This is a genomic window from Sphingomonas lycopersici (assembly GCF_026130605.1).
Lineage (GTDB): Bacteria > Pseudomonadota > Alphaproteobacteria > Sphingomonadales > Sphingomonadaceae > Sphingomonas > Sphingomonas lycopersici.
The window spans coordinates 1-53436 of sequence record NZ_JANFAU010000019.1 but is presented as its reverse complement, the minus strand read 5'-3'; the positions used below and the strand labels follow the sequence as shown (position 1 = coordinate 53436).

Genomic DNA, 53436 nt, shown 5'->3' with positions numbered 1-53436 from the left:
TGCGCGTGATCGCCGAGATCGAGGATGTCGAGGGGCTGTTCCGCGAAACCGTCGCCGGGCCGAGCGGCTTGCTGCGGATCGACGTCCCGGGGCGGATCGGCCGCCTGATCGTCGCGCCGGCGCTGCCCGCCTTCCTGCAGCGCTATCCGCATATCGAGATCAGCCTGGGGGTGACCGATCGCGCGGTGAACCTCGTCCAGGAGAATATCGACTGCGTGGTGCGGGTGGGGCCGCTGGCGGATTCCGGCCTGATCGGGCGGTCGATCGGGAACCTGCCGCTGATCAATGTCGCCAGCCCGGCCTATCTCGCCGAATTCGGCACCCCGCTCCACCCGGACGAGCTCGGCGGCCACCGCGCGGTTCGCTATGCGTCTCCATCGACCGGGCGCATTGAGGATTGGGAATGGTGCGACGACGGCAGTGTCCATACGCGCGCGCTGGCCGGCAATGTCATCGTCAACAGCGCCGAGGCCTATATCGCCTGCTGCCTCGCGGGGCTCGGGCTGATCCAGATCCCGGCCTATGACGTGAAGGATCATCTGGCCGCCGGGGATCTCGTCGAGGTCATGCCGGCGCACCGCGCCGAGCCGATGACGATCACCCTGCTCTATCCCCATCGTCACAATGTGACGCGGCGCCTGGAAGTCTTCATCGACTGGCTGGAGCCGCTGCTGAAACGCGAGCTTCTTCCTTCCTGATATCGCGGCCCAGCGGCCGCATCTCGCGGATGAGATCGACCAGCAGACGCAGCGCGGTCGGCACCTGCCGGCGCCCCGGATAATAAACATGGAAACCGCCGCCGATCGGCGCCCAGTCGCCGAGCACGATCCGCAGGGCGCCGCTGTCGAGATAACGCGCGAGAACCGGTTCCGCGCCATAGATGATGCCGATCCCGCTGACGCCGAAACCGATCGCAGCGGGGCTTTCGTCGACGGTCAGCGGGCCGGGTGCCGCGATCGTGACGGCCTCCTCGCCGCGCTCGAATTCCCAATGATAGAGCTGGTCGTTGCCGAGCCGGATGCCGATGCAGCGGTGCGCGTGCAGGTCCTGCGGCGTCGCCGGCGTGCCGAAGCGCGCGAGATAATCGGGCGACGCCGCCGCGACCCAGCGGATGTTGGGCGAAAGCCGCTGCGCGATCATGTCCTCGGGCACGGTGCCACCGTACCGGATACCGGCGTCGAAGCCGCCGGCGATGACGTCGATCAGCCGGTTGCTGACGCTGATGTCCACCTCCACCTCGGGATAGCGCGCGACGAACACCGGCATCACCGGATCGAGCAGCAGCGGCACCGCATCGCCGAGGACATTGATCCGTACGCGCCCCGCGGGCGTATCGCGGAACCGGTTGAGGTTCTCCGCCGCCTCCCCCACCGCCTCCAGCGGCCGCTCGATCGAGGCGCGCAGTTCCTCGCCCGCCGCGGTCAGCGTCACGCTCCTCGTGGTCCTGTTCAACAATCGCACGCCGCGCCGCGCTTCGAGCGCGGTCATCGCATGGCTCAGCGCCGAGGTCGTGACGCCCATCTCCAGCGCGGCACGCCGGAAGCTGCGATGCCGGGCGATCGCGAGGAAATAGAGGAAATCCGCGAGATCGGTTCGGTTGAGCTGCATGGCGCTTGTTACCACTTTGTTGAGGCAAGCTCATCAGTTCATTGCGCGCGAGGGCGCTAATCCGCGCGCCCTCGACGGCTTAAATTCGTTCGGTCGCTGCCCCGATGCAGAAAGGAACGATCGCGATGGACATCACCCGGAAAGCAGAGCTCAAGACCGTCGACGGGCCCTCGGACTATTTCACCGGCAAGGTCACGATCACCGGCCAATTCCAGCGCCCCGCACCGTCGCGCGTCGGCGGCGCGATCGTTCACTTCGAGCCCGGCGCGCGTACCGCGTGGCATTCGCACCCCGCGGGGCAGACGCTGATCGTCACCGAAGGCGTCGGCTGGACGCAGATCGAGGGCGGCCCGAAGCTCGAATTTCGCGCCGGCGACGTGCTGTGGTGCCCGGCCGAGCACAAGCATTGGCACGGCGCGACCCCGCATGAGGGCATGACCCACATCGCCATCCAGGAATCGGTCGACGGCTCGCCGGTGACCTGGATGGAGAAGGTGACCGACGCGGAATATCTCGCGCCGCTGGCGCAGGGCTGAGCAGTGAACCCGATCCACGATCTCGAGGAGAAGGGTATCGCGCGTTAGGTTGCTTCCCCTTCCCCCCGGCGCTGGCCGGGTGGTCGTCTCCCCTCCTTGGGTCCTCGCCTTCGCGGGAGCACAAGAGATTTACGGGCCCCCTCCCCCGCGGCTGGACGCACTCGCCGGCGCGGTGATCGAACGCCTTGAGTCCCGCCGCCTTTTGCTTCATCGGCACGCGCATGGCGGCACGGTTCCGCACGGCACGCGCATCAACGCGGATCGGGATGCTGGCGATCATCGCCTGCGCCCTGTTGGCGCGCGTGCTGATCCCGCAAGGCTGGATGCCGGTCGAAACCGACCGCGGGTGGCAGATGTCGATCTGCAGCGGGACCGGCCCGGTCGAGATGGCGGCGTCGCCGGTGCTCGCCGCCGCGCTCAAGGCGATGCATCCCGGGTCGGACAAGCCGGATAAAAGCGCCAACGACCACCCCTGCACCTTCTCCGGGCTGACCGTCGCGCTGGACGGACCGTCGGCGCCGATCCTCGATCTCTCCGCGCCGGCAACAGCGACCTCGCTACCTCGCGCGATCCTGGCGGTTGCGATCGGCCGCGGCCTTGCCGCGCCGCCGCCGCCCTCCACCGGACCACCCTCGATCCGCTGAGCAAATACCGTTCCGGGCCTCGGCTTCGGACGGTTTTTCTTTGCGCGAAATCAGAGGGTTATCATGTCTCGTTTTACTTGCGCGCTCGCCTGCGCGCCGCTCGTGCCGTGGGTGTTCGTCGCCCCCGCGCATGCCCAGACCGCCGATGCCGCCCCGGCCAACGATATCCTTGTCGTCGGCCAGACGCAGAAACCGATCTCGATCGAGCCGCGCGGCCTGTCGGTCAGCCTCGGCGACGAGCAATTCGCCGGGGTCAACGCCGCCAATGTCGAGGATCTGATGAAATATGCGCCCGATTTCTTCGTGCGCACGCGGTTCATCGGCGACAATAATGCCGTGCCGGGCTTCCGCGGCACCCACAGCACGCAATCGGCGCGGACGCTGGCGATGGTCGACGGGTTCGTGATCTCGAACTTCCTCGGCAATTCGTTCAATTTCCCGCCCGCCTGGGGCGTCGTCAGCCCCAATGAGGTGCAGCAGTTCGATATCGTCTACGGGCCTTATTCCGCCCGTTACGGCGGCAATTCGATGGGCGGGATCGTCAACATCACGACGCGCCCGCCCGACAAGACCGAGCTGTTCGTCAACCTCCAGAATTTCTTCCAGCCCTATGATCAGTTCAAGACGCGCGAGGATCTGTGGGGCTGGTCGGCCGAGGGCGGCTTCGCGTGGAAGCCCAAGGACAGCGCCTGGGGCGTGCGCGTCTCCGCGCGGCGGCTGATCAACCAGGGCCAGCCGATGCAATTCTACCAGCTCGGCTATTCGGCATCGGCCTATAACGACCCGTCGGCCGGCACGCCGATCGGCGGCGCGGTCGTGGACCCCAAGCTGATGCCGGTGACGGGCACCAAGGTGGTGACCCCGGTGGTCGGCGATTATTCGCTGACGCACAGCCGGCAGGATCAGGCGCGCGCCGAGCTGCGTTACGACGCCGGCGCGGTCCACGGCGAATTGCTGTTCGCTTATTGGTGGAACGAGGAAAAGACGCTCAACCCGAGAAGCTATATCACCGATGCGGCGGGCCGGCCGTTCTACGGCGACGCCACCGGGCTCGTCAGCTTCGGCGGGCACGGCTACACGCTCAATGCCGCGAGCAGCTTCCGCCAGGGGCTGGCCTACAAGAACGAATATCTGCTCGGCGGGAAGATTGCGGCGCCGGTCGCCGGGTTCGACGTACGGCTCAACATCTCGACGCTGCGTTTCGCGCGGCAGGACACTTACCAGTCCAACGGCTATGCCGCCGGGCTGACGGACGGCGCGGGCCAGTGGACGCATCAGGGGCCGACCGGCTGGTACACCGGCGATCTCATCGCCACGCGCACGATCGGGCGGCACGCGATCGCCTTCGGCGTCGACGGCAATCGCTACGAGACCGACCAGAGCGTGTTCGCGACGACCAACTGGCGCACCGGCACCGCCCCAAGGCTCAGCACCCGCACCTTCGGGCGCAGCAACATGATCGGCGGCTTCGCCGAAGATGCGATCGCGCTCGACGATGCGACCCGGCTGACATTGGGCGTCCGCTACGACCGGTGGCGCGCCTATGACGGCGGCATCACGGCGATCGCCAAGGCCGGGCCGCTCACCGGACTGCCGGTGACGCAGCTTTACGCCAGCCGCAGCGACGATGCGTGGAGCCCGAAGATCGCTTTGCGGCATGTCTTCGCGGGCGAGTGGATCGCCGAGCTCAGCCTCGCGATGGCGACGCGCTTCCCGACGGTCGGCGAGCTGTTCCAAGGCTCGCTCAACGGCGACGGCAGCTTCAATCCCAACAGCTTCGATCCGAACCTCAAGCCGGAACGGAGCAAGGACGCCAATCTGCTGCTGCGCCATCGCTTCGGCCCGGTGACCTTGACCGGCAGCGCTTTCTATCAGCGCGTCCGCAACACGATCTTCCAGTTCGTCGGCTTCAACCAGAACGGGGTGTCGACCTCCAGCTACAAGAATATCGATCTGACGCGTCAATATGGCCTCGAGCTGATCGCCGAGACGCGCGACTGGCCAGTCCGCGGGATGGATATCGACGGCAATGGCGCGTGGATCGATGCGATCACGGTCAGCAACCCGTCCGACCGCGCATCCGAAGGTGTGCAATTTCCGCGCATCCCGCGGTGGCGGCTCAACGGCAATTTGCGCTATCGCATGACTCCCGCGCTTCAGGCGGTGGTCGGGGTGCGCTACGCCAGCCGTCCCAACACCGATCTCGACGGCCTCTATCGCGGTGACGATTACGGCTACACCTCCGAACTCTTCGCCCTGGACCTAAAGGCCAATGTCGACATCAACGACCATTTCCGGCTCTCGGCCGGGGTCAACAATCTCACCAACGATCGTGCCTGGGTCTATCACCCCTATCCGCAGCGCACCTTCATGATCGAAGCGGGGGTGAAGCTATGAGCGTCCACGCCCCCGGGACCCGCTGGTACAATGCGGTATGGCGCTGGCATTTCTATGCCGGGCTGTTCTGCATCCCGTTCGTCATCTGGCTCGCGCTCACCGGCTCGATCTATCTGTGGCGCCCGCAGATCGAGGCGTGGCTCGACCGACCCTATGACCATCTCGCGACCGACGGCCCGGTGGCGTCACCCGACGCGCAGGTCGCCGCCGCGCGCCGCGCGGTGCCGGGGTCGACGCTGCGCAAATATGTGCTGCCGGAGCGCGACGATCAGGCCGTCCGCATCCTCGTCGCCGATCATGGCGCCGACAAACGGGTCTACGTCGATCCGCATAGCCTCGCCGTGCTCAAGGTCGCGACCGAGGAGACGCGCCCGATGCGGGTGATCTTTCACCTCCACGGCGAATTGCTCGCCGGGGCGGTCGGCAGCTATCTGGTCGAGATCGCCGCCTGCTGGGCGATCGTGATGATCCTTACCGGCGTTTATCTCTGGTGGCCGCGCGGGCGCAAAGGGCTGGCTGGATTGCTCTATCCGCGACTCAGCGGCGGGCAGCGGGTCTTCTGGCGCGACATCCACGCCACCGCCGGCATCTGGGTATCGGTCTTCGCGCTCTTCCTGATCCTCACCGGGCTGCCCTGGGCCAAGGGCTGGGGAAGCTATCTCGGCGAGGTCCGCACGCTGACCGGCACGGCCAGCGGCCCGGTCGACTGGACGATCGGCGGCAAGGCGCCCGCGGCCGATGCCATGTCGGGCCACGCCGACCATCGCGGGATGACGATGCCCGCGCCGCCGCCCCGTCCGGGCGAACTGGCACGGGTGATCGCCACGGTCCGGCCGCTCGGGGTGGCGCCGCCGGTGCTGGTCTCGCCGCCGAAGCGTGCGGGCGCGCCGTGGAAGATATCGTCCGACGCCGCCGATCGTCCGCTGCGCAGCGATCTCAAGATCGACGGGGCGACCGGCCGCCTCGTCAACCGCGTCGATTTCGCGCAACGCCATTGGATCGACCGCACGATCGGCTATGGCGTCGCGGCGCACGAGGGCGCGCTGTTCGGGATCGCCAACCAGATCCTCGGCACATTGACCGCCTTGCTCCTGATCGCCCTCGCGGCGAGCGGCGCGGTGATGTGGTGGCGCCGGCGACCGATCGGGCTGCTGGGGGCGCCGATCCCGCTGTCGCGCCCACGATTCGGCGTCGCGCTGGTTGCGGCGATCGGTGCGCTCGGGCTTTACCTGCCGCTGTTCGGCGCGACGCTGATCGCCATGCTCGCGCTCGAATGGATCGTGCTGCGCCGGTGGCGCGTCACGCGGCAATGGCTGGGGCTCAGCCGCGCGCCCGGCTGAAGCCCCCGCGCTTGTCGGCCGAGCGGCCGCTGCCCGGCTATCCGTCGGCGACATCGGCACGGCGCTCATGCTCGATCGCCATCTTGAGATGCAGCCTGCGTATCGTGAGAGAGGTCGCGCGATAGGCCATCCCATAGGCCTGGCGCGCCCGCCGCTCGTGGAATTCCCGGTCGCCGCCGCGTCGTGTCGCTTCGCCGTCCATCGCCTTCTCCCGGATTCGAGTCGCCTCCATCCGTGTCCCAGATTAGCACGGACGGCCGCGGCACCGCGATCGATTCGAATTAACCTGTGTTGGCAGGTCGTGCCGCCCTCAGGCGTGGATCAGGCGGTCGATCACCTCCGTCACCCGCTTGACGGTGATCGGCTTCTCGCACCGAACGATATCGGCGAAGCGCGGCGGGAAGATCGAGCCGTCATAGCCGGTGGTGAACAGGAAGGGCACGCCGCGCGTCAGCAGCATATCCGCCGCGGTGAACCGCGTCTCGCCCCCGAGATTGACGTCGAGGATCGCCCCGTCGATCGCCGGCTCGGCATCGATGATCGCCACCGCATCCTCGATCGTGCCCGCGGGGCCGAGCACGATCGCCCCAGCCTCCACGAGATGAAATTCGAGCTCGATCGCGAGCAGATATTCGTCCTCCACGACGAGCACGCGGCAGCCGCGCAGCGAGCTGTCAGACATCGGCTTCCTCCTGCGACGCGGTGGCCGAAACCGGGATGGTGATCGTGCAATGAACCCCGTCCGCGCCCAAGCGATAGTCGGTCCGGGCGCCAAGCTGATAGGGCAAGGCCCGCTCGATCAGCTCACGCCCCTGTCCCCCGCCATTCGGGCGGGCGCCGGGAGGCGGCATGCTGACCCCGCTCTCGATCCAGTCGATCCGCAGCCACGGCCGCCCGCCTTCGCCCGGCGGTTCGATCGACCAGGTCACCGTCAGCTTTCCCTGCGGCTGCCCGAGCGCGCCATATTTCACCGCATTGGTCGCCAGCTCGTGGAAGGCCATCGCCAAGGTCTGCACCGTCGAGGAGCGCAGCCGAATCCCGCGCGGCCCTGCAAGGCTGACTCCCTCGGCAACGCCGTTCATCGCCGCCAGCTCGGATTCGATCAACTCGTCGAAGGTGACGCGATCATGCTCGGTCAGCCGCGACAACAGCCCCTGCACCCGCGACAGCGCCTCTAGCCGGTCGCCGAACCGCTCGCGGAATTCGGGCAGATCGCCGCTGGCGCGCGCGGTCTTCTCCGATAGCGACCGGATGACACCGATCAGGTTGCGGGTGCGATGCTGGAGCTCGCGGACCAGCACCAATTGCCGATCCTGAAGATCGCGGATGTCGTGAACGTCGGTCGAGGTCCCGAGCCATTCGTTGATCGTGCCGGCCTCGTTGCGCACCGACACCGCCCGCGTCTTGAACCAGCGATATTCGCGTGTCGCGGCGTGGTTGATGCGCGCCTCCAGCGCTAGTTCCCCGGTCCGCGGCGCATCGCGCCACGCCAGCCGCGCAGCGCCGCGATCATCGGGGTGGAAGGCGTTCAGCCAGCCGAGCCCTGCGCTCTCCGCCTGGCTGAGACCGGTATAATCGCTCCATTGCGGGCTCGACCAGGTCCAGTCCCCGGCATCGTCCGCGCGCCAGACGAGCTGGGGAATGCCCTCCATCAGGACCTGTAGCCGGTTCTGCGTCTCGCGCAGCTCGGTAAGATCGTGCCCCACGCCGCCGATCAGCGTCACACGCCCCGCGGCGTCGATGATCGGAAAATCAGTGTTGCGCAGCCAGCGGATCGCGCCGTCGGCCGGGCGCCGGATGCGATAATCGAACGTCACGCGCTCGCCCTTGCGGACGCGCCCGATCGCTTCCACGGCGCGCTCGCGGTCTTCGGGGATGATCAGATCGAGCCAGTTTCTGAAATTGTTGCCGCCGAGCGCCTCCTCGCGGCTAAGGCCGTAGATCGCCTCGAACGCCGGGGTCAGATATTGCCATTGCAATTTCTCGGCATCGCGGATCCACAACACGTCGAGCGACGCCTCGCCGAACTGGCGCAGCCGCTCCTCGCTGGCGCGCAGCGCCTCGGCGGCGCGTTTCGCGGCGTTGATATCGGAGATTGCGGTGACGGCACCGGTCACCCGCCCCTGCTCGTCGCGCGTCGGGACGGTGGCGACGGTGGCCCAGATCGCCGCGCCCTCCGAATTGGTGAACAGCATCTCCTTGCCCGGAACGATCGTTTCGCCACGCAGCGCCCGCGCGGTCGGAAAGTCCTTGGGCTTCAGCATCTCCCCATCGGCGTCCCATGCGCGCCACCGTGCGCCCTGCAGATCGCGCGACGGGACAATCCCGCTCGGCATGAAGCGCCGATATTCGGTGTTCGAGATCACCGCATTGCCCGACATGTCGATCACCCCGACCCCGACCGGCACGGTCTCGAACGCCGCCGCCAGCCGCGCTTCGCTCTCGCGGATCCGCGCGTTGGCCTGGTGGCGCTCGATCAGATCCGCCGACAGACGCGCCAGCACGTCGAAATAGCGATAGCCATCCGGCGCGAGCTCCCGCCGGTCATACCAATGGGTCGACATCATCCCCACGACCTGGCCGTTGAACGCACGCAGCGGGGTGGATTGAACCGACAGGATGCGCGAGCGCCGATACGCCTCGACATCCTCGAAATGCCCGTCGAACCGGTCCATATCGGGGACGACGATACGCTCGCCGACCTCCAGCGCGCGACCGCAGGAACTGCCGGTATCGGCCTTCACCCACTCCCAGAATTTCGCGGATTCGGGGTGGAAGCCGCGCCACGCGAGCAGCTTGAGCCGCCCGCTCGGCGGATCGAGCATCTGGATGCTGGCCGCATCCGACCCAGTGAGCACCGCCGCGGCATCGACGATCTTCTGATACAGGACCTGCGGCTCATGCTCCCCGACCAATTCGGCGCTCACGCGCTGCAACACCTCCATCGCAGCGAATTCGGTGGCGCGCTGCGCCTCCACCGCGCGTCGCTCGGCTGCCAGCTGAAGCCGGTCGATCACCGGCCCGAGGATCGCCGCATAGGTCCGCAGGAACTGGATATCGTCGTCGTCGAACTGGCGCGGTACAGTGCTGTCGACCTGGAGGATGCCATAGGCGCGCGGGCCGGGCACGAAGATCGGCACGTTCACGAATGCGACGATGCCCGCTTCCTTCAGGAACTGCGGCACATCGAACCGCGTCTCGTGCGCGATATCCTGGGTGATGACCGGATGCCCGGCATCGATCGAATAGGTCTCCGACGAATGTTCGCTCATCGGCAGCCGCAACCGGCCGACGACGTCACTTCGCCAGCCGACCCCCGCGCGCACGAACAATTCGCTCCCACCCCCGATGATCTCGAGCACCTTGGCGCGATCGGTGCCGAGCGCCCGGCCGACGAGGCGACAGGCCTCGGTGAGGATCTCGGTGAGATCCTCGGAACGGATTGCGAGGTTGCCGAAGTCGGCCAGGATCTGCTGGCGCTTCAACATCGTCTCGGGGTCCGGCATTCTCGCCTCCGCCTGTCGCTCGCAAACGCCGATCGATCACGATGCAACGGTCAGATGAGAGCCTGTCGTGGGCAACGCTTACACGACCAGACCGATCCACGCGACGGTGCGGGGGTAAGATTGGGACCGCCACCGCGGCGAAGGCCGGGTCCCCAGCATCGCGCCGGCGCTAACCGGCCCCCTTTTCGTGCACGACGATCTAGGCGAAAGCAAAAACGCTATCGCTCCCCCTCACTCCCACTCGATCGTCCCGGGCGGCTTCGACGTATAATCATAGGTGACGCGGTTGACGCCCTTCACCTCGTTGATGACCCGCGTCGCGACGCGCGGGAGGAAGCCCCCGGGGAATTCGAACGCCTGTGCGGTCATCCCGTCGGTCGAGGTCACCGCGCGCAGCGCCAGCACGCTGTCATAGGTCCGCCCGTCGCCCATCACGCCGACCGACCGCACCGGCAGCAGCACCGCGAACGCCTGCCAGATCGCATCGTACAGCCCGGCGTTGCGGATCTCCTCGAGATAGATCGCATCGGCCTTGCGCAGGATGTCGCAGCGCTCCTTGGTCACCTCGCCCGGGATACGGATCGCGAGGCCCGGGCCGGGGAACGGATGCCGGCCGACGAAGATATCGGGCAGCCCCAGTTCGCGGCCAAGATCGCGCACCTCGTCCTTGAACAATTCGCGCAGCGGCTCGACCAGCTTCATGTTCATCCGCTCGGGCAGGCCGCCGACATTGTGGTGGCTCTTGATCGTCACCGAAGGCCCGCCGGTGAAGCTGACGCTCTCGATCACGTCCGGGTAGAGCGTGCCCTGCGCGAGGAACTCGGCGCCGCCGATCTTCTTCGCCTCGCTCTCGAACACCTCGATGAAGGTCTTGCCGATGAACTTGCGCTTCGCCTCCGGGTCGGTGACCCCGGCGAGCCCGGAAAGGAACAAGGTCTCGGCGTTCACGTGGACGAGCGGGATATTGTAATGCCCGCGGAACAGGCTGACGACCTGATCCGCCTCGCCCGCGCGCATCAAGCCGTGGTCGACGAACACGCAGGTCAGCTGATCGCCGATCGCCTCGTGGATCAGCACCGCGGCGACCGCCGAATCGACCCCGCCGGAAAGCCCGCAGATCACCCGGCCCGTGCCGACCTGCTCGCGGATCTCGGCGATCTTGGTCTGGCGGAACTCGGCCATCGTCCAGTCGCCCGACAGGCCGCAGACATGCCGCACGAAATTGGCGAGCAGCTTGCCGCCGTCGGGAGTGTGGACCACCTCGGGATGGAATTGCATCGCATAGATGCGCCGCGCGTCGTCGGCGATCACCGCGAACGGCGCGCCCGCGCTCGATGCGACCGGGCGGAAGCCGGGGGCGAGCGCGGTGACCTTGTCGCCGTGGCTCATCCACACCTGATGCCGCTCGCCCTCGCGCCACACCGCGTCGAACAAGGAGCAGCGATCGGCGATGTCGATGAACGCCTCGCCGAATTCGCCCGAATTGCCGCGTTCCACCGTGCCGCCGAGCTGCTCCATCAGCGCCTGCTGGCCGTAGCAGATGCCGAACAGCGGCAGCCCCGATTCGAGGATCTCCTGCGGGATGCGCGGGCTGCCCTCGTCGAGCACCGAGGCCGGCCCGCCCGAGAGAATCACCCCTGCGGGCTTCATCCGCTCGAACGCGGCGGCAGCGGATTGGAACGGGGCGATCTCGCTATAGACCCCCGCTTCGCGCACGCGACGCGCGATCAGCTGGGTCACCTGGCTGCCGAAATCGACGATGAGGATGCTGTGCGGATGTTCCATCGGCAGCGCATGGCAGATGATCGCCACAAACGAAAGGGGCCGCTTCCCGGTGTGGGAAGCGGCCCCTTCTGTTCGGGTCGCCGAGGAGGCTTATGCCGCCACGTCGAAATCCTCGTCGGTCATCACCGGGCCCGAATCCTGGCCCTTGGCCGAAACGTCGCGGTCGACGAATTCGATCACCGCCATCGGCGATGCGTCCGACGCGCGGATGCCGGCCTTGATGATGCGGGTGTAGCCACCGTTGCGGCCGGCGTAGCGCGGCGCGAGCACGTCGAACAGCTTCACCAGCTGCGCATCGTCGAGCAGGCGGGCGTGCGCCAGACGACGGTTCGACAGGCCACCCTTCTTGCCCAGCGTCACCAGCTTCTCGACATAGGGGCGAAGCTCCTTCGCCTTGGCGAGCGTGGTGGTGATCTGCTCGTGCTTGATCAGCGCGGCCGACATGTTGCGGAACAGCGCGGCGCGATGGGCCGAAGTACGCTGCAGCTTACGGCCGCCAACCTTATGACGCATTTTAAGTCCTTTCAGTTCGTTAGGGGGCCGTTTCAGGTACCCCATACCGGGTGGCGACGCGGACCACCCCCTTCAACGTCACCCCGGCGAAGGCCGGGGTCCAGTTTCCCTCGCGAGACCCGGCGCGGCAGAGCCGCGCCGTCGGACGGGTTCGGCTGTGCCGACCCGCCGGCCGGGCTGGCGCCGTCTCCGGGTTAGCCAGGCTAACCCGGTGCGGCTTAGCCCATAATCTCCTGCTCGAGCTTCTTGGCCATCTCCTCGATGTTCTCGGGCGGCCAGCCGGGGATTTCCATGCCCAGCCGCAGCCCCATCGACGACAGCACTTCCTTGATTTCGTTCAAAGACTTGCGGCCGAAGTTCGGGGTGCGGAGCATTTCCGCCTCGGTCTTGCCGACGAGATCGCCGATATAGATGATATTGTCGTTCTTCAGGCAGTTCGCCGAACGGACCGACAATTCCAGCTCGTCGACCTTCTTGAGCAGGTAACGGTTGATCTGCTGCGTGTCGCCCTGCGCTTCCGCGCCGGCGGCCGGCGCAGCGACGCCGATCGGCGCCGAGCGGGCGATCGCCGAATCGTCGAAGTGGACGAACAGCGCGAGCTGGTCCTGCAGGATGCGCGCGGCATAGGCCAGCGCATCTTCCGGGGTCACCGTGCCGTCGGTCTCGAGCGACAGCGTGAGCTTGTCGTAATCGAGATCCTGCCCGACGCGGGTCGGATCGACCTTGTAGCTCACCTGGCGCACCGGCGAATACAGAGCGTCGACCGGGATCAGCCCGATCGGCGCGTCGGCCGGACGGTTGGCGACGGCGGGGACATAGCCCTTACCGACGTCCGCCGTCAGCTCCATGTTGAGCGTCGCGCCCTCGTCGAGGTGGCAGATCACCAGCTCGGGGTTCATCACCTCGATATCGCCGCTGACCGCGATGTCGCCGGCCTTCACCTCGGCCGGACCAGTGGCGGAAAGCTGGAGCCGCTTCGGCCCCTCGCCCTGCATCTTGAGCGCGATCTGCTTGACGTTCAGCACGATGTCGGTGACGTCTTCACGAACGCCCGCGAGCGAGCTGAACTCGTGCAGCACGTTCTCGATCTTGATCGAGGTGACGGCGGCGCCCTGCAGCGAGGAGAGCAAAACGCGGCGCAGCGCGTTGCCGAGCGTCAGGCCGAACCCGCGCTCCAGCGGCTCGGCAACGAACGTCGCCTTGCGCTTCCCGTCGCCACCCTTCTTCTCGAGGGCGTTGGGCTTCTTCAGTTCCTGCCAGTTCTTTGCGTTAACGGACAAGGCTCTCGTCCCCTGGGGTTGGGCCGGAACGGGGGAGCGTGCCGGCCTTGGTGCAACTGGACCCCCGACTCGTCAGCCGGGGATCGGAAAATCAGACGCGGCGCCGCTTCGACGGGCGCACGCCATTGTGCGGGATCGAGGTCACGTCGCGGATCGACGTGATCTGGAAACCGACCGCCTGCAACGCGCGCAGCGCGGATTCGCGGCCCGAGCCCGGACCCTTCACTTCGACTTCCAGCGTGCGGACGCCGTGCTCGGCGGCCTTCTTGCCGGCGTCCTCGGCCGCGACCTGCGCGGCATAAGGGGTCGACTTACGCGAGCCCTTGAACCCCATCATCCCGGCCGAGGACCAGCTGATCGCATTGCCCTGCGCATCGGTGATGGTGATCATGGTGTTGTTGAAGCTGGCGTTGACGTGTGCCACGCCCGCCGTGATGTTCTTGCGTTCGCGCCGACGAAGGCGCTGCGGTGCCTGTGCCATGTGGTATTCCTGACCTGATCTTTCAACTCGGCGACCGGGAGGCTGTCGGCCTCAACCCTGTCTCCGACGGAGTAAGCCGGAAAACCGTCCCCCGGACGGTTTTCTAATTCGGCTTACTTCTTCTTGCCCGCGATCGGCTTCGCCTTGCCCTTACGGGTGCGCGCATTGGTGTGCGTGCGCTGGCCGCGGACCGGCAGGCCCTTGCGGTGGCGCAGGCCGCGATAGCAGGCGAGATCCATCAGGCGCTTGATGTTCATCGCGGTCTCGCGACGAAGATCGCCTTCCACGGTGTGATCGGCGTCGATCGTCTCGCGGATCTGCAGCACTTCCTGATCGGACAGGTCCTGCACGCGACGCTCGGGGGCGATCGCCAGCTTCTCGGTGATCTGCTTGGCTTTGGCCGGGCCAATGCCGTGGATATAGGTGAGCGCGATCACCACGCGCTTGTTGGTCGGGATATTGACACCCGCGATACGTGCCATGAAACTTGTTCTCCTGTGCTCCACAAGGGCCGGCATGGCTGCCACGGCCCCTATCTCGTCGCATTGCCTTCCAAGACGCAGGAAAGCGGCGTACGCAATAGCTGCGCCGCCGGCAACCGGAGTGTTGGAAGCGCTCGCCCCTAAGCGCGCTTTCGGGGCGAGTCAAGGGGAAGGCGCGCGGCGACCTGCGCTGCGCCGGACATGGAAAGCCGACGGGAAGCGAGCTTCCCGCCGGCCTCGGTACCCCCGGGAGTTTCGGGTACCGATCTCGAATCTCTCGTGTCGCGGCGTCGGGGATCGAACGTCCCCGGCCATTGCCCGCCGTCTAGCCCTGGGCGCGCATCGGGCGGGTGGCCCGGACATGACAAATTGTTCATTTCGGGGGTGGCGCGATTCGGGCGCCGGATTTGCGCGGCGAGAAGCGAATCGATCGCCGATCAGGCGGAGCCGTCGCCTAGGCCGCGCCCACCATTTGTGTCCCCGCGAAGGCGGGGACACAATCTGGGCTCCCGCCTTCGCGGGAGCATATGAGAAAGCCGGGAGGACCGTGGGAGTGGCCCCCGCGTCGCAACGCCGGGGAGCCAATCATCTCACTTGCCGTCGAGGATCGCCTCGATCGCGCTGGTCACCTCGCCGATATCGGCCATGCCGTCGACGCGGCGTACCAGCCCGCGCGCTTCGTAGATCGGGATAATCGGCGCGGTCTTGGCACGATATTCGGCCATCCGCGTGCGCACCGTTTCCTCATTGTCGTCGGCGCGGCGCTTGAATTCGTGGTGGCCGCACACGTCGCAGGTTCCCGCCACCTTGGGCAGCTTGAACTTGTCGTGATAGCCCGCGCCGCAATTGGCGCAGGTGAAGCGCCCGACGATGCGCTCGACCAGAGCATCCTCGTCCACCGCCAGCTCGATCACATAATCGAGCGTGCGATCGCGCCCGGCGAGAATGCCGTCGAGCGATTCGGCCTGCGCGGCGGTGCGCGGATAGCCGTCGAAGATCGCGCCCTGCGCTTCGCTCATCGAGGCGAGCTTGTCGTCGATCAGCGCCGAGACGATCTCGTCCGAGACGAGCGCGCCCGAATCCATGATCGCCGCGACTTCCCGACCCAGCGGCGAATCGACCTTGCGCTTGTCGCGCAGCATGTCGCCGGTGGACAGCTGGACCATGCCGCGATCGGCCACCAGCCGCTCCGCCTGAGTCCCCTTGCCCGCACCCGGCGGCCCCAACAGGATGATGTTCACGCGAACCCTCTCCCCCACACAAACGCGCGCCTTTTAGCGCAGGCGGCCGCCCTTCAGCTTTGCCTTCTTGATGAGATCGCCATATTGATGCGCCAGCAGGTGCGACTGGATCTGCGTCACCGTGTCCATCGTCACGTTGACGACGATCAGCAGGCTGGTGCCCCCGAGATAGAAGGGGATCGACAGCGCCGTGACGAGATATTCCGGCAGCAGACAGATCAGCGTCAGATAGGCGGCGCCGATCACCGTGATGCGCGTCAGCACATAGTCGAAATATTGCTCGGTGTTCTTGCCCGGGCGGATGCCCGGGATGAACCCGCCGTGGCGCTTCAGATTCTCCGCCGTCTCCTCCGGGTTGAACTGCACCGCGGTGTAGAAGAACGAGAAGAAGATGATGCCGGCGCCGTAGAGCAGCATGTAGATCGGCGAGCCGTGCTGCAGATATTGGTTGAGGCTGATGATCACATCGCCCCACCAGCTGTCGCCCTTCACGCGGTTGCCCGCGAACTGGGTGATCGTCAGCGGCATCAGCAGCAGCGACGAGGCGAAGATCGGCGGGATCACGCCGGCGGTGTTGAGCTTGAGCGGCAGGTGGCTGCGCTCGGCCTGCATCCCGCGCTGCGTCTGGCGCTTGGGATATTGGATCAGGATCCGGCGCTGCGCCAATTCCATGAAGCAGATGAGCAGCACGAGCAGCGCGACCGCCAGGATGATGCCGATCAGCTTGACCGGATCGAGGCTGCCCGAGCGCCCGCCTTCGAGCAGGTTGACCAGCGTGGTCGGCAGATGGGCAACGATCCCGGCCATGATGATCAACGACACACCGTTGCCGATCCCGCGGCTGGTGATTTGCTCGCCCAGCCACATCAGGAACATCGTGCCGCCGATCAGCGAGATGACCGCCGCGATGCGGAACATCATCCCCGGCTGGATCACCGCCTGGACGCCGCTGTTGGCGCCCAGCGCCTCAAGCCCGACCGCGATGAAATAGCCCTGCAGCGCGGTCAGCGCGACGGTGCCGTAGCGGGTATATTGGTTGAGCTTCTTGCGCCCGCTTTCGCCTTCTTTCTTGATCGCGGCGAGCTGCGGCGACAGCGAGGTCGCGAGCTGCACGACGATCGAGGCGGTGATGTACGGCATCACCCCCAGCGCGATCAGCGACATGCGGGTCAGCGCGCCGCCCGAGAAGGTGTTGAAGAAATCGAGCACGCCGCCCTTGGTCTGCTGGCTCAGCAGCCCCAAGGCGGTCGGATCGATGCCGGGAAGCGGCACGTAGCTCAGCATGCGGAACACGATCAGCGCGCCGATCGTGAACCACAGACGCTTCTTGAGGTCGGTCGCCTGCGAGAATTTCGCGAGGCTGATGCTTTGCGCCATCTGATCGGCTGCGGATGCCATATTGCGTGCGATGCCTTCGGAAACGAAAACGGCGGGTGCAGGTGATGAACACCCCGCCCCGCCGCTCATATAGTCGCGCTCGAAGGCTTGTCTAACCCGCCCGAGCGTTTTTCCGTCCCGCTGCGATAAAAGCGACGGGACAGGAAAGACTTACTTCGCGGCCTTGGCGGCCTTGGCGGTGCCCTTCTTGGCCTTGGCCTTTTCGGCCGCCGGCACGATCTCGGGGACCGTCACCGAGCCGCCGGCCTTCTCGATCGCCTCGCGCGCCGCGGCGGAAACGCCGGCGACGGTGAAGTTCAGCTTGGCCTTGAGCTCGCCCTTGGCCAGCACGCGCACGCCGTTCTTGCCGCCGCGCGCCAGGCCGGCCGCCTTGAGCGCCGCATGATCGACATCGCTGCCGGTCAGCTTGCCCGCATCGACCGCCTTCTGGATCGCGCCCAGGTTCACCTCGGCATAATCCTTGGCGAAGATGTTGTTGAAGCCGCGCTTCGGCAGACGCATGTGGAGCGGCATCTGGCCACCCTCGAAGCCGGCGATCGAGACGCCTTCGCGGCTCTTCTGACCCTTCTGGCCGCGGCCAGCGGTCTTGCCCTTGCCCGAGCCAATGCCGCGGCCGACGCGGATGCGGCGGTGACGGGCGCCTTCGTTATCGCGGAGATCGTTCAGTTTCATAAGTGCACTCGCTTTCGCTTGTTACGCGCAGATTTTTGGGAAGCCGGCCCGATAGAGGGCGCGACCGCGATTGTCACGACAAAAGTGCGACCGGCGTCAAAGCGCCCCGACCTGTGGCCGGGACGCCACCCGCTTGCGAGCGAATTGCCGCAGCCAATCGCGCATCGGCCGCTCATAAGCGACGTAGCTGATGCGCGCGACCGCGATCGTTCCCCCGAGAAAGAGCAGCAGGAACCACAGGCTGTCCGCGAGATGCGGAATCATCGCGGCGGGCAGCAGCACGAACAGCATGAGTTGCAGCGGCACGTGCCAGAGATACATGCCATAGGTCGTGTCGCCGACCGCGCCGAGCAGGCCGCGCGCGCGCGGCGCGACATATCGTTCCGCCGCGCAGAGAATGAGCAGCAGCGAGCCGAACACCCCCGGCAGCCCCACCACCATCAGGCCGCGATAAAGCGCGAACACCCCGATCGGAAAGGCGATCGCGACGATCAGCGCCAGCAGCCGCTCCTCGCGCCACAAAGCGGTGTGCACGATGTATAGCGCGACGCCGACGAAGAAATATTGCCCGCACGCGAGCAAGGGCGTCGCGGGAATCATCAGGCTGAGCAGAAAGAACAGCGCCGCAAGCACCACGGGCAGCACGAGCCCGAATCTGCCCACCCAGCGGTGAACAACCCAGAAGAAGACGTAGATCAGCACCTCGACCGATACCGACCAGACCGGTCCGTTGAAGGATGCCCCGCGCTCCAGCCCCCAGGATCCGGCGAAGAACAATTGGAGCAGGAAATGATACGCGTCGTTATACGGATAGACCCAATGGGTGCCGTATTTGGCGAGGATCGCGATTTGCAGCAGCGCCACCAGCACCAGCGTGAGCAGATGGAGCGGGTAAAGCCGCGCGAAGCGGTTCACCGCGAATGCCCGGGTCGAGTGGCGCGCCGACAGATAGACCGCCGCGAAGACGAACCCCGATATCATCCAGAAGATCGGGACCGCGAAATGGCCGTGGTCATACCACAACCCGAACAGCCCGTGGAGCGGCTCACGCAGGCTATATCCCTTGGCCGGCACATTGGTGCCGAGCGGCATGTAGAAATGCTGGTAATGCCAGAAAAGGACGGCGAAGGCCGCCAGCGCACGCGACGCGTCGAGCAGGTAGAAACGCTGCGGACGATCGGCCAATTGTGCCGCGGCGGTAGCCGGCGACACCAGGTCACGCGCGATTGAAAACAGTCGTCGGACCAAAACCGCCCCCACGCGTTAACCTTTGGTTAGCGATACGAAGGGGCGGTCACTAGGGTCAAGGGCGCCGGCCGCACGGGCCGACCACCCCAAAGCATTTAATGCGGGATTTTAGCCCTGCACTTCGACCATATGCTGCACCTTGCGGATCATGCCGCGAACCTCGGGGGTATCCTCGAGCTCCGACACGCGGTGCATCTTGTTGAGGCCGAGGCCGATCAGCGTCGCGCGCTGGTCCTTGGTGCGACGGATCGGCGACCCGGTCTGCTTCACCTTGATCTTCGCCATGCGCCTTACTCCGTGACGGCCGCGGCTTCGGCAGCGGCGGTCTGCGCGTCAGCGCCGTGGCCGCGACCGAGCAGGTCGGCGATCTTCTTGCCACGACGCTGCGCAACCGCCTTCGGCGAAGTCTGGCTGCCCAGCGCCTCGAACGTGGCGCGGATCATGTTGTAGGGGTTCGAAGTGCCGATCGACTTGGTCACCACGTCGTGGACGCCCAGGCTCTCGAACACGGCGCGCATCGGGCCGCCCGCGATGATCCCGGTGCCCTGCGGCGCCGAGCGAACAGTAACGCGACCGGCGCCGAAATGACCGTCGCCGTCATGGTGCAGCGTACGGCCTTCCTTGAGCGGGACGCGGACCATATGCTTCTTGGCCGCGGCGGTCGCCTTGGAGATCGCCTCCGGCACTTCGCGCGCCTTGCCGTGGCCGAAACCGACCCGGCCCTTGCCGTCGCCCACGACGACCAGCGCCGCGAAGCCGAAGCGCTTGCCGCCCTTCACCGTCTTGGACACGCGGTTGATGTGGACGAGCTTTTCAATCAGCTCCTCGCCGCCATCCTCGTTGTTGTTGCGACGGTCGTCACGACGGCCACGGCCGCCATCACGGCCGCCACGGCCGCGATCGCCGCCGCCGCGCCCGCCGCGGGCACCGCGACCGCGCGGTGCCTCGCCCGCGCCACCCTCGGGGGCAGCGACGGCCTGGACCTCGGTGTTGTTCTCGTCAGCCATGTCTTAGAACTCCAGTCCGGCTTCGCGCGCGGCTTCCGCCAGCGCCTTCACCCGGCCGTGAAACAGGAACCCGCCACGGTCGAACACGACCTGCGTGACGCCGGCGGCCTTGGCCGCTTCCGCGACGCGCTTGCCGACCTCGGTCGCAGCCGCGACGGTCGCGGTCTTGCCCTCGTGGTTGGCGAGGGTCGACGCCGAAGCCAGCGTGCGGCCCGCCTCGTCGTCGATCACCTGGGCATAGATATGCTTGCCCGAGCGATGCACCGACAGGCGCGGACGCGTGCCAGCGCGCGCACGAAGCGCCGTGCGATTGCGGCGACGCCGCTTCTCGAAAAGCGAAAGGCCCTTGGTCACTTCTTCTTCCCTTCCTTACGGAAGATATATTCGCCGTCGTACTTGATGCCCTTGCCCTTGTACGGCTCGGGCTTACGCCAGCGGCGGATCTCGGCGGCGAGCTGGCCGACCTTCTGCTTGTCGGCGCCCGAAATCTCGACCGTCGTGTTGTCCGGGGTCTTGACCTCAAGACCTTCCGGCACGTCGATGTCGACGTCGTGGCTGTAGCCGAGCTGCAGCTTCAGCTTGCGCCCCTGCGCGTTGGCACGATAGCCGACGCCGGTGATCAGCAGCTTCTTGGTGAAGCCCTCGGTCACGCCGGTGACGAGGTTCTGCACCAGGGTACGCTGCATGCCCCAGAAGGAGCGGGCGCGCTTGGTCGCGTTCGCCGGCTGCACCGAAATGCCGTCCGCCTGGACGTCATAGGTGATCTCGTCGGCGAGCTTGAGCGACAGGGTGCCCTTGGGCCCCTTCACGCTCAGCATGCCTTCGTTGATGCTCGCGGTCACGCCCGAGGGGATCGCGACCGGACGTTTGCCGATGCGGCTCATCAGAACACCTCCGCCAGCACTTCGCCACCGACATTCTGCTCGCGCGCTTCCGCGTCCGAGAGAACGCCGCGCGGCGTCGAGACGATCGTGATGCCCAGGCCGTTCATCACGCGCGGCAGGTCCTGCGACCCGCTGTAGATGCGGCGGCCGGGCTTCGAGACGCGCGCGACATGCTTGATCGCCGGCTGGCCCTCGAAATACTTGAGCTCGATACGGACGCCCTTCACGGGGCCCATGTCTTCCTCGCTATAGCCACGGATGTAGCCTTCGCGCTGAAGCACGTCGAGCACGCGGGTCCGCAGCTTCGACGCCGGCGACACGACGCTGTCCTTGCGCGCGCGCTGGCCGTTGCGGATGCGGGTGAGCAGGTCACCCAGGGGATCGGTCACTGCCATTGTTCGTGATCCTTACCAGCTCGACTTCGTGACGCCCGGAATCAGGCCCTTGTTGGCCAGTTCGCGGAGCTGCACGCGGCAGAGACGGAACTTGCGATAATAAGCGCGCGGACGACCGGTCACTTCGCAGCGGTTGCGCACCCGGGTCGGGTTCGCGTTGCGCGGAAGCTCGGCCATCTTCAGCCGCGCGATGAGACGCTCGGTCTCGTCGAGCGACTTGTCGTTCGCCTTCGCCTTGAGCGCTGCATATTTGCCGGCATATTGCTTCACCAGCTTCTTGCGGCGCTCGTTCTTGTTAACGGAACTCAGTTTCGCCATGGACTTAAGCTCTCTCGTTCAAATGCTTGATCAAGGCGCTCACGCAGCCTGCTTCACTTCGACCTGGACGTCCTGCGGGAACGGGAAGCCGAACAGACGAAGCAGCTCACGCGCTTCCTCGTCGGTCTTGGCCGTCGTCGCCACGATGATGTCCATGCCGCGCACCTTGTCGATGCGGTCGTAGTTGATCTCCGGGAACACGATCTGCTCCTTCAGACCGCAGGCGTAATTGCCACGGCCGTCGAAGCTCTTCGGGTTCAGCCCGCGGAAGTCGCGGACGCGCGGGAGCGCGATGGTGATGAAGCGGTCGAGGAATTCGTACATCCGCTCGCGACGCAGCGTCACCTTCACGCCGATCGGCATGCCTTCACGCAGCTTGAACTGCGCGATCGACTTCTTCGCCTTGGTGATCACCGGCTTCTGGCCCGCGATCAGTTCCATCTCCGAAGCGGCCTGCTCGACGCGCTTCTTGTCCTGGGTCGCCTCGCCGACGCCCATGTTGATGACGATCTTGTCGATGCGGGGAATCTCGAGATTGTTCTTATAGCCGAACTTCTCGGTCATCGCCTTGGCGATCGTATCGTCATACAGCTTCTTGAGACGCGGGGTGTAAGCGTCAGCCATCGATCTTCTCCCCGGACTTGACGGCCACGCGGACCTTCTTGCCGTCCTTCACCTCGAAACGGACGCGCGTCGGCTTGCCGTCGGCGGTGACGTGCGCCACCTTCGAGATGTGCAGCGGCGCTTCCGTGCGTTCCAGGCCACCCTGCGGGTTGGCCTGGCTCGGCTTGCGGTGACGGGTGGCGATGTTGACGCCCTCCACGACGACCTTGCCGTCCTTCGGCATGGCCAGCGTGACGGTGCCGGTCTTGCCCTTGTCCTTGCCGGACAGGACGATCACGCGGTCACCCTTCTTGATCTTCGCGGCGGCCATTACAACACCTCCGGCGCAAGGCTGATGATCTTCATGTGCTTCTTGGCGCGCAGCTCGCGAACCACCGGGCCGAAGATACGGGTGCCGATCGGCTCCTCGTTCTTGTTGACCAGCACCGCAGCGTTGGAGTCGAAGCGGATCACCGACCCGTCGGCGCGGCGAATGTCCTTCGCCGTGCGCACGATGACGGCGCGATGCACGTCGCCCTTCTTCACGCGGCCACGCGGCTGCGCTTCCTTGATCGACACCACGATGATGTCGCCAACGCTGGCCGTGCGGCGCTTCGAGCCACCCAGCACCTTGATGCACTGCACCCGCTTCGCGCCGCTGTTGTCAGCGACGTCGAGATTGGACTGCATCTGGATCATTGATCCGATTCCTTCCGTTCATGGCGCCGGATACCGACCCGGCGCCGCCTTCAAAATTTCCGCCCGCTCACGCGGGCGAACGATCACGCGGTCTCGTCGATCACGACCTCGGCCGGGGTCGCGCGGGCGTTCACCCGATCGATCACCTTCCAGGTCTTGAGCTTGGAGATCGGCTTGGTCTCTTCGATCCGCACCGTCTCGCCGGCCTTGTACTCGTTCGCCTCGTCATGGGCGTGATACTTCTTCGAGCGGCGAATGATCTTGCCGTAGAGCGGGTGCTTGACCTTGCGCTCCACGTTGACGACCACCGTCTTCTCGCCCTTGTCCGAGACGATCACCCCGGTCAGCACGCGCTTCGGCATGTCTTCTCGTCCTCTTACTTAGCCGCTGCGGCGCGCTGCGCCTGCAGGGTCTTGATGCGGGCGATGTCCTTGCGGACCTCGCGAACGCGGCTCGGCTTCTCGAGCTGGTTGGTCGCCGCCTGGAAGCGCAGGTTGAACTGCTCGCGCTTCAGCTGGCCCAGCGCTTCGCCGAGCTGGTCGTCGGTCTGCCCGATGAAATCAGTCTTCTTAGCCATCTCACTCGCCTCCGAGGTGCGACGTGTCGCCGAGACGCGCCACGACCTTGGTCTTGATCGGGAGCTTCATCGCCGCGCGTTCGAACGCTTCGGCGGCAAGCGGACCCGGAACACCGTCCAGCTCGAACAGGATACGGCCCGGCTTGACCCGCGCCGCCCAGAATTCGGGCGAACCCTTGCCCGAGCCCATGCGGACTTCGGCAGGCTTCGACGAAACCGGCACGTCCGGGAACACGCGGATCCACAAACGCCCCTGGCGCTTGATGTGACGCGTGATCGCGCGGCGGGCCGCCTCGATCTGACGCGCGGTGATCCGCTCCGGCTCGAGCGCCTTGAGGCCATAGGCCCCGAAGTTGAGCGCGGTGCCGCCCTTGGCGTCGCCGTGGATACGGCCCTTGAACGCCTTGCGGAATTTGGTGCGCTTCGGTTGCAGCACGTCTCTTACTCCTTAGCGGCGATCTTCGCGCGCGGGGCGCACGCCGGAGGTCTGAGCCTCCATCATCAGCCGATCAGTGGCCATCGGATCGTGGCCGAGGATCTCACCCTTGAAGATCCAGACCTTGACGCCGCACACGCCATAAGCGGTGTGGGCCTCGGCCTCGGCATAATCCATGTTCGCGCGGAGCGTGTGCAGCGGCACGCGACCCTCGCGATAGCTCTCGGTGCGCGCGATCTCGGCGCCGCCGAGGCGGCCGCCGCACTGCACGCGGATGCCGTCGGCACCCAGCCGCATCGCCGACTGCACCGCGCGCTTCATTGCGCGACGGAAGGCGATACGACGCTCGAGCTGGTCAGCGATGCCCTGCGCAACGAGCTTGGCATCGACTTCCGGCTTGCGGATCTCGACGATGTTCAGCGACACGTCCGAGCTGGTCATCGCGCCGAGCGTCTTGCGCAGCTTCTCGATGTCCGAGCCCTTCTTGCCGATGATCACGCCGGGGCGCGCGGCATAGATGGAAACGCGGCACAGCTTGGCCGGGCGCTCGATCACCACCTTCGAGATCGCGGCCTGCGGCAGCGTCTTGAGGATGTACTTACGGATCTTCAGATCCTCCAGGAGGAGGCGTCCGTAATCGTCGCCCTCGGCATACCAGCGGCTGTCCCAGGTGCGGTTGATCTGCAGGCGCAGACCGATCGGGTTGCTCTTGTGACCCATTAGGCTTCTTCCTGCTCGCGCACGACGATCCGCAGCCGCGAGAACGGCTTCAGGATGCGGGTGGACTTGCCGCGGCCGCGCGTCGCGAACCGCTTCATGGTGATCGACTTGCCGACCGACGCCTCGGCGACGACGAGCGCGTCGACGTCGAGGTTGTGGTTGTTCTCGGCATTGGCGATCGCGGAGGCGAGCACCTTGCGCGCGTCGACCGCCATCGCCTTCTTCGAGAAGGCGAGGATGTTCATCGCGTCGCCGACCTTGCGGCCGCGGATCAGGCCCGCAACCAGGTTCAGCTTCTGCGCCGAGCCACGGATCTGCGTGCCGACCGAGAGCGCTTCCTTCTCGCCGACCTTACGGGGGGACTGAGGCTTGCTCATCAGCGCTTGCCCTTCTTGTCAGCCGCGTGGCCCGGGAAATACCGGGTCGGCGCGAACTCGCCGAGCTTCATGCCGACCATGTCCTCGTTGACCGAGACGGGCACGAACTTGCGGCCATTGTAAACGTTGAACGTCAGCCCAACGAACGTCGGCAGGATCGTCGAACGACGCGACCAGGTCTTGATCGGGCCGGAACGCGGGCCGGCGTCCTGCGCGGCCTCTGCCTTCTTGAGCAGGTGCAGGTCCACGAACGGACCCTTCCAGACGGAACGCGCCATTACTTCTTCCTCGCGTGACGGCTGCGGATAATCATCTTATCGGTCGCCTTGTTGTGGCGCGTGCGGGCGCCCTTCGTCGGCTTGCCCCACGGGGTGACCGGGTGACGGCCGCCCGAGGTACGGCCTTCGCCGCCGCCGTGCGGGTGGTCGACCGGGTTCTTCGCGACACCACGGGTCAGCGGGCGCTTGCCCATCCAGCGGGTACGGCCGGCCTTGGCGAAATTCTGGTTCGCGTTGTCGGGGTTCGACACCGCGCCCACCGTCGCCATGCAGTCCGAGCGGATATAGCGCTGCTCGCCCGAGTTGAGGCGAACGATCACCATGCCCTTGTCGCGGCCGACGACCTGCACATAGGTGCCGGCCGAACGCGCGATCTGACCGCCCTTGCCCGGCTTCATCTCCACATTGTGGACGATCGTGCCGACCGGCATCTGGCCGAGTTCCATCGCATTGCCCGGCTTCACGTCGGTCTTGCGACCCGCGACGACCTTGTCGCCGACGCCGAGACGCTGCGGCGCGATGATGTACGCCTGCTCGCCGTCCGCATAGGTCACCAGCGCGATGAACGCGGTGCGGTTGGGATCATATTCCAGCCGCTCGACGGTGCCGTCGACGTCCCACTTGCGGCGCTTGAAATCGATGAAACGATAGCGCTGCTTGTGGCCGCCGGCGATGCCGCGCGACGTGACATGGCCCTTGTTGTTGCGGCCGCCCGTCTTGGTCTTGCCCTCGGTGAGCGCCTTGACCGGACGCCCCTTGTAGAGCGCCGAACGGTCGACCAGGATCAGGCCACGACGGGCCGGGCTGGTCGGGTTGTAATGCTTGAGTGCCATTACGCCTTGGCCCCCTCGGTCACGTCGATCGACTGCCCGTCCTTGAGCGTGACGATCGCCTTCTTCATGTCGGACCGCTGGTAGGGAGCACCCTTCCAGCGCTTGGTCTTGCCCTTCTGGACGATCGTGTTCACGTTCACGACGCTGACGTCGAAGATCGCTTCCACGGCCGCCTTGATCTCCGGCTTGGAGGCGTCGCGCGCCACCTTGAACACAACCGCGTTCTGCTCGGAGAGAAGGGTAGCCTTCTCGGTGATGTGCGGCGCGACGATCACGTCATAGTGACGATTGTCGATCGCCTTGGTCGGCTTCTTAGCCATTGAAGCGCGCCTCCAGCTTCTCGACCGCAGCGCGGGTAAGCACCAGCGTGTCGGCCTTGATGATGTCATAGACGTTGGCACCGACGGCCGGCAGCAGGTCGACACCCGGGAGGTTGCGCGCGGAGCGGAAGCCCACGCCAGCCTCACCATCGATCACCAGCGTGCGCTTGCCAACGCCCAGCGTCTCGAAATGGCCCTTCAGCTCCTTGGTCTTGTCGACCTGGAAACCGTCGAGGACGATCAGCGAACCCGCCTTGGCGTGGCTCGACAGCGCCATCTTGAGGCCCAGCGCGCGGATCTTCTTGTTCAGCGACGGATTGAAGTCGCGAACACGAGCGCCGTGCGCCTTGCCGCCGCCGATGAACACCGGCGCCCGGCGATCGCCGTGACGGGCGACGCCGCCGCCCTTCTGGCGACCGAGCTTCTTGCCCGAGCGGGCGACATCGGCGCGCTCACGCGTGCCGCGCGCGGTGGCGCGGCGCTTTTCGAGCTGCCAGGTGACGACGCGGTGCAGGATGTCGGCACGCGGATCGAGGCCGAACACCTCATCCGAAAGCTCGACTTCCGCGGCCTTCGCCTTGGCGTCGAAGGAGGAAACCTTGACCTTCACTTATCAGCCCTCCTGGCCTTCGGTCGCCTCGGGCGCGATCGGCGCTTCGGCCGGCGTGTCCGCTGCGGTGTTGCTGTTGGCGGCCTTCAGACCGGCGGGCAGCGGCGCGTCGGCATGACGCGCGACCTTCACCGAGTCCTTGACGAACAGCCAGCCGCCCTTCGATCCGGGCACCGAGCCCTTGACGAAGATCAGGCCGCGCTCGACGTCGGTACCGACGACTTCCAGATTCTGCTGGGTGCGGTTCTTGTCGCCCATGTGCCCGGCCATCTTCTTGTTCTTGAAGACGCGACCCGGATCCTGGCGGTTACCGGTCGAACCGTGCGAACGGTGCGACACCGACACGCCGTGGGTGGCGCGCAGACCGCCGAAGCCCCAGCGCTTCATCGCGCCGGCAAAGCCCTTGCCCTGCGTGCGGCCCTGGATGTCGACATATTGGCCGGCGACGAAGTGATCGGCCGACAGCTCCGCGCCGACGTCGAGGAGATTGTCCTCGGTCACGCGGAATTCGTGCACGATCGCCTTCGGCTCCACCTCGGCCTTGCCGAAGTGGCCGCGCTGCGGCTTGGCGACATTCTTGGCCTTGGCGCTTCCGGCGCCAAGCTGGACGGCGGTGTAGCCGTCACGATCTTTCTCGCGGCGGGCGACGACCTGCAAGCCTTCGATCTGCAGGACGGTGACCGGCACGTGGCGGCCGTCGTCCTGGAAAAGGCGGGTCATGCCCATTTTCTTCGCGATCACGCCGGTACGCATGATCCACTCGCTCCTTGACAGAGGCACCCCCAGGCCCATCCCACGGGTGCTTGTGACCGCCCCTTGAAGGAGCGACCAGTTCGGCCCGGAAATGCGAAGCGTGCCCCCGTCCCGGGCCGGCGCTTCCGCGAGGGAAGCATGACGGGAGACGCTGTCCCGGACGAGCACGAAGCCCGCCGGCGGTATCTCTAGTCTGTCAGTCGCCCCGCGTGGCGGGGTTCCTAAACGTCACACCCGATTTTTTGCGGGAATGACAAACCCGCGGGACTCATCTCGAGTCGACCGCGGGGATGCGGGCCATTACGCCAGCTTGATCTCTACGTCAACGCCCGCGGCGAGATCGAGCTTCATCAGCGCGTCGACCGTCTGCGGCGTGGGCTGCACGATGTCGAGCATACGCTTGTAGGTGCGCACCTCGAACTGCTCGCGGCTCTTCTTGTCGATGTGAGGGCCACGGTTGACCGTGAACTTCTCGATTCGCGTCGGAAGCGGAATAGGACCGCGGATAAGCGCGCCGGTACGTCGGGCGGTGTCGGCGATATCGCCGGTCGCCTGATCGAGCACACGATGATCGAACGCCTTCAGGCGAATACGGATGTTGCTGTCCATTTTTCCTACCGATGCGAAAGAGCGGGGCAACTCAACCGCGCCTCCATCCACTGCGGATGGCGAATCGGCGGCCGCCTCTTGCTGTTTTCAAACACGAACCGAAGGCGCGGCGCATAGCCATGCCTTCACTAAAAGGCAACCGCCCGACACACCTTTCGGTGGGCCGGGCGGCTGTTTTCAAGCGAAACGCTTACTTGGAGATCGCGCTGACGACGCCTGCACCGACGGTGCGGCCGCCTTCGCGGATCGTGAAGCGCTGCCCCACGTCCATCGCGATCGGCGCGATCAGCTTCACGCCCAGCGCGACGTTGTCGCCCGGCATGACCATCTCGGTGCCCTCGGGCAGCTCGACGGTGCCGGTCACGTCCGTGGTACGGAAGTAGAACTGCGGACGATAGTTGGCGAAGAACGGCGTGTGACGGCCACCTTCGTCCTTCGACAGGACGTACACTTCCGACTTGAACTCGGTGTGCGGGGTGATCGAGCCCGGCTTCGCGAGCACCTGGCCACGCTCCACCTCGTCACGGCCGACGCCGCGCAGCAGCGCGCCGATGTTGTCGCCGGCTTCACCCGAATCGAGCAGCTTGCGGAACATTTCCACGCCGGTGACGGTGGTCTTGCGGGTGTCGGTGATGCCGACGATCTCGACTTCCTCGCCAACCTTGACGATGCCGGTCTCGACGCGGCCGGTCACCACGGTGCCGCGGCCCGAGATCGAGAACACGTCTTCGATCGGCATCATGAACGGCTTGTCGAGCGGACGCTCCGGCTGCGGGATATACTCGTCAACCGCCGCCATCAGCTCGAGAACGGCCTTCTTGCCGATCTCGTCGTTCGAGCCATCGAGCGCCTTGACCGCCGAGCCCTTGATGATCGGAATATCGTCGCCCGGGAATTCGTACGACGACAGCAGCTCGCGAACTTCGAGCTCGACGAGCTCGAGGATCTCGGCGTCGTCGACCAGGTCGACCTTGTTCATGAACACGACCATCGCCGGCACGCCGACCTGGCGCGCGAGCAGGATGTGCTCGCGGGTCTGCGGCATCGGGCCGTCGGTCGCCGAAACGACGAGGATCGCGCCGTCCATCTGCGCCGCGCCGGTGATCATGTTCTTCACATAGTCGGCGTGGCCCGGGCAGTCGACGTGCGCATAGTGGCGCTTGTCGGTCTCATACTCGACGTGCGCGGTCGAGATGGTGATGCCGCGCTCGCGCTCTTCCGGCGCCTTGTCGATGTTCGCATAGTCGACGAACGTCGCGCCGCCGGTCTCGGCGAGCACCTTGGTGATCGCCGCGGTCAGCGAGGTCTTGCCATGGTCGACGTGACCGATGGTGCCGATGTTCAGGTGCGGCTTGTTCCGCTCAAACTTAGCCTTAGCCATTGATTCCCTACCTTCTGGATATCCACTTGAGCCGCACGAGGACTCGCCGTGAAGGCGGCCCCATAGCGACTGTTTTCACCCATTGCCAGCCCCTCCCCACCGGCCGTCGCGGGCGACGGCCGAAAGATGGGGATGCGCCGGGCGTTACGCCAGCTTCGCCTTCACTTCGTCGGCGACGTTCTGCGGCACCTCGTCATAATGCGAGAACTGCATCGAATAGCTGGCGCGGCCCTGCGTGAAGGAGCGCAGCTGATTCACGTAACCGAACATGTTCGCCAGCGGCACCATCGCGGTCACCGCCTGCGCGTTGCCGCGCGTATCGGTGCCCTGGATCTGGCCGCGCCGCGAATTCATGTCGCCGATGACGTCGCCCAGATAATCTTCCGGCGTCACCACCTCGACCTTCATGATCGGCTCGAGCAGCTTGATGCCCGACTTCTGCGCCGCTTCGCGCATCGCGCCGCGGGCGCAGATTTCGAACGCCAGCGCCGACGAGTCGACGTCGTGGTACGCACCGTCGGTCAGGTGCACCTCGAAGTCGATGATCGGGAAGCCGATCAGCGAGCCGGTCTCGGCGGTCTCGCGGAAGCCCTTTTCCACCGACGGGATATATTCGCGCGGGATGTTGCCGCCCTTGATCTCGTCGAAGAACTGGAAGCCCGACCCACGCTCACCGGGGATGACGGTGACCTTGACGCGGCCGAACTGGCCCGAGCCGCCCGACTGCTTCTTGTGGGTATAGTCGATGTCGACCTTCTTCGCGAGATATTCGCGATACGCCACCTGCGGCGCGCCGACATTCGCCTCGACCTTGAACTCGCGCTTCATGCGATCGACGAGGATCTCGAGGTGGAGTTCGCCCATCCCCTTGATGATCGTCTGGCCCGATTCGTGATCGGTCGACACGCGGAACGAGGGATCCTCCGCCGCGAGACGATTGAGCGCGATGCCCATCTTCTCCTGGTCGGCCTTGGTCTTCGGCTCCACCGACAGCTCGATCACCGGCTCGGGGAATTCCATCCGCTCGAGGATGATCGGGGTCGCCGCGTCGCACAGCGTGTCGCCGGTCGTGGTCTCCTTGAGGCCCGCGATCGCGACGATGTCGCCGGCGAACGCTTCCTCGATGTCCTCACGCGTATTCGCGTGCATCAGGAGCATACGGCCGATCTTTTCCTTCTTGTCCTTCACGCTGTTCAGGACCTGGCCCTTGGCCAGCTTGCCCGAATAGATGCGCGCGAAGGTCAGCGAGCCGACGAACGGGTCGTTCATGATCTTGAACGCCAGCGCCGAGAAAGGCGCATTGTCGTCGGCCGGACGGGTGTCCTTAGTCTCGCCGTCGAGCTTGACGCCTTCGACGTCAGGAATGTCGAGCGGGCTCGGCAGATAATCGACCACCGCGTCGAGCAGCGGCTGGACGCCCTTGTTCTTGAACGCCGAGCCGCACAGCACCGGCACGAACGAGAAGTTCAGCGTGCCCTTGCGGATCAGGCGCTTGATGGTGTCCGCGTCGGGCTCCTCGCCCTCGAAGAACTTCTCCATCACCGCATCGTCCTGCTCGACGACGGTCTCGATCAGCTCGGCGCGCGCCGCAGCGGCGGCATCCGCCAGCTCGGCCGGGATGTCCTGATATTCGAACTTCGCGCCCAGCGACTCGTCGAGCCAGATGATCGCGCGGTTGTTGACCAGATCGACGAGGCCCTTGAAGCCGCTCTCGATCCCGATCGGGAGATAGAGGACGAGCGGACGCGCCCCGAGACGATCCTTGATCATCTCGACGCAACGCTCGAAATTCGCACCGGTGCGGTCGAGCTTGTTGACGAAGCACATGCGCGGCACGCGATACTTTTCAGCCTGGCGCCACACCGTTTCCGACTGCGGCTCAACGCCTGCCACGCCGTCGAAGCACGCGACCGCGCCGTCGAGCACGCGGAGCGAACGCTCCACCTCGATCGTGAAGTCGACGTGCCCGGGGGTGTCGATGATGTTGATGCGGTGATCGTTCCAGAAGCAGGTCGTCGCGGCGGACGTGATCGTGATCCCGCGCTCTTGCTCCTGCTCCATCCAGTCCATCGTCGCGGTGCCTTCGTGCACTTCGCCGATCTTGTAGGACTTGCCGGTGTAATAGAGGATGCGCTCCGTCGTCGTCGTCTTACCGGCGTCGATGTGCGCCATGATGCCGATATTGCGATAACGGTCGAGCGGATGGCTGCGGGCCATGATCGTAGGTTCCTTGAGCGAATGTGGGGAGCCGGACGGTCCAGCTCCCCCCAATATAGGTGCCGGTGCTTACCAGCGGTAGTGGCTGAAGGCGCGGTTCGCCTCGGCCATACGGTGCGTGTCTTCGCGCTTCTTCACCGCGTTGCCGCGATTGTTCGAGGCGTCGAGCAGCTCGCCCGAAAGGCGCGCCGCCATCGTGTTCTCGCTGCGGCCGCGCGCGGCGGAGATCAGCCAGCGGATCGCCAGCGCCTGTGCACGCTCCGGACGGACCTCGACCGGCACCTGATAGGTCGCACCGCCGACGCGGCGGCTGCGGACCTCGATGCCCGGTTTCACGTTGTTGAGCGCATCGTGGAACACGCCCAGCGGGTCCTTCTTCGCGCGGGTCTCGACGGTGTCGAGCGCGCCATAGACGATGCCTTCGGCGACGGACTTCTTGCCGTCCAGCATCACCGAATTCATGAACTTCGACAGCACCACATCCCCGAACTTGGGGTCGGGCAGGATTTCCCGCTTCTCGGGACGACGACGACGCGCCATTTGGAATTCCTTCTCAGATCAACCGCGGCCCACGATCGCGTGGGAGCCTGCGGAGTCAAAACCGTTCATGCTGGGGCCTGATGGCTCCCGGACAAGCTCGCCTCGGGCGATCTTTCCGGGATGATCATGCCCCCGGCATGATCACTTCGGCCGCTTCGCGCCGTACTTCGACCGCGACTGCTTGCGGTCCTTGACGCCCTGCGTGTCGAGCACGCCGCGCAGCACGTGGTAGCGCACGCCCGGAAGGTCGCGCACACGGCCGCCGCGAATCAGCACCACCGAGTGCTCCTGCAGGTTGTGGCCTTCGCCCGGGATGTAGCTGATCACTTCGCGGCTGTTGGTCAGGCGGACCTTGGCCACCTTGCGCAGCGCCGAGTTCGGCTTCTTCGGGGTCGTGGTATAAACGCGGGTGCAAACGCCGCGCTTCTGCGGGTTCTGCTCCATCGCAGGGACCTTGCTCTTGGCCTTCTGCGGGTCGCGGCCCTTGCGGACCAGCTGGTTGATCGTCGGCATTGAAGCCTTCACCTTGTCCTAGAGGTTACTTTGCTGGAGCCTTCACAAGCTTACGGAATACGAAAAGGACCGTTGGGCGATCGTATGACGACCATCCCGGCCCTTGATGCATCCAGCAATGTTCAAGCTTGCCCGCGAGGCTTTCGACCCCACGAACGGGCGCGCCTATACGCGCAGGCGCCTTTCGGGTCAATGGCGCGGGGACGAGGGCGAGTTTACCGTCACCGGTGCATGTATCGCTGTATCCACATTTGTGCTAATGTGGATTTGTGCCGTTTTACGGAAACCGACGTATGAGCCGCCTGACCATCGACATAACCGACCAGCAGCACCAAAGCCTGAAGGCGCTGGCGGCGCTGCAGGGCAAGACGATCAAGCAATATGCGCTTGAACGCTTGTTCCCCGGCGATTCGGACGCCGACCGGGCATGGCAGGAATTGCAGGGCCTGCTGCAAACCCGGATCAACAGCGGGCTTGCGGGGATGGTCTCCTCCAAGAGCGTCGCAGACATTCTCGATGAGGAACTGGCCGAGCGCCGCGCTTGACGGCCTATATCCTCACGGCGGAGGCAGAGGCCGATCTGCGCGGCCTTATCCGCTACACGCGCAGTCAATGGGGCGACGCGCAGCTACGCCGCTATATCGGCAAGCTGGAACAGGGCATTGCCAGCCTCGCGGCCGGACACGGCGCATTCAGGGACGTGAGCGCGCTCTTTCCCAAATTGCCGGATGGCGCGTTGCGAACATCATTACGTCTTTTGCCTGCCGCGCGAAGGTGCGCCCGCGTTGATCGTGGCAATTCTTCACGAGCGCATGGACCTCATCACACGACTGGGCAACCGCCTCGCCGAATAGCGGCTGCCCCTTTCGCCGCCCCCCGTCCATCACTGCATCGCCACCGGCACGCCGCCCTTGAGCACCGCGACCGGATGCTCCAGCGTCTTAACATCGGCGAGCGGGTCGCCCTTCACCGCGACGATATCGCCATAATGCCCCACCGTCAGCGATCCGACATCCTCGCTCCGCCCCAGCGCCTCGGCGGCGCTGGTGGTGGCGGCACGGATCGCCTGGATCGGGGTCATCCCCCATTCGACCATCTTGGCGAATTGCTTGCCGTTGTCGCCGTGCGGATAGACCCCGGCGTCGGTGCCGAACAGCATCTTCACCCCGGCGCGGACCGCGCGCTGGAAGGTCTGGCGCTGCTTGAGCCCGATCATGCGCTCCTTGTCGAGGCTCTCCTGCTCGGTGCCGTTCTTGGTCCCGGTCGCGAGGATATAATCGTCGTTGTAGATATCCATGTCGAACCAGGTCTTGTGCTGGATCGCGAGCTTGATCGCCTCGTCCGAGGCGAGGCTGCAATGTTCGATCGTGTCGATCCCCGCGAGGATCGCGGTTTTGATCCCCTCGTCGCCGTGCGCGTGGCTGGCGACTCGCATGTGGAGCATATGCGCCTCGTCGGCGATCGCCTTCATCTCTTCGAACGAGAGCTGCTGCCCGCCGACCGAATCGCCCAGCGAGAACACCCCGCCGGTGGCGCAGATCTTGATCACCTCGGCGCCATATTTGTGCAGCCAGCGCACCTTGGCGCGCGCCTCCTCGGGCGAATTGACCACCGACGGCTCCTTGCGGTCATAGCCCGGCGGCAGCGCGTTGTTGTCGCAATGCCCGCCGGTCGCGCCGATCGCATAGCCTGCCCCGGTGATGCGCGGCCCCGGCACCCAACCGCCGTCGATCGCTTCCTTGAGCCCGATATCCTGGAACCCGTCCGCGCCGACATTGCGCACCGAGGTGAAGCCCGCGCGCAATGTCTTGAGCGCATTGGCGACCCCCACCGCGCTCCAGAAACTGTCGGTATATTTGAGCGTCTGATAGCCGCCGACCTCGGCCAGCCCGGTGAGATGGACGTGCATGTCGATCAGGCCGGGGAGCAAGGTCACGTCGCCGAGATCGACCTGCTTCGCCCCGGCCGGTGCTTCGGGCTTCGACCCGCGCGTGCCGATCGCGGTGATGCGCCCGTCGGTGACGACGATTACCGGCTGGTCGACCAAGGCGCCTTTTTCGACATCGAGCATCCGCGCGGCGGTGACCACCGTGGTTTCGGCCATTGCCTGCCCCGCCGCCGCCAGCCCGACGATCGCCAGCGCCGATGCCGCCGACGCGCGCGCCGCAGCCACCCATTTCCTCATTGCCCGATGCTCCCCCGATAATATGGTTGCAGCCATCATGGCGCGGCAATTCCGCGGAGGAAAGAGATCATGATGCCTGATTTGCCGATCGAGGGGGGCTGCCGCTGCGGCAAACTGCGTTTCCGCATCTCGGCGCGCCCGTTGCTGGCGATGGCCTGCCATTGCACGGGCTGCCAGAAGATGACGGCCAGTGCCTTTTCCACCTCGCTCGCGGTGCCGGAGGCGGGGTTCGCCGTGATCGCCGGGGAGCCGGTGATCGGGGGGATGCACGGCTATCCACACCATCATCATTGCGACTGGTGCAAGGGGTGGGTGTTTACCCGGCTCGATCCGGCAATGGGCTTCGTCAACGTGCGTGCAACGCTGCTCGACGATCCGGCATGGTTCGCACCGTTCATCGAAAGCTATACCAGCGAGGCGCTGCCCTGGGCGCAGACTGGCGCGCGGCACCGTTTCGCGCGCTTCCCCGAGCCATCCGACTATCCCGCCCTGATTGCCGAATATCAGGCTCTATGGGGTCAGCCGAGCATCCCAAGATAGCTTTGCGGTGGCAGCGGCAGCGCGATCCGGGTGACGATCGCCGGCAGGCATACCACCGCCACCAGCGCCGCGCCGAGGTGGAATCGCCGGCGATCGAACGCCGGCCAGCCGATCACCAGCCCGATCGCCGCCGCGATCATCGCCCATAGATGATAGCGCAGGTCCGAGGCGATGCTCACCGCCGCGAAGCTCGCCTCCCCCGCGATCGCCGAGACGAACAGCGCACGCGCCAGCACCGCTTCCGCCGATCGGTTCCGGCGCAGCGCGACCAGCCCGGCGAGCGCGAGCCCGAACCACATGAACGGCCAACCGAGCGGTGTCTCGACGACATAACCCCCGACATGCTGCCACCCGCGCGCCACCGCGCCGGGCGAACCCAGCCCGAGGTCGTTGCGCTCGCTGTGCAGCGTCGGCGGCGCGCCGGGCCAGCGATATGGCACCAGCCAGCGCATCGTCGAATTGAGATGCGCCAGGCGATGCGCGGCATAAGCGAGCGGGTGGCTCAGCATCGCCCCGACCCACAATCGATAGAGCTGCGCGACCGGCATCCTGGCGAGCGGCGCGACGTCGGCGCCGCACGGACCCCCGTCGCTCAGCGGATCCCAGAAATAGGGCTTCGCACAATTGAGCGCGACGATCCGCGCCACGCTTGTGGCCGGCAGGCCGACATCGGCGCCCGGCGCGCGCACCGCGATCCCCGCGAGATCGTAGAGCGGCTGGGTCCGCGTGACTCCGCTGTCGCGCGCGCCGAGCAATTGGTGATTGATGACCGGCGACAGCGCGAGCACCATCGCGACGCCGCCCGCCGCCACCGCCACGCGCGCGCGCCAGCCGAGCGGCACCAGCATCGCGACCAGCGGCGCGACCGCGAACACCGCATTGGCGCGCACCAGCACGGCATAGAGCATGAGGACGCCCGCGGCGGCCCAGGCCAATACGCCGGGGTGCCCCACGATATCGCCCGCCCCCTCTCCACCGTTCGCCCTGAGCCTGTCGAAGGGCGGCCCCAGCTCTCGAACGGCAGGACGCCCTTCGACAGGCTCAGGGCGAACGGTGAAGGAATGCGCCGCAAGACCTAGCCACCCCGCCCCGATCACCCCGGTCGCCGCCAGCAGCGCGCCGGTCATCTGCGCGTCCTTCAGCACCACCGTCTGCCAGCCGAGGAACGACGGCAGCACCGCGATCCCCCCCAGCAATGCCGCCGCGCGCACGCGCCCGTTGCGCGCCAGCGCCAGCGCGAGCAGCGCGAAGCCGAGCCAGTAGAGCGTCATCTGCACCACGAACAGCGGCGCCTGCCCCGGTGCGATCCACGCCAGCGCCGCCCACAGCCGCGCCATCGCCGGCGGGTGCCAGTCATCGTACCGCCCGGACCATATCTGCCGATATTGTACCAGCGTGTCGTACATCGCGAAGCCGGGGCGATAGACCGCGAGGGTCAGCGCCCAGCCCGCCAGCATCCCCCCGCTGACCGCCCGAACGGCGCGGTCGCGGGGGGATGAATCTGTCATGCAGCCGTCAGATGTGCAGCGCCCGGCCGTAAGCGGCCAGCACGCTTTCGTGCATCATTTCCGACAGCGTCGGATGCGGGAAGACGGTTTCGATCAGCTCCGCCTCGGTCGTTTCCAGCGTCTTGCCGATCGTATAGCCCTGGATCAGCTCGGTCACTTCGGCGCCGATCATATGCGCGCCGAGCAATTCGCCGGTCTTGGCGTCGAACACCGTCTTGATGAAGCCTTCGGGCTCGCCGAGCGCGATCGCCTTGCCGTTGCCGATGAACGGGAAATTGCCGACCTTCACCTCATAGCCCGCTTCCTTGGCCTTGGCCTCGGTCAGCCCGACGCTGGCGATCTGCGGGTGGCAATAGGTGCAGGCGGGGATGTTGCGCGGGTCCATCGCGTGCGGATGCTTCCCCGCGATCGCCTCGGCGGCGATCACCCCCTCGTGGCTTGCCTTGTGCGCCAGCCACGGCGGCGCGGTGATGTCGCCGATCGCCCACAGCCCGGGCACATTGGTGCGGCACGCCGCATCGGTCTTGAGGAAACCGCGCTCGTCCATTGCCACGCCGAGCTCCTTGAGCCCGATATTTTCGGTGTTGGGCACGATCCCCACCGCGACGATGACATGGCTGAACTCGCTGACGCTTTCCTTGCCGGCCTTGTCCTTCAGCGTCGCCTTGACGCCGTTCGCGCCGACATCCAGCTTGCTGATCCCCGCGCCGGTCAGGATCGTCATGCCCTGCTTCTTGAGCGCCTTTTCGAGGAACGCCGAGACATCGGCATCCTCGACCGGCACGACGCGGTCGAGCATCTCGACCACCGTCACCTCGGCGCCGAGATCGTTGTAGAAGCTGGCGAATTCGATCCCGATCGCCCCCGATCCGATCACCAGCAATTTCGTCGGCATCTCCGCCGGGGTCATTGCGTGGCGATAGGTCCAGATGCGCTTGCCGTCGGCCTTGGCGAACGGCAGGTCGCGCGCGCGCGCGCCGGTCGCGACGATGATGTTCTTCGCGGCGAGCTCGGTCTTCTTGCCGTCCTTGTCGCTAACGGTCAGCTTGCCCGCGCCGGTCAGCTTGCCCTCGCCCATATGGACCGCGATCTTGTTCTTCTTCATCAGGTGCGTAACGCCCTGATTGAGCTGCTTCGCCACCCCGCGCGAGCGCTTCACCACCGCATCGAGATCGGCCGAGATCTTCTCCGCGACCAGCCCGTAATCCTTGGCGTGCTGCATCTGGTGGAACACCTCGGCCGAGCGCAGCAACGCCTTGGTCGGGATGCAGCCCCAGTTGAGGCAGATTCCGCCGAGCAATTCGCGCTCGACGATCGCGGTCTTGAGCCCGAGCTGCGCGGCACGGATCGCCGCGACATAGCCGCCGGGGCCCGAGCCGAGCACGATAAGGTCGTAGGTGTCAGCCATCAATCATCTCGCATCTGGCGGCCGCGCTTCCAGGCGCGGCGGATTTCGTAGAGGCTCATCGCCGCGACCGCGATCAGCGCCGCATAGCCGACCGCCCAGATCGTGTCCGCGCCCTGCGGATACGACCAGGCGGCGGCCCAGAACATCAGCCCGGTGGCGATCAGCCCCACGCAGAGGTGCAGCAGTTCGATGATCACCGCCCGGGTCATCGCATCATCTCAGGCGAGCATGCCCAGCGGGTTTTCGAGCAGCGCCTTGAACGCCTGCATCAGCTCCGCCCCGTCGGCGCCGTCGATCGCGCGATGATCGAAGCTGCCGGTCGCCGACATCACCGTGGCGATGCCGAGCGCGTCGTCGATCACATAGGGGCGCTTCTCGCCCGCGCCGACCGCCATGATCATGCCCTGCGGCGGATTGATCACCGCCTCGAACTGCTTGATCCCGTACATGCCCATATTGCTGAGCGAGGCGGTGCCGCCGGTGAATTCCTCCGGCTTGAGCTTCTTGTCGCGCGCCCGCGCGGCGAGATCCTTCATCCGCGTCGAGATCGACGAGAGCGAGGCGCTGTCCGCCTCGGTGATCACCGGGGTGATCAGCCCTTCGGGGGTCGATACCGCGACCGAAATGTCGGCGCGGGCGAAGCTGATCAGCTGATCCGGCGTGAACATCACGTTGCACTTCGGCACCTGCACCAGCGCGACCGCGAGCGCCTTGATCATCAGATCGTTGACCGACAGCTTGACCCCACGCGCCTCGAGGCTGGCATTGAGCTCGCTGCGCAGCTTGAGCAATTTGTCGAGCCGCACGTCGACGGTGAGATAGATGTGCGGCACCTGCTGCTTCGATTCGGTCAGGCGGCGCGCGATCGTCTTGCGCATGTTGCTGAGCTTGGTCGCCTCATGCGGGATATCCGGCACGTGCGCCGGCGCGACCGGGGCAGCGGCGGCGGCCGGCGCGGCAGCACGCGCAGCCGGCGCCGCGCCGGGCTGAGCGCCCTCGACATCGGCCTTGACGATCCGCCCGTTCGGGCCGGAACCCGCGATCGCGCCCAAATCGACGCCCTTCTGCTCGGCGATGCGCCGCGCGAGCGGGCTCGCCTTCACCCGATCGCCCTCGGCGCGCGCGGGCGCCTTGGCGGCGGGGGCTGGCGCCGGCGCGGCGGCGGGCGCGGCTGCCTGCGGTGCGGCTTCGGGCTTGGGCGCTTCCGGCTTGGCGGTTTCCTGTTTCGGGGCGGCCGGCTTGGGCGCGGCAACCTCGCCCTCACCCGAGAGCAGCATGATCACTTCGCCGACCTTCACGCCGTCGGCACCTTCGGGGACGACGATCTTTTCGACCACACCCTCGTCGACCGCCTCGAATTCCATCGTCGCCTTGTCGGTTTCGATCTCGGCCATCAGGTCGCCGGCCTTCACCGTGTCGCCTTCTTTCACCAGCCACTTGGCGAGCGTGCCCTCTTCCATCGTCGGCGAGAGCGCGGGCATCTTGATCTCGATCGGCATTCAATTCCCCGGGGAGAGGTGAGTAGTCTCCCCGTCTCTCGCGCCCCGCCCTTGCGCGGTCAAGCCCGCAGGCCGATAACCAAGCCGATTAGGGGGCATTACTGATGCGGATCTATCTGACCGTGATCGACGATACGCCGGAGGCGGAAATCGCGTTGCGTTTCGCCGCGCGCCGTGCGGTCAAGACAGGGGGTGGAGTCGAGATTCTCGCGCTGATCCCGCCGCAGGAATTCATCGCTTTCGGCGGCGTCCAGGCGACGATCGAGGAGGAAGCGCGGCTCCACGCCGAGGGGCTGGTCGCGCGCGCCGCCGGCACGCTGATCGAGGAGGCCGGGCTGCGCCCCTCGCTGACCGTGCGGCAGGGCGACGGGCCGAAGGTGATCCGCGAGATGATCGCCGCCAATCCCGATATCGCCGCCTTGGTGCTGGGCGCGGCGACCAACGGCACGCCCGGCCCGCTCATCGCGCATTTCACCGGCGATCTGAGCGCGATGCCGGTGCCGCTGATGATCGTCCCGGGCAATCTCGACCGCGCCGCGATCGACCGGCTGAGCTGAGCGGTCCGCCGGTTGCCGAGCGCGGGGAATTTGTGTACATATCAAATGTCCACAAGGAGGCGGCGATGTCGGGCAATTCATCCTCGGACCTCGTCCGCGTCGGTGTTCGTGAACTCCGCGCCAATTTGAGCGGCCTGCTCAGGCAGGCACGTCACGGCACGTCGTTTCTCGTCATGTCGCACAACGAGGTGGTCGCCGAGATACGGCCGCCGTCGACCACCGCCTCGCCGCGGCGTCGCGCCGGCGCGCTTGCCGGCAAAATCCACATCGCCGACGATTTCGACTCTCTTCCCGCCGACGTGCTTGCCGCCATGGAAGGCGATGCAGGTTGAAGGTCCTGCTGGATACGCATACGATCTTGTGGTGGCTGGGCGATGATCGCCGCCTCGGCGGTCGCGCCCGCGCCATCATCGAGAATCCGGCCAACGACATCATCGTAAGCGCCGTTTCGCTGTGGGAGATCGTGGTCAAGGTCAGGGTCGGCAAATTGCGCGCCGATATCGCCGAGATCGTCCGCGCACTGGAAATCGAGGCTTTCGATTTCCTCGCCATTCGCCCGGCGCATTTGCAGAAGCTGGCCGAATTGCCGACGCATCACCGCGATCCCTTCGATCATCTGCTCATCGCGCAATCGATCGTCGAAGGCACAAGCCTGATGACCGACGACCGCCATGCCGCGCTCTATCCGGCGCGGATAATCGGTTGCTCGGACGACATCGCGCCGAGCGATTCCCCGCACGAACTCGAATAGCCCGCTTTTTTTTAAAGGACCTTGCGCTCTGATGAATCGCACGCTGCTCCCCCTCACCGCGCTCCTGCTCGCCACCCCCGCCGCCGCGCGCGAAGCGCCCTCGCCCGAGAAGCTGCGCGCCTCGGTGGAAAAGCTCGTCAGCTTCGGCACGCGCCACTCGCTCTCCTCCGCCACCGATCCGAAGCGCGGGATCGGCGCGGCGCGCAACTGGGTCGCGGCAGAATTCGCGAGCCTGTCGAAACAATGCGGCGGGTGCATTTCGGTCGAGCGGCTGTCGCGACGCTTCACCGGCCCGCGCGCGCCCGACGGGGTGGTGATCGAGGATGTGCTCGGCATCCAGAAGGGCAGCGATCCCAACCGCTTCGTCATTGTCGGCGGGCATATCGACAGCCGCGTGTCGAACGTGATGGACATCACCTCGGACGCCCCCGGCGCCAATGACGATGCCTCGGGCGTCGCGCTGGTGCTCGAAGCGGCACGGATCTTGTCGAAGGAGAAGTTCGCCGCCAATATCGTCTATGTCGCCTTCTCCGGCGAGGAGCAGGGATTGTGGGGCGCGACCCTGCTCGCCGAGACCGCCAAGGCGCGCGGCTGGCAGGTCGACGCGATGCTCAACAACGATATCGTCGGCAATTCGATCGGACAGGGCGGGGTCAGGGCGGGCGATTATGTCCGCGTCTTTTCGGAAGGGATCCGCACCAGCGAGACGCTTGCCGAACAGGTCGAACGCCGCGCGATCGGCGGCGAGGACGACGGCCCGAGTCGCGCGCTGGCCAAGACGATCCACGGCATCGCGCAGGCGCTGCCCGGCGATTTCGCCGCCTTCGTCGATCGCCGGCCCGACCGGTTCGGCCGCGGCGGCGACCACGAGCCCTTTCTGCGCGAAGGCTATCCCGCGGTGCGCTTTACCGTCGCGGCGGAGAATTGGGATCGCCAGCACCAGGATCTGCGCACCGAGAACGGCATCGTCTATGGCGATACGATCGAGGGGATGGACTTCGCTTATCTGTCGAAGGTCACCGCGATCAACGTCGCGACGCTGGCGCGGCTCGCGGCGGCGCCCGCCGCCCCCGCCGGGGTGTCGATCGCCGGGGCGCTCGGCCGCGACACCAATGTCAAATGGAGCGCGACGCCCGGCGCGACCGGCTATCGCCTCCACTGGCGGCGCGCCGATCAACAGGATTGGAGCGACCAGCGCGAGGTCGCGGGCGGCGTCACGACGGCGGTGCTGAAGGACGTGCCGGTCGACGACCATTTCGTCGGCGTCTCGGCGATCGGCGCGAACGGCGCGGAAAGCCTGATCAGCTTCGCCGGACGCGCGGCGGCGAAGTGACGGCCGCCGGCGGCACCTGCGCCGCCTATCTCGCGCGACGCCGCGGCTTGCGCCGCGGCATCGGCTTCGGCACCGGATAGGAACGCGCGGTCTGGGTGCTGACGGTCGCGCCGGAACGGTCGCGATAGTAATCGGCGTTGACGTCATAGCCCGGCGCGGTCCTGCTCGTCGTCACCGTCGCGCCGTCGGGAGCGTGCCTCACCACCGGTGGCGGGAGCGGCGTCGAGCGCAGCGGCGGCGCGTCGTCCTCGCGATCCAGCGGCACCGCGACGACCACCCCGCCGGGCACCCGATCGCCGCGCTGGGCGATCGCGGCGCCCTCGACGGCGACCAGCCCGAGCATCGCAGCCGACAATATCAACCAGCGCATCTCGCTCTCCCCCGCAACCCGCGCACGACAAATAGCAGCGATCCGACTCAGGCGATACGATCGGCGATCAGCGCGACCAGCGCCTCGCACCCCGCGGCGTCATCGGCATCGAACCGCCCGACCGACGGGCTGTCGAGATCGAGCACCCCCACCAGCCGCCCGTCCGCCGCGACGACCGGCACGACCAGCTCGGACGCGCTCGCCGCATCGCACGCGATATGCCCGGCGAAGGCGTTGACGTCGGCGACCAATTGCGTCTGCCGGCTCGCCGCCGCGGCGCCGCACACCCCCTTGCCCAGCGGGATGCGGATGCACGCCGGCTTGCCCTGGAACGGCCCGAGCACCAGTTCGCCCCCGACCATGCGGTAGAAGCCAGCCCAATTGAGATCGGGCAGATATTGCCACAGCAGCGCGGCGGCATTGGCCATATTGGCGATCGCATCGGGCTCGTCGGCGGTCAGCGCGTCGAGCGCCCCAGCCAGTTCGCGGTAGAGATCGGCCTTCGAGCCGGCGGCGATATCGAATTGGTACATGGGTGCGCTCTACGTCATTCCCGCGAAGGCGGGAATGAACAAGAAATTGGGGCCTCCAAACTCTCCCCGTCACACCGGGCGCGACCCGGCATCGAGAGTCACAAGCGATATCGCCCTCGGCTCTGGATGCCGGGTCGAGCCTGGCATGACGAACGGAGAACCGCTCGTCACTCGTGTGAACTTCGTGAACTTTGCCGCTCAGTCCAGCTGCACCTTGCCGCGTCCGGCCTTGACCACGCTGCGCCCCTTCTTGGCGTCGACGCGGCGTGCCTTGGCGGCGCGCGACGGCTTGGTCTTCACCCGCCGCGCCTCGCGCTCCTCGGCGCGCGCGAGCAAGTCGGCGAGCCGTTCGCGCGCATCGGCGCGATTGGCCTCCTGCGTGCGATAGCGCCGCGCGGTGAGCACCAGCACTCCGCTCGCGCCGAGCCGCGATCCCGCGAGCAGCTTCAGCCGCCGGAACGTTTCGGGATGTAGCCCGAGCCGATAGACGTTGACGCGCAGCTGGCAGGCGGTGGCGACCTTGTTGACATTCTGCCCGCCCGGCCCCGTCGCGGCGAGGAAGCGCTCCTCGATCGCATCCTCGGGCACGACGATCTCAGGCATCCGGGTCACCGAATCCGATTTTGGCGAATCGCTCGGGCCAGGGCGCGACCGCCGCGACATCCTCTTTCCCCGCGCGCGGCACGATCAACTCGGCGGCGTGGAGCATCATCCCCGCCGGATGCGCCGTGCCATAGACGGGGTCGCCGACCACCGCATGTCCCAGCCCTTCGAGCGCATGAACGCGGATCTGGTGGGTGCGCCCGGTCGCGGGGCGGAATTCGACCAGCCCCAGCCCGTCGCGCGCCGCGATCAGCCGCCACGCGGTGCGCGCCGCCTTGCCCTTTTTGGCGTCGCCGGTCATCCACCAACCGCGCTCGCGGGTCGAGACCTTGGCGAGCGGCAAATCGATCTCGCCGCTCTCGCCCGCCGGCACGCCGTCGAGCACTGCAAGATACCGTTTCTGCACCGCGCCGCTTTCGAACGCTTGCTGGAAGCGCGCATGCGCCTTGGGGTTGCGCGACAGCAGCAGGCAGCCGCTGGTATCGCGATCGAGCCGATGCACCGGCTGCGGCCAGCGCTTGAACCCGAAGGTCAGGCTGTTGAGATGGTTTTCGAGGCTGATCGCGCCGTCGCGCGGCCGATCGACCGGCAAGCCCGCCGGCTTGTCGATCACCAAGGCCTCGCCATCGAGGAACAGCACTTTCTCGCCCAACATGCCCCGCCCTTGCCACCGACCACGCTTCGAGGCCAGAGGAAGCGACATGATGCTGCGCAGCCTTTTCCTGATATCGCTCCTCATCGCCGCGCCGGTCGAAGCGCAGGTGTGCGGCGGGGCGAGCGCCCTGGTCGCCGCCGACGGGCGGGCGTTGGGGCATCTGCCCTATGGCGACGCCGCCGACCGCGATCTGGTGACCGCCCCGCCGGGGGTGGCGATCATTGGCACCTGCCGGCTGCGCCCCGAGGCGATGGCCGCGCTCGAACGCCTGCTCACCGCGGCGGCGGGCGACCCGGCGGTGCAGGGGCGGCTCTATGCCTTGTCGTGCCACCGGTCGCTCGAATCGCAGGAGGCGACCTTCTGCAAGCCCCGCGCCGAGGCGACCGACGGCGATCGCTCGATTTCGGTCGCGCCGCCGGGGCATAGCGAGCACGGCACCGGCTATGCGCTCGATTTCACCGTCCGCCCGGCCGACGGCTGCCGCGACGCCGAAGGCTGCATGGCCGCCAAGCCCGCCTTCCGCTGGCTGCGCGAGAACGCGCCGCGTTTCGGCTTCGAAATGTCCTTCCCGCCGAGCAATATCCAGCGCGTGAAATGGGAGCCGTGGCACTGGCGCTGGGTCGGCACCAGCGCGAGCGAGCCGGGCGCCGCGCGGGCGCGCTTCCTGTTCGCCCGCGCACGGCGCGATTTCCCCGCCGATCCGGCGATCCCCGATCAGGTCGCCGCCGGGGCGAAAGCCACCGTGACCGAGCAGGCGCCGGGTCAGTCGAAGGAATAAGCGTCCATCGCCAGCACGCCATACGTGTAGCTGTGGTGGAGCCGGATCGCCTTGGCTCCCGCGCCGCCCGCGCCGAGCGCGGTGTAGAGCGGCAGCAGGTGATCGGGGGTCGGGTGATTGCGCCGCCCCTCGGGCGCGATCTCGATCGCGTCGAGCACCGCGCGCGTATCGCCCGCGGTCAGCCGCGCGTGCATCCACTCGGCGAAGGCGCTGACCCATTCGGGGGTCGGCGCGTCGACCGTGCGGCGCGCGGCGAACACCTCGCGCAGATTGTGAGTCATGCTGCCCGATCCGATCACCAGCACATTGTCCGCGCGCAGCGGCGCGAGCGCCGTGCCGATGCGATGATGCCAATCGGGGTTGTGTTCGCTGCTGATCGAAAGCTGGACGACCGGAATATCCGCCGCCGGCCAGCCGAGCAGCAACGGCACCCACGCGCCGTGATCGAACCCGCGCGTCGGATCGGCACGGACCGGCACGCCTGAGTCGGCAACCAGCGTCGCGACCCGCGCGGCGAGATCGGGCGCGCCGGGTGCCGGATAGTCGAGCCGATAGAGCGCCTCGGGGAATCCGCCGAAATCGTGGATCGTCCCCGGGTGTGCCGCGGTCGTCACCACCGCGCCGGGCATATCGTGATGCGCCGAGACGACGAGGATCGCCGCCGGGCGCTTTAGCATGTCGCCCAGCCCGCTGAGGAAGTCGCGCGCCGCGCCCGGCTCGGCGACGATCATCGGCGAGCCGTGCGACACGAACAATGCGGGCTGGGTGGTCATGATCTTAGAGTCCTTTGGAAAATGCGGTTTCAGCGCATTTCCAGACAACCTTACCCCTTCAGCTTCGCCGCTGTCTCGGCGATGCGGCGGCCCTGATAGCGTGCGCCGTCGAGTTCCTCCGCGCTCGGCTGGCGGCTGCCATCGCCGCCCGCGATCGTCGTCGCGCCATAAGGCGCGCCGCCGCGGACCTTGTCGACGCCCATCTGCTCGGTGAAGCCGTAATCGAGCCCGACGATCGTCATGCCGTGGTGCAGCAGGTTGGTGATGATCGAGAACAGGGTGGTTTCCTGCCCGCCGTGCTGCGAAGCGCTCGACGTGAAGGCGCCGCCAACCTTGCCGACGAGCCCGCCGCGCATCCACAAGCCGCCCGCGGTATCCCAGAATGCCGCCATCTGGCTCGGCATCCGCCCGAAACGGGTCGGCGCGCCGACGATCACCGCGTCGTAATCGCCCATCGCATCGGGGCCTTCGATCACCGGATGCGCGGTATCGGTCTTGAAGCCGGCGGCCTTCACCACCTCGGCGGGCGCGGTTTCGGGGACGCGGCGGATATCCACCTCGGCCCCGGCCGAACGCGCGCCTTCCGCCATCGCGTCGGCCATCTGCTCGATATGGCCGTAGGACGAATAATAAAGCACCAGAACCTTGGTCATTGTGTCAGCTCCATTTGAAGAAAGGGGGTGCCGCCCGGCGGGGGGGGGGGGAAGACCGGGCGGCTGGGGGGACAGGTTAGTTCGAATCGACCATCACGAGCTCGGCATCTTCCTGCGCCGCGATCGTGAAGCGCCGCCCGCCCGACAGCGCCGCGCCGTCGCGCGCCGCGAAGGGCTCGCCGTTGATCGTGATCCGCCCGGTGGCGGGGACGAGATAGCCGTGGCGCCCGGCGCCGAGATCATAGTCGAGCGATTCGCCCGCCTTGAGCGTCGCGCCCAGCACGCGCGCATCGGCGCGGATCGGCAGCGCGTCGCCGTCGTCGCCGAAGCCGCTCGCCAGCGTGACGAACCGGCCCGAGCGATCGCCTTTCGGGAAGGGCTTGGCGCCCCAGCTTGGGTTGCCGCCCGGCTGGCGCGGCAGGATCCAGATCTGGAACAGGGTCGTCGCCTCGTCTTCCAGATTATATTCGGCGTGGCGGACGCCCGAACCGGCGCTCATCACCTGGACGTCGCCGGCGGCGGTGCGCCCGCGATTGCCCAGCGAATCCTGGTGCGTGATCGCCCCGCTGCGAACGTAGGTGATGATCTCCATGTCGCGATGCGGATGCGGCGGGAAACCGCTCTGCGGCGCGATCGTATCGTCGTTCCATACAAGGATCGCGCCCCATCCCATCCGCGCCGGATCGTCGTAATCGGCGAAGGAGAAATGATGATGCGCGTCGAGCCAGCCGTGATCGGCGTGGCCGAGGCTGTCGAACGCGCGGCGCTCGATACCGGAATGGGTCAGGATGTCGGTCATCAGAACCTCCATTGCTTGACGCGAACATAGGTTGGCGCGATCAACGCGAAAACGGAAACGTTCGAAACGAATCGTTTCCCGATAGGGGTGATTGATGCGACTGCCGGACCTCGAGGCCTGGGCGACCTTCGCCACCGTGGCGGATCACAGTTCGTTCAGCGCCGCCGCCACCGCGATGGGGGTTTCCAAGGCGACCGTGTCCAAGGCGGTGGCGCGGCTCGAAGCGTCGCTCGGCCAGTCGCTGTTCCACCGCACCTCGCGCCGGCTGACGCTGACCGAGGCGGGCAAGCCGCTCGCCGAACGCGCGCAGCGCATGTTGGCGGAAGCGGTGGCGGCGGAGGAGGCGGCGCACGATGCCGCCTCGGCCCCCGCGGGCCGGCTGCGCGTCGCCGCGCCGATGACCTTCGGGGTCACGCATGTCGCGCCGCTGATCGCCGAATTTCTCGCCGCGCATCCCGCGATCGAGATCGAGCTCGCTTTGTCAGACGCGCGGGTCGATATCGTCGCCGAGGGGTTCGATGTCGCGCTGCGCATCGCCGAATTGCCCGATAGTTCGCTGCGGGCGCGGCGGCTGCGCAGCGTCGCCTCGCATATCGTCGCCGCGCCGGCCTATCTCGAACGCTACGGCACCCCGCGCCACCCGGGCGAATTGGGCGACCACCGCCTTCTCGGCTACACCAACGTCACCGGCCCCTGGCGCTTCCGCGGGCCGGGCGGGGCGGAGGTCGCGGTGCGCGCGAGCGGGCCGCTTGCCGCCAACAGCGGCGATTCGCTGATGCCGGCGCTGATCGCCGGGCTCGGCATCGCGCGCCTGCCCGATTTCATCCTCGGCGACGCGCTCAACGACGGGCGGCTGACCGAGATTCTCCCCGAATGGCGCCCCGCCCCGGTCGGGCTGCATCTGCTCACCCCGCCCAGCCCGTTGCGTCCCGCGCGGGTCGAGGCGTTGATCGCATTCCTTTCGGAACGATTGCACGACTGACGTACTTGATCCGTCACATTGCGGGTCTAAGAGCCGCGCGGTCGAGCCAATTCCGACTCGATGCACGAAAGCAGGAACCGATGCCCCGATCCAGCCCCCAGCCGGGCGACGGAGACAGTAGAAGCCGCGCTTCGCTGTTCCCGAACGCCCCCTGCCTGGCGGCAGGATCGCAGCAATCGGCCTAGTCCGATCCACGCGGTCTCCGTCGGGTGAATCCCCTTTTGGACCCGATGGAGGTCGCGATGACCAAGACGCTGTTTCTCGCGGTGGCCGCTGGCTGCCTTTCCTTTCTACCCCTGCCCGCCGCGGCGCAGGACGCCGACCAGCCGACCCAGGATTGGGCGGTTCACGGCCAGGCGACCTTCGTAGTGCAGGGGGTCGGCGGCTTCGCCTCTCCCTACCGCGGCACCAACAGCCTTGCCCCGAAACAAGCGAAGGAAACCGTCGACGCGACGCTGTTCCTCGGGGTGCGCCCCTGGGCGGGCGGTGAGATCTGGGCCAATCCCGAGATCGATCAGGGTTTCGGGCTGTCCAATACGCTCGGCGTCGCCGGCTTCCCCAGTGCGGAGGCGTATAAGGTCGGGCGCAGCAATCCCTATTTCCGGCTGCAGCGGCTGTTCTTCCGCCAGACGATCGGGCTCGGCGGCGGGCATGAGAATATCGCACCCGGCGCCAATCAGCTCGGCGGCACGCGCGACGGCAACCGCGTCGTGATCACCGCCGGCAAGTTCGGCGTCGGCGATGTGTTCGACACCAATGCTTATGCCCATGATCCGCGCAGCGACTTCCTCAACTGGGCGGCGGTCGACGCCGGGACGTTCGACTATGCCGCCGACGCCTGGGGCTATTCGACCGGCGTCGCGGTGGAATATTATTGCGGCGCGTGGACGCTGCGGGTCGGCGCGTTCAACCTCTCCAAGGTGCCCAATGGGGAAACGCTGGAGCGCGATTTCAGCCAGTTCCAGCTCGATGCGGAGATCGAGCATCGCCACAGCATCGCGGGCCACCCCGGCGCGGTGCGGGTCACCCTGTTCCGCAACCACGGCCGCTTCAGCCGCTATGACGATGCGCTGGCGCGCGCCGCGGTGACCGGCGAGCCGATCGATCTCGCGCTGACCCGGCGGCCGATGACGCGCATCGGGGTGCATTTCAATCTCGAGCAGGAACTGACCGGCAACCTCGGGGTGTTCGCGCGCGCAGGCATCGCCGACGGGGCGATCGAGCCCTATGATTTCACCGATATCGACCGCACCGCGCAGATCGGCGCGATGCTCCACGGCGCCGGCTGGGGACGCAAGGACGATCGCATCGGGCTGGCGCTGATCGCCAACGGCATTTCGGCGGAGCACCGCCGCTATCTGGCGTCGGGCGGGATCGGCGTGCTGGTCGGCGACGGGAAGTTGCCCGATGCCGGCGCGGAGGAGATCGCCGAACTATTCTACGCGCTCCACATTGCGCCCGCGTTCGAGGCGACGGTGGATGCGCAGCATATCGCCAACCCGGGCTATAATCGCGAGCGCGGGCCGGCGAACGTCCTCGCGCTGCGGCTCCACGCAGCGTTCTGATCCCTTCTCCCCTCCCTGGAAGGGAGGGGCTGGGGGTGGGTGGGTATGGGGGGCACCGCATTGGTATCCTCGCAGGCCAACCCACCCCCGCCCCCTCCCTTCCCGGGAGGGGGGAAGGAAGCAGAAAGAGAGGGCGCCGCCGCTTGCCACCCGCCCGCCTTTCACGCTTAACCCGCGCGATGCACGACGCGCCCTTGCTCGATCACGAAGAGCCGGTTCCGCCCGGCGTCGCCCATCCCAGCCACAAGATGATCGGCGCGGGGCTGATCGCCGCTGCCGTTATCGTCGCGCTGGCGGCGGGGATGATCCTCGCCAGCCATCCGTTCGGCTTCGACCGCGCGATCATCCTCGCGCTCCACGAAGCCGGCCCGATGTGGCTGCGCCACGCGGTGATCGACGTCACCGCGCTCGGCAGCGTCACCGTTTTGACGCTCGTCGTCGCCGCGACCGCCGCGCTGCTGCTCGTCCGCCGGCTGTGGATCACCGCCGCGCTGGTGGTGTTGGCGACGGCGCTCGGCTCGGCGGCGGTCGAGCTGCTCAAGGCGATCTTCGGCCGCGCGCGCCCCGATATCGTCGATCATGTCGTCGCGGCGAGCGGCTACAGCTTTCCCAGCGGCCACGCCGCGAATAGCGCGATCGTCTATCTCACCACCGCCGCGCTGGTGACGCAGGTGACCCACGGCCGCGCGACGCGGCGCTATGTCGCGCTCGTCGCGGGGCTGCTGGTCGTCGCGATCGGCGCGAGCCGGGTCTATCTCGGCGTCCACTGGCCGTCCGACGTGCTCGCCGGGTGGAGCTTCGGGACATTGTGGGCGCTCGGCTGGTGGTCGATCGGCGCGAAGGCGCGGATGAATTTACTCGGCCAGCGCGAGTAAGCGATGCGCCGCCTTGAGGTGCGGCGCGTCGATCATCTTGCCGTCGAGCTGGAGCACCCCCGCCCCCGGATTGGCGGCGAAGGCGTCGATCACCGCGCGGGCATGCGCCACCTCCTCGACCGAGGGGGTGAAGGCGGCGTTGATCACCGCCACCTGCGTCGGGTGGATCGCCATCATCCCCGCGAACCCGTCGCGCCGCGCGCGGGCGGCATAAGCCGCGAGCCCGTCGAGGTCGCGGAAATCGGGATAGACCGTCTCGATCGCCGGCACACCCGCGGCATGCGCCCCGAACAAGGTGAGCGCGCGCACCATCTTGTAGGGATCGGTATAGCTGCCGTCGGCCTCGCGCGAGGTCGCCGCGCCGATCGCCGCGGGCAGATCCTCCGCCCCCCAGGTCAGCCCGGCAAGCCGCGCGCCATTATAGGTGCCGAGCGCGAACACCGCGCGCGGCGTCTCGCTGGCGATCGGCAGCACCGCATAGCCGCCCGGCAGCTGCGCGATAAGATCGTCGACCGACGCGCCGCCTTCCGCCTTGGGCAAGGTGATCCCGGCCAGCGGCAACCCCGCGAGCGCGGCGAGATCGTCCGCCACCAGCGCCGAATCGAGCGGGTTGATGCGCACGAACAGCGCCGGGCCGCCCGGCGCCCGCGCGACGAACGCGCGCACCGCGGCGCGGGCCGCGGGCTTGTTGGCGAGCGATACCGAATCCTCCAAATCGAGAATCAGCGCATCCGCCCCCAGCCCGAGCGCCTTTTCCATTCGCTCCGGCCGGTCGCCGGGAACGAACAGCAAGGAACGCAACCTCATTTGCCCTTCTCCGCCAGCTTCCGCTCCCACGCCAGCGCATCGCGCACGATGCCGTCGAGGTCATCGCGCTTCGGCCGCCACGGCAGCGCGGCGAGGATCGCGCGATTGTCCGCGACCAATTCGGCCGGATCGCCCGCGCGGCGCCCCTCGAAACGGCGCTCGATCGCTACATTAGTCACACGATCGACCGCATCGAGCACCTCGAGCACCGAGAAGCCGCGGCCATAGCCGCAATTAAGGATATGGCTCTCCGCCGGCTGGCTCACCAGCAGCCCGAGCGCCGCGACATGCGCATCGGCGAGATCGGAGACATGGATATAATCGCGCACCCCGGTGCCGTCGCGGGTGGCGAAATCGGTACCGAACACCCCGACGTGCCCGCGCTTGCCGGTCGCCGCCTCGACCGCGATCTTGATGAGATGCGTCGCGCCGATCGTCGATTGCCCGCTGCGCCCCTGCGGGTCGGCACCCGCGACGTTGAAATAGCGCAATGCGCAATAATTGATCGGATGCGCCGCCGCGACGTCGCGCAGCATCGCCTCGGTCATCAGCTTCGACATGCCATAGGGATTGATCGGCACGGTCGGGTCGCCTTCCGCCACCGGCACGCGCTGGGGAGTGCCATAGGTCGCGGCGGTCGAGGAGAAGATGAAATGCGCCACCCCTTCCGCGACCGCGCTTTCGATCAGCGCGCGCGAGGCGACGGTGTTGTTGCGATAATATTTGAGCGGATCGCTGACCGATTCGGGCACCACCACCGATCCGGCGAAATGCATGATCGCGCGGACGCGGTGATCGCGGATCACTTGCCGGACGGCGGGATCCTCGACCGCCATCTCGACCAGCGTGGCGCGCGGATCGACCGCCCAGGCGAAGCCGGTGACGAGATTGTCGACGACCACCACCTCGTAACCGGCGTCGAGCAGCGCCAGCACCGCGTGGCTGCCGATATAGCCCGCCCCGCCCGTCACCATCACCTTGCCGTCGAACGTCATCCGATGCTCCTTTGCGCGTGCCCCTTATACGGTTTCGGCGGCGCCGAAACCGTATAAGGGGCACCG

General features: G+C 66.7%; 66 protein-coding genes and 1 pseudogene (1 of these 67 only partly in view). 16 read left to right on the top strand and 51 right to left on the bottom strand.

Features of this window, described 5'->3' with window-relative positions:
• A protein-coding gene (locus NED98_RS21910) for a LysR family transcriptional regulator (protein WP_265314476.1) crosses the window boundary here: on the top strand, nt 1-698 show its 3' portion. Its footprint begins 208 nt before the window's first position; 698 of the gene's 906 nt are visible here — the last part of the coding sequence; the start codon falls outside the window, past its left edge; its stop codon occupies nt 696-698.
• Here NED98_RS21910 and NED98_RS21905 read toward each other — a convergent pair.
• On the bottom strand, nt 649-1608 hold the full coding sequence (locus tag NED98_RS21905; protein WP_265314475.1) for a LysR family transcriptional regulator: 960 nt from the start codon (nt 1606-1608) through the stop codon (nt 649-651). The two genes, NED98_RS21910 and NED98_RS21905, sit on opposite strands and share 50 nt — an antisense overlap.
• Before the next feature lie 125 nt (nt 1609-1733).
• Between NED98_RS21905 and NED98_RS21900 the strand changes: the two genes are divergently transcribed.
• From NED98_RS21900 to NED98_RS21885, 4 genes are all read left to right on the top strand, one after another.
• On the top strand, nt 1734-2144 hold the full coding sequence (locus tag NED98_RS21900) for a (R)-mandelonitrile lyase (protein ID WP_179512543.1): 411 nt from the start codon (nt 1734-1736) through the stop codon (nt 2142-2144).
• A gap of 221 nt (nt 2145-2365) precedes the next feature.
• Nucleotides 2366-2788: a hypothetical protein gene (locus NED98_RS21895; protein ID WP_265314473.1), complete on the top strand. Its 423-nt coding sequence runs from the start codon at nt 2366-2368 to the stop codon at nt 2786-2788.
• Nucleotides 2789-2851: 63 nt separating this feature from the next.
• The gene (locus NED98_RS21890; protein WP_265314471.1) at nt 2852-5185 is read left to right on the top strand and encodes a TonB-dependent receptor; all 2334 of its coding nucleotides are present in this window, start codon (nt 2852-2854) and stop codon (nt 5183-5185) included.
• Nucleotides 5182-6525 (top strand): PepSY-associated TM helix domain-containing protein, encoded by a 1344-nt coding sequence (locus tag NED98_RS21885; protein WP_265314470.1) that lies wholly within the window; start codon nt 5182-5184, stop codon nt 6523-6525. The genes NED98_RS21890 and NED98_RS21885 overlap by 4 nt, the downstream gene beginning before the upstream one ends.
• A gap of 37 nt (nt 6526-6562) precedes the next feature.
• Here NED98_RS21885 and NED98_RS21880 read toward each other — a convergent pair whose 3' ends face one another.
• The 36 genes from NED98_RS21880 to rpsL form a co-directional block, all read right to left on the bottom strand.
• Nucleotides 6563-6727 (bottom strand): hypothetical protein, encoded by a 165-nt coding sequence (locus tag NED98_RS21880; protein WP_179512547.1) that lies wholly within the window; start codon nt 6725-6727, stop codon nt 6563-6565.
• A 108-nt stretch (nt 6728-6835) separates the two neighbouring features.
• Nucleotides 6836-7207: a response regulator gene (locus NED98_RS21875; RefSeq protein ID WP_265314468.1), complete on the bottom strand. Its 372-nt coding sequence runs from the start codon at nt 7205-7207 to the stop codon at nt 6836-6838.
• Nucleotides 7200-10031, bottom strand: coding sequence for a PAS domain S-box protein (locus tag NED98_RS21870; RefSeq protein ID WP_265314467.1), 2832 nt, complete (start codon nt 10029-10031; stop codon nt 7200-7202). Before NED98_RS21870 ends, NED98_RS21875 begins: the two co-directional genes overlap by 8 nt.
• A 231-nt stretch (nt 10032-10262) precedes the next feature.
• Nucleotides 10263-11816 carry a glutamine-hydrolyzing GMP synthase gene (gene guaA, locus NED98_RS21865; protein ID WP_179512548.1) on the bottom strand — a complete coding sequence of 518 codons (1554 nt, stop codon included), beginning with the start codon at nt 11814-11816 and terminating at the stop codon, nt 10263-10265.
• A 90-nt stretch (nt 11817-11906) separates the two neighbouring features.
• Nucleotides 11907-12329 carry a 50S ribosomal protein L17 gene (rplQ, locus tag NED98_RS21860; RefSeq protein WP_179512549.1) on the bottom strand — a complete coding sequence of 141 codons (423 nt, stop codon included), beginning with the start codon at nt 12327-12329 and terminating at the stop codon, nt 11907-11909.
• 218 nt (nt 12330-12547) lie between these two features.
• Complete coding sequence (locus NED98_RS21855) at nt 12548-13609, bottom strand: DNA-directed RNA polymerase subunit alpha (RefSeq protein ID WP_179512550.1); 1062 nt, start codon at nt 13607-13609, stop codon at nt 12548-12550.
• Between the two features lie 91 nt (nt 13610-13700).
• Entirely contained in the window at nt 13701-14090 is a 390-nt protein-coding gene (gene rpsK / locus NED98_RS21850) for a 30S ribosomal protein S11 (RefSeq protein ID WP_066486290.1), read from the bottom strand.
• A gap of 113 nt (nt 14091-14203) precedes the next feature.
• Nucleotides 14204-14572 carry a 30S ribosomal protein S13 gene (gene rpsM / locus NED98_RS21845; RefSeq protein ID WP_179512551.1) on the bottom strand — a complete coding sequence of 123 codons (369 nt, stop codon included), beginning with the start codon at nt 14570-14572 and terminating at the stop codon, nt 14204-14206.
• Between the two features lie 590 nt (nt 14573-15162).
• Entirely contained in the window at nt 15163-15813 is a 651-nt protein-coding gene (locus NED98_RS21840) for an adenylate kinase (protein ID WP_265314465.1), read from the bottom strand.
• Between the two features lie 33 nt (nt 15814-15846).
• On the bottom strand, nt 15847-17211 hold the full coding sequence (gene secY, locus NED98_RS21835; protein ID WP_179512553.1) for a preprotein translocase subunit SecY: 1365 nt from the start codon (nt 17209-17211) through the stop codon (nt 15847-15849).
• Between the two features lie 150 nt (nt 17212-17361).
• Nucleotides 17362-17883 (bottom strand): 50S ribosomal protein L15, encoded by a 522-nt coding sequence (rplO, locus tag NED98_RS21830; protein WP_179512554.1) that lies wholly within the window; start codon nt 17881-17883, stop codon nt 17362-17364.
• A gap of 96 nt (nt 17884-17979) precedes the next feature.
• Nucleotides 17980-19095: an acyltransferase family protein gene (locus tag NED98_RS21825; RefSeq protein ID WP_265314463.1), complete on the bottom strand. Its 1116-nt coding sequence runs from the start codon at nt 19093-19095 to the stop codon at nt 17980-17982.
• Between the two features lie 144 nt (nt 19096-19239).
• A complete protein-coding gene (gene rpmD, locus NED98_RS21820; protein WP_179512557.1) occupies nt 19240-19416 on the bottom strand; it encodes a 50S ribosomal protein L30 in 177 nt (58 codons plus the stop codon).
• Nucleotides 19417-19421: 5 nt separating this feature from the next.
• Nucleotides 19422-20138 carry a 30S ribosomal protein S5 gene (rpsE, locus tag NED98_RS21815; RefSeq protein ID WP_265270906.1) on the bottom strand — a complete coding sequence of 239 codons (717 nt, stop codon included), beginning with the start codon at nt 20136-20138 and terminating at the stop codon, nt 19422-19424.
• A gap of 3 nt (nt 20139-20141) precedes the next feature.
• Nucleotides 20142-20492, bottom strand: coding sequence for a 50S ribosomal protein L18 (rplR, locus tag NED98_RS21810; RefSeq protein WP_179512558.1), 351 nt, complete (start codon nt 20490-20492; stop codon nt 20142-20144).
• The gene (rplF, locus tag NED98_RS21805) at nt 20489-21022 is read right to left on the bottom strand and encodes a 50S ribosomal protein L6 (RefSeq protein ID WP_179512559.1); all 534 of its coding nucleotides are present in this window, start codon (nt 21020-21022) and stop codon (nt 20489-20491) included. The genes rplR and rplF overlap by 4 nt, the downstream gene beginning before the upstream one ends.
• Nucleotides 21022-21417, bottom strand: coding sequence for a 30S ribosomal protein S8 (rpsH, locus tag NED98_RS21800; protein WP_179512560.1), 396 nt, complete (start codon nt 21415-21417; stop codon nt 21022-21024). The genes rplF and rpsH overlap by 1 nt, the downstream gene beginning before the upstream one ends.
• Before the next feature lie 12 nt (nt 21418-21429).
• A complete protein-coding gene (gene rpsN, locus NED98_RS21795; RefSeq protein WP_179512561.1) occupies nt 21430-21735 on the bottom strand; it encodes a 30S ribosomal protein S14 in 306 nt (101 codons plus the stop codon).
• 39 nt (nt 21736-21774) lie between these two features.
• Complete coding sequence (gene rplE / locus NED98_RS21790; RefSeq protein WP_179512562.1) at nt 21775-22359, bottom strand: 50S ribosomal protein L5; 585 nt, start codon at nt 22357-22359, stop codon at nt 21775-21777.
• Nucleotides 22352-22669: a 50S ribosomal protein L24 gene (gene rplX / locus NED98_RS21785; RefSeq protein ID WP_179512563.1), complete on the bottom strand. Its 318-nt coding sequence runs from the start codon at nt 22667-22669 to the stop codon at nt 22352-22354. The genes rplE and rplX overlap by 8 nt, the downstream gene beginning before the upstream one ends.
• Nucleotides 22669-23037, bottom strand: coding sequence for a 50S ribosomal protein L14 (gene rplN / locus NED98_RS21780; RefSeq protein ID WP_174835093.1), 369 nt, complete (start codon nt 23035-23037; stop codon nt 22669-22671). Before rplN ends, rplX begins: the two co-directional genes overlap by 1 nt.
• 83 nt (nt 23038-23120) lie before the next feature.
• A complete protein-coding gene (gene rpsQ / locus NED98_RS21775; protein WP_179512564.1) occupies nt 23121-23399 on the bottom strand; it encodes a 30S ribosomal protein S17 in 279 nt (92 codons plus the stop codon).
• Nucleotides 23400-23413: 14 nt separating this feature from the next.
• The gene (rpmC, locus tag NED98_RS21770) at nt 23414-23614 is read right to left on the bottom strand and encodes a 50S ribosomal protein L29 (protein WP_218850082.1); all 201 of its coding nucleotides are present in this window, start codon (nt 23612-23614) and stop codon (nt 23414-23416) included.
• Between the two features lies 1 nt (nt 23615).
• Nucleotides 23616-24050: a 50S ribosomal protein L16 gene (rplP, locus tag NED98_RS21765; RefSeq protein ID WP_179512565.1), complete on the bottom strand. Its 435-nt coding sequence runs from the start codon at nt 24048-24050 to the stop codon at nt 23616-23618.
• A 12-nt stretch (nt 24051-24062) separates the two neighbouring features.
• Complete coding sequence (gene rpsC, locus NED98_RS21760) at nt 24063-24770, bottom strand: 30S ribosomal protein S3 (protein WP_179512566.1); 708 nt, start codon at nt 24768-24770, stop codon at nt 24063-24065.
• A complete protein-coding gene (gene rplV, locus NED98_RS21755; protein WP_179512567.1) occupies nt 24770-25147 on the bottom strand; it encodes a 50S ribosomal protein L22 in 378 nt (125 codons plus the stop codon). Before rplV ends, rpsC begins: the two co-directional genes overlap by 1 nt.
• The gene (gene rpsS, locus NED98_RS21750; protein ID WP_179512568.1) at nt 25147-25425 is read right to left on the bottom strand and encodes a 30S ribosomal protein S19; all 279 of its coding nucleotides are present in this window, start codon (nt 25423-25425) and stop codon (nt 25147-25149) included. Before rpsS ends, rplV begins: the two co-directional genes overlap by 1 nt.
• Entirely contained in the window at nt 25425-26258 is an 834-nt protein-coding gene (gene rplB / locus NED98_RS21745; RefSeq protein WP_179512569.1) for a 50S ribosomal protein L2, read from the bottom strand. The genes rpsS and rplB overlap by 1 nt, the downstream gene beginning before the upstream one ends.
• A complete protein-coding gene (locus NED98_RS21740; protein ID WP_179512570.1) occupies nt 26258-26578 on the bottom strand; it encodes a 50S ribosomal protein L23 in 321 nt (106 codons plus the stop codon). The genes rplB and NED98_RS21740 overlap by 1 nt, the downstream gene beginning before the upstream one ends.
• On the bottom strand, nt 26571-27188 hold the full coding sequence (rplD, locus tag NED98_RS21735) for a 50S ribosomal protein L4 (RefSeq protein ID WP_179512571.1): 618 nt from the start codon (nt 27186-27188) through the stop codon (nt 26571-26573). Before rplD ends, NED98_RS21740 begins: the two co-directional genes overlap by 8 nt.
• A gap of 3 nt (nt 27189-27191) precedes the next feature.
• Nucleotides 27192-27941 carry a 50S ribosomal protein L3 gene (gene rplC, locus NED98_RS21730; RefSeq protein ID WP_179512572.1) on the bottom strand — a complete coding sequence of 250 codons (750 nt, stop codon included), beginning with the start codon at nt 27939-27941 and terminating at the stop codon, nt 27192-27194.
• A gap of 300 nt (nt 27942-28241) precedes the next feature.
• Nucleotides 28242-28550: a 30S ribosomal protein S10 gene (gene rpsJ / locus NED98_RS21725; protein WP_007406109.1), complete on the bottom strand. Its 309-nt coding sequence runs from the start codon at nt 28548-28550 to the stop codon at nt 28242-28244.
• Between the two features lie 190 nt (nt 28551-28740).
• Entirely contained in the window at nt 28741-29931 is a 1191-nt protein-coding gene (gene tuf / locus NED98_RS21720; RefSeq protein WP_179512573.1) for an elongation factor Tu, read from the bottom strand.
• A 144-nt stretch (nt 29932-30075) separates the two neighbouring features.
• The gene (gene fusA / locus NED98_RS21715) at nt 30076-32148 is read right to left on the bottom strand and encodes an elongation factor G (protein WP_265270825.1); all 2073 of its coding nucleotides are present in this window, start codon (nt 32146-32148) and stop codon (nt 30076-30078) included.
• 69 nt (nt 32149-32217) lie between these two features.
• On the bottom strand, nt 32218-32688 hold the full coding sequence (gene rpsG / locus NED98_RS21710; RefSeq protein ID WP_179512575.1) for a 30S ribosomal protein S7: 471 nt from the start codon (nt 32686-32688) through the stop codon (nt 32218-32220).
• A 141-nt stretch (nt 32689-32829) separates the two neighbouring features.
• A complete protein-coding gene (gene rpsL, locus NED98_RS21705) occupies nt 32830-33201 on the bottom strand; it encodes a 30S ribosomal protein S12 (RefSeq protein ID WP_022687071.1) in 372 nt (123 codons plus the stop codon).
• Between the two features lie 293 nt (nt 33202-33494).
• Here rpsL and NED98_RS21700 point away from each other — a divergent pair, with 293 nt between their 5' ends.
• Nucleotides 33495-33746: an antitoxin gene (locus tag NED98_RS21700; protein WP_179512576.1), complete on the top strand. Its 252-nt coding sequence runs from the start codon at nt 33495-33497 to the stop codon at nt 33744-33746.
• Nucleotides 33743-33841: pseudogene (locus NED98_RS21695) on the top strand (type II toxin-antitoxin system RelE/ParE family toxin); the annotation flags it as partial. The gene NED98_RS21700 and the pseudogene NED98_RS21695, both read left to right, overlap by 4 nt.
• 243 nt (nt 33842-34084) lie before the next feature.
• Here NED98_RS21695 and NED98_RS21690 read toward each other — a convergent pair.
• Entirely contained in the window at nt 34085-35386 is a 1302-nt protein-coding gene (locus NED98_RS21690; protein ID WP_265314462.1) for a Xaa-Pro dipeptidase, read from the bottom strand.
• Between the two features lie 72 nt (nt 35387-35458).
• On the opposite strand from NED98_RS21690, the gene NED98_RS21685 reads away from it, so the two are divergent.
• Entirely contained in the window at nt 35459-35926 is a 468-nt protein-coding gene (locus NED98_RS21685; protein ID WP_265314461.1) for a GFA family protein, read from the top strand.
• Here the strand turns inward: NED98_RS21685 and NED98_RS21680 are convergent.
• Genes NED98_RS21680 through NED98_RS21665 form a run of 4 tightly spaced genes read right to left on the bottom strand, consistent with a single transcriptional unit; the run spans nt 35905 to nt 40341 of the window.
• Nucleotides 35905-37434, bottom strand: coding sequence for a hypothetical protein (locus NED98_RS21680; protein ID WP_265314459.1), 1530 nt, complete (start codon nt 37432-37434; stop codon nt 35905-35907). The genes NED98_RS21685 and NED98_RS21680 overlap by 22 nt on opposite strands.
• 7 nt (nt 37435-37441) lie before the next feature.
• The gene (lpdA, locus tag NED98_RS21675) at nt 37442-38842 is read right to left on the bottom strand and encodes a dihydrolipoyl dehydrogenase (protein ID WP_265270822.1); all 1401 of its coding nucleotides are present in this window, start codon (nt 38840-38842) and stop codon (nt 37442-37444) included.
• Nucleotides 38842-39051: a hypothetical protein gene (locus NED98_RS21670; RefSeq protein WP_179512580.1), complete on the bottom strand. Its 210-nt coding sequence runs from the start codon at nt 39049-39051 to the stop codon at nt 38842-38844. The genes lpdA and NED98_RS21670 overlap by 1 nt, the downstream gene beginning before the upstream one ends.
• Nucleotides 39052-39060: 9 nt before the next feature.
• Complete coding sequence (locus NED98_RS21665; RefSeq protein ID WP_265314458.1) at nt 39061-40341, bottom strand: pyruvate dehydrogenase complex dihydrolipoamide acetyltransferase; 1281 nt, start codon at nt 40339-40341, stop codon at nt 39061-39063.
• Between the two features lie 104 nt (nt 40342-40445).
• Between NED98_RS21665 and NED98_RS21660 the strand changes: the two genes are divergently transcribed.
• From NED98_RS21660 to NED98_RS21645, 4 genes are all read left to right on the top strand, one after another.
• Complete coding sequence (locus NED98_RS21660) at nt 40446-40898, top strand: universal stress protein (protein WP_179512582.1); 453 nt, start codon at nt 40446-40448, stop codon at nt 40896-40898.
• 65 nt (nt 40899-40963) lie between these two features.
• Nucleotides 40964-41230 carry a type II toxin-antitoxin system Phd/YefM family antitoxin gene (locus NED98_RS21655; RefSeq protein ID WP_265314456.1) on the top strand — a complete coding sequence of 89 codons (267 nt, stop codon included), beginning with the start codon at nt 40964-40966 and terminating at the stop codon, nt 41228-41230.
• Entirely contained in the window at nt 41227-41649 is a 423-nt protein-coding gene (locus NED98_RS21650) for a type II toxin-antitoxin system VapC family toxin (protein ID WP_265314455.1), read from the top strand. The genes NED98_RS21655 and NED98_RS21650 overlap by 4 nt, the downstream gene beginning before the upstream one ends.
• Before the next feature lie 31 nt (nt 41650-41680).
• On the top strand, nt 41681-42982 hold the full coding sequence (locus NED98_RS21645; protein WP_265314453.1) for a M20/M25/M40 family metallo-hydrolase: 1302 nt from the start codon (nt 41681-41683) through the stop codon (nt 42980-42982).
• A 25-nt stretch (nt 42983-43007) separates the two neighbouring features.
• On the opposite strand, the gene NED98_RS21640 is transcribed toward NED98_RS21645, so the two are convergent.
• From NED98_RS21640 to NED98_RS21625, 4 genes are all read right to left on the bottom strand, one after another.
• Nucleotides 43008-43352 (bottom strand): hypothetical protein, encoded by a 345-nt coding sequence (locus tag NED98_RS21640; RefSeq protein WP_265314452.1) that lies wholly within the window; start codon nt 43350-43352, stop codon nt 43008-43010.
• A 47-nt stretch (nt 43353-43399) separates the two neighbouring features.
• Entirely contained in the window at nt 43400-43885 is a 486-nt protein-coding gene (locus tag NED98_RS21635) for a GAF domain-containing protein (protein WP_265314451.1), read from the bottom strand.
• Nucleotides 43886-44083: 198 nt separating this feature from the next.
• Nucleotides 44084-44488 carry an alternative ribosome rescue aminoacyl-tRNA hydrolase ArfB gene (gene arfB / locus NED98_RS21630; protein WP_179512586.1) on the bottom strand — a complete coding sequence of 135 codons (405 nt, stop codon included), beginning with the start codon at nt 44486-44488 and terminating at the stop codon, nt 44084-44086.
• Nucleotides 44481-45143, bottom strand: coding sequence for an RluA family pseudouridine synthase (locus NED98_RS21625; protein ID WP_265314450.1), 663 nt, complete (start codon nt 45141-45143; stop codon nt 44481-44483). Before NED98_RS21625 ends, arfB begins: the two co-directional genes overlap by 8 nt.
• Before the next feature lie 49 nt (nt 45144-45192).
• Between NED98_RS21625 and NED98_RS21620 the strand changes: the two genes are divergently transcribed.
• Nucleotides 45193-45921 (top strand): M15 family metallopeptidase, encoded by a 729-nt coding sequence (locus NED98_RS21620; RefSeq protein WP_265314449.1) that lies wholly within the window; start codon nt 45193-45195, stop codon nt 45919-45921.
• Here NED98_RS21620 and NED98_RS21615 read toward each other — a convergent pair.
• From NED98_RS21615 to NED98_RS21605, 3 genes are all read right to left on the bottom strand, one after another.
• Entirely contained in the window at nt 45906-46694 is a 789-nt protein-coding gene (locus tag NED98_RS21615; protein ID WP_265270816.1) for a dioxygenase family protein, read from the bottom strand. The genes NED98_RS21620 and NED98_RS21615 overlap by 16 nt on opposite strands.
• Nucleotides 46695-46744: 50 nt before the next feature.
• Nucleotides 46745-47347: an NAD(P)H:quinone oxidoreductase gene (gene wrbA / locus NED98_RS21610; protein ID WP_265314447.1), complete on the bottom strand. Its 603-nt coding sequence runs from the start codon at nt 47345-47347 to the stop codon at nt 46745-46747.
• Between the two features lie 76 nt (nt 47348-47423).
• Nucleotides 47424-48146 (bottom strand): pirin family protein, encoded by a 723-nt coding sequence (locus NED98_RS21605; RefSeq protein WP_265270814.1) that lies wholly within the window; start codon nt 48144-48146, stop codon nt 47424-47426.
• Nucleotides 48147-48240: 94 nt separating this feature from the next.
• Between NED98_RS21605 and NED98_RS21600 the strand changes: the two genes are divergently transcribed.
• From NED98_RS21600 to NED98_RS21590, 3 genes are all read left to right on the top strand, one after another.
• Nucleotides 48241-49128, top strand: a complete 888-nt coding sequence (locus NED98_RS21600) for a LysR family transcriptional regulator (protein WP_179512592.1) — start codon at nt 48241-48243, stop codon at nt 49126-49128.
• A 242-nt stretch (nt 49129-49370) separates the two neighbouring features.
• Entirely contained in the window at nt 49371-50693 is a 1323-nt protein-coding gene (locus tag NED98_RS21595) for a carbohydrate porin (protein ID WP_265314446.1), read from the top strand.
• Nucleotides 50694-50872: 179 nt separating this feature from the next.
• Complete coding sequence (locus NED98_RS21590; protein ID WP_265314444.1) at nt 50873-51568, top strand: phosphatase PAP2 family protein; 696 nt, start codon at nt 50873-50875, stop codon at nt 51566-51568.
• Here the strand turns inward: NED98_RS21590 and NED98_RS21585 are convergent.
• Nucleotides 51548-52375: an HpcH/HpaI aldolase/citrate lyase family protein gene (locus tag NED98_RS21585; protein WP_265314443.1), complete on the bottom strand. Its 828-nt coding sequence runs from the start codon at nt 52373-52375 to the stop codon at nt 51548-51550. The genes NED98_RS21590 and NED98_RS21585 overlap by 21 nt on opposite strands.
• A complete protein-coding gene (gene galE / locus NED98_RS21580; protein WP_265314441.1) occupies nt 52372-53370 on the bottom strand; it encodes a UDP-glucose 4-epimerase GalE in 999 nt (332 codons plus the stop codon). Before galE ends, NED98_RS21585 begins: the two co-directional genes overlap by 4 nt.
• Nucleotides 53371-53436 lie beyond the last annotated feature (66 nt).

Bases quoted from the DNA above. Each gene is read 5' to 3' on its own strand.
- rpsK (WP_066486290.1), bottom strand. From the start codon at position 14,090: ATGGCACAGGCACCGCAGCGCCTTCGTCGGCGCGAACGCAAGAACATC.
- rplV (WP_179512567.1), bottom strand. From the start codon at position 25,147: ATGAGCAAGCCTCAGTCCCCCCGTAAGGTCGGCGAGAAGGAAGCGCTC.
- rplF (WP_179512559.1), bottom strand. From the start codon at position 21,022: ATGAGCCGCATCGGCAAACGTCCGGTCGCGATCCCCTCGGGCGTGACC.
- rplB (WP_179512569.1), bottom strand. From the start codon at position 26,258: ATGGCACTCAAGCATTACAACCCGACCAGCCCGGCCCGTCGTGGCCTG.
- NED98_RS21620 (WP_265314449.1), top strand. From the start codon at position 45,193: ATGCTGCGCAGCCTTTTCCTGATATCGCTCCTCATCGCCGCGCCGGTC.
- NED98_RS21655 (WP_265314456.1), top strand. From the start codon at position 40,964: ATGTCGGGCAATTCATCCTCGGACCTCGTCCGCGTCGGTGTTCGTGAA.
- NED98_RS21890 (WP_265314471.1), top strand. From the start codon at position 2,852: ATGTCTCGTTTTACTTGCGCGCTCGCCTGCGCGCCGCTCGTGCCGTGG.
- NED98_RS21880 (WP_179512547.1), bottom strand. From the start codon at position 6,727: ATGGACGGCGAAGCGACACGACGCGGCGGCGACCGGGAATTCCACGAG.
- NED98_RS21905 (WP_265314475.1), bottom strand. From the start codon at position 1,608: ATGCAGCTCAACCGAACCGATCTCGCGGATTTCCTCTATTTCCTCGCG.
- rpsQ (WP_179512564.1), bottom strand. From the start codon at position 23,399: ATGCCGAAGCGCGTGCTGACCGGGGTGATCGTCTCGGACAAGGGCGAG.
- NED98_RS21900 (WP_179512543.1), top strand. From the start codon at position 1,734: ATGGACATCACCCGGAAAGCAGAGCTCAAGACCGTCGACGGGCCCTCG.
- rpmD (WP_179512557.1), bottom strand. From the start codon at position 19,416: ATGGCGAAGATCAAGGTGAAGCAGACCGGGTCGCCGATCCGTCGCACC.
- NED98_RS21700 (WP_179512576.1), top strand. From the start codon at position 33,495: ATGAGCCGCCTGACCATCGACATAACCGACCAGCAGCACCAAAGCCTG.
- NED98_RS21585 (WP_265314443.1), bottom strand. From the start codon at position 52,375: ATGAGGTTGCGTTCCTTGCTGTTCGTTCCCGGCGACCGGCCGGAGCGA.
- NED98_RS21635 (WP_265314451.1), bottom strand. From the start codon at position 43,885: ATGTACCAATTCGATATCGCCGCCGGCTCGAAGGCCGATCTCTACCGC.
- NED98_RS21870 (WP_265314467.1), bottom strand. From the start codon at position 10,031: ATGCCGGACCCCGAGACGATGTTGAAGCGCCAGCAGATCCTGGCCGAC.
- rplC (WP_179512572.1), bottom strand. From the start codon at position 27,941: ATGCGTACCGGCGTGATCGCGAAGAAAATGGGCATGACCCGCCTTTTC.
- NED98_RS21615 (WP_265270816.1), bottom strand. From the start codon at position 46,694: ATGACCACCCAGCCCGCATTGTTCGTGTCGCACGGCTCGCCGATGATC.
- arfB (WP_179512586.1), bottom strand. From the start codon at position 44,488: ATGCCTGAGATCGTCGTGCCCGAGGATGCGATCGAGGAGCGCTTCCTC.
- guaA (WP_179512548.1), bottom strand. From the start codon at position 11,816: ATGGAACATCCGCACAGCATCCTCATCGTCGATTTCGGCAGCCAGGTG.
- rpsC (WP_179512566.1), bottom strand. From the start codon at position 24,770: ATGGGTCACAAGAGCAACCCGATCGGTCTGCGCCTGCAGATCAACCGC.
- rplQ (WP_179512549.1), bottom strand. From the start codon at position 12,329: ATGCGTCATAAGGTTGGCGGCCGTAAGCTGCAGCGTACTTCGGCCCAT.
- rpsL (WP_022687071.1), bottom strand. From the start codon at position 33,201: ATGCCGACGATCAACCAGCTGGTCCGCAAGGGCCGCGACCCGCAGAAG.
- NED98_RS21595 (WP_265314446.1), top strand. From the start codon at position 49,371: ATGACCAAGACGCTGTTTCTCGCGGTGGCCGCTGGCTGCCTTTCCTTT.
- NED98_RS21895 (WP_265314473.1), top strand. From the start codon at position 2,366: ATGGCGGCACGGTTCCGCACGGCACGCGCATCAACGCGGATCGGGATG.
- rpsG (WP_179512575.1), bottom strand. From the start codon at position 32,688: ATGGCGCGTCGTCGTCGTCCCGAGAAGCGGGAAATCCTGCCCGACCCC.
- rplO (WP_179512554.1), bottom strand. From the start codon at position 17,883: ATGAAACTGAACGATCTCCGCGATAACGAAGGCGCCCGTCACCGCCGC.
- NED98_RS21680 (WP_265314459.1), bottom strand. From the start codon at position 37,434: ATGACAGATTCATCCCCCCGCGACCGCGCCGTTCGGGCGGTCAGCGGG.
- wrbA (WP_265314447.1), bottom strand. From the start codon at position 47,347: ATGACCAAGGTTCTGGTGCTTTATTATTCGTCCTACGGCCATATCGAG.
- NED98_RS21685 (WP_265314461.1), top strand. From the start codon at position 35,459: ATGCCTGATTTGCCGATCGAGGGGGGCTGCCGCTGCGGCAAACTGCGT.
- secY (WP_179512553.1), bottom strand. From the start codon at position 17,211: ATGGCATCCGCAGCCGATCAGATGGCGCAAAGCATCAGCCTCGCGAAA.
- rplX (WP_179512563.1), bottom strand. From the start codon at position 22,669: ATGGCCGCCGCGAAGATCAAGAAGGGTGACCGCGTGATCGTCCTGTCC.
- NED98_RS21605 (WP_265270814.1), bottom strand. From the start codon at position 48,146: ATGACCGACATCCTGACCCATTCCGGTATCGAGCGCCGCGCGTTCGAC.
- rpsN (WP_179512561.1), bottom strand. From the start codon at position 21,735: ATGGCGAAACTGAGTTCCGTTAACAAGAACGAGCGCCGCAAGAAGCTG.
- rpsH (WP_179512560.1), bottom strand. From the start codon at position 21,417: ATGGCAGTGACCGATCCCCTGGGTGACCTGCTCACCCGCATCCGCAAC.
- NED98_RS21645 (WP_265314453.1), top strand. From the start codon at position 41,681: ATGAATCGCACGCTGCTCCCCCTCACCGCGCTCCTGCTCGCCACCCCC.
- NED98_RS21875 (WP_265314468.1), bottom strand. From the start codon at position 7,207: ATGTCTGACAGCTCGCTGCGCGGCTGCCGCGTGCTCGTCGTGGAGGAC.
- NED98_RS21660 (WP_179512582.1), top strand. From the start codon at position 40,446: ATGCGGATCTATCTGACCGTGATCGACGATACGCCGGAGGCGGAAATC.
- NED98_RS21590 (WP_265314444.1), top strand. From the start codon at position 50,873: ATGCACGACGCGCCCTTGCTCGATCACGAAGAGCCGGTTCCGCCCGGC.
- NED98_RS21740 (WP_179512570.1), bottom strand. From the start codon at position 26,578: ATGGCTAAGAAGCCGACCAAGGCGATCGACAATCGTCACTATGACGTG.
- NED98_RS21690 (WP_265314462.1), bottom strand. From the start codon at position 35,386: ATGAGGAAATGGGTGGCTGCGGCGCGCGCGTCGGCGGCATCGGCGCTG.
- rplE (WP_179512562.1), bottom strand. From the start codon at position 22,359: ATGGCTGACGCTTACACCCCGCGTCTCAAGAAGCTGTATGACGATACG.
- fusA (WP_265270825.1), bottom strand. From the start codon at position 32,148: ATGGCCCGCAGCCATCCGCTCGACCGTTATCGCAATATCGGCATCATG.
- NED98_RS21625 (WP_265314450.1), bottom strand. From the start codon at position 45,143: ATGTTGGGCGAGAAAGTGCTGTTCCTCGATGGCGAGGCCTTGGTGATC.
- galE (WP_265314441.1), bottom strand. From the start codon at position 53,370: ATGACGTTCGACGGCAAGGTGATGGTGACGGGCGGGGCGGGCTATATC.
- NED98_RS21670 (WP_179512580.1), bottom strand. From the start codon at position 39,051: ATGACCCGGGCGGTGATCATCGAACTGCTGCACCTCTGCGTGGGGCTG.
- rpsJ (WP_007406109.1), bottom strand. From the start codon at position 28,550: ATGGACAGCAACATCCGTATTCGCCTGAAGGCGTTCGATCATCGTGTG.
- NED98_RS21600 (WP_179512592.1), top strand. From the start codon at position 48,241: ATGCGACTGCCGGACCTCGAGGCCTGGGCGACCTTCGCCACCGTGGCG.
- lpdA (WP_265270822.1), bottom strand. From the start codon at position 38,842: ATGGCTGACACCTACGACCTTATCGTGCTCGGCTCGGGCCCCGGCGGC.
- tuf (WP_179512573.1), bottom strand. From the start codon at position 29,931: ATGGCTAAGGCTAAGTTTGAGCGGAACAAGCCGCACCTGAACATCGGC.
- rpsS (WP_179512568.1), bottom strand. From the start codon at position 25,425: ATGGCGCGTTCCGTCTGGAAGGGTCCGTTCGTGGACCTGCACCTGCTC.
- NED98_RS21640 (WP_265314452.1), bottom strand. From the start codon at position 43,352: ATGCGCTGGTTGATATTGTCGGCTGCGATGCTCGGGCTGGTCGCCGTC.
- rplN (WP_174835093.1), bottom strand. From the start codon at position 23,037: ATGATCCAGATGCAGTCCAATCTCGACGTCGCTGACAACAGCGGCGCG.
- rpmC (WP_218850082.1), bottom strand. From the start codon at position 23,614: ATGGCTAAGAAGACTGATTTCATCGGGCAGACCGACGACCAGCTCGGC.
- rpsE (WP_265270906.1), bottom strand. From the start codon at position 20,138: ATGGCTGACGAGAACAACACCGAGGTCCAGGCCGTCGCTGCCCCCGAG.
- NED98_RS21665 (WP_265314458.1), bottom strand. From the start codon at position 40,341: ATGCCGATCGAGATCAAGATGCCCGCGCTCTCGCCGACGATGGAAGAG.
- rpsM (WP_179512551.1), bottom strand. From the start codon at position 14,572: ATGGCACGTATCGCGGGTGTCAATATCCCGACCAACAAGCGCGTGGTG.
- NED98_RS21885 (WP_265314470.1), top strand. From the start codon at position 5,182: ATGAGCGTCCACGCCCCCGGGACCCGCTGGTACAATGCGGTATGGCGC.